27 protein-coding genes and 4 pseudogenes are annotated in these 42773 nt (G+C 53.7%); 24 read left to right on the forward strand and 7 right to left on the reverse strand.

All coding sequences use genetic code 11. The annotated features are described in order from the left end of the window. Nucleotides 1–469: hypothetical protein (locus AWJ19_RS36050; protein WP_198536662.1), on the reverse strand; the 469-nt coding region annotated here is incomplete at its 3' end. Between AWJ19_RS36050 and AWJ19_RS28795 the strand changes: the two genes are divergently transcribed. From AWJ19_RS28795 to AWJ19_RS28810, 4 genes are all read left to right on the forward strand, one after another. Beyond that, nucleotides 447–3914 (forward strand): S-layer homology domain-containing protein, encoded by a 3468-nt coding sequence (locus AWJ19_RS28795; protein ID WP_068728617.1) that lies wholly within the window; start codon nt 447–449, stop codon nt 3912–3914. The two genes, AWJ19_RS36050 and AWJ19_RS28795, sit on opposite strands and share 23 nt — an antisense overlap. Before the next feature lie 165 nt (nt 3915–4079). After that, on the forward strand, nt 4080–4880 hold the full coding sequence (locus AWJ19_RS28800; RefSeq protein WP_068728618.1) for an ABC transporter ATP-binding protein: 801 nt from the start codon (nt 4080–4082) through the stop codon (nt 4878–4880). After that, complete coding sequence (locus tag AWJ19_RS28805; protein ID WP_068728619.1) at nt 4873–6513, forward strand: hypothetical protein; 1641 nt, start codon at nt 4873–4875, stop codon at nt 6511–6513. Before AWJ19_RS28800 ends, AWJ19_RS28805 begins: the two co-directional genes overlap by 8 nt. A 254-nt stretch (nt 6514–6767) precedes the next feature. Further along, entirely contained in the window at nt 6768–8780 is a 2013-nt protein-coding gene (locus tag AWJ19_RS28810) for an EAL domain-containing protein (protein WP_068728620.1), read from the forward strand. 820 nt (nt 8781–9600) lie between these two features. Here AWJ19_RS28810 and AWJ19_RS28815 read toward each other — a convergent pair. Next, nucleotides 9601–11295, reverse strand: coding sequence for a methyl-accepting chemotaxis protein (locus AWJ19_RS28815; protein ID WP_068728621.1), 1695 nt, complete (start codon nt 11293–11295; stop codon nt 9601–9603). Between the two features lie 213 nt (nt 11296–11508). Between AWJ19_RS28815 and AWJ19_RS28820 the strand changes: the two genes are divergently transcribed. Further along, nucleotides 11509–11940, forward strand: coding sequence for a MarR family transcriptional regulator (locus AWJ19_RS28820; protein WP_068728622.1), 432 nt, complete (start codon nt 11509–11511; stop codon nt 11938–11940). Between the two features lie 110 nt (nt 11941–12050). Here AWJ19_RS28820 and AWJ19_RS28825 read toward each other — a convergent pair. Beyond that, nucleotides 12051–13921 (reverse strand): annotated as a pseudogene (locus tag AWJ19_RS28825) (LTA synthase family protein). Nucleotides 13922–14203: 282 nt separating this feature from the next. Between AWJ19_RS28825 and AWJ19_RS28830 the strand changes: the two are divergent. Further along, entirely contained in the window at nt 14204–16516 is a 2313-nt protein-coding gene (locus AWJ19_RS28830; protein ID WP_068728623.1) for an ATP-dependent DNA helicase, read from the forward strand. A gap of 308 nt (nt 16517–16824) precedes the next feature. Continuing rightward, complete coding sequence (locus AWJ19_RS28835; RefSeq protein ID WP_068728624.1) at nt 16825–17793, forward strand: Gfo/Idh/MocA family oxidoreductase; 969 nt, start codon at nt 16825–16827, stop codon at nt 17791–17793. Between the two features lie 142 nt (nt 17794–17935). Here the strand turns inward: AWJ19_RS28835 and AWJ19_RS28840 are convergent. Together AWJ19_RS28840 and AWJ19_RS28845 are read right to left on the reverse strand one after the other, a co-directional pair. Beyond that, nucleotides 17936–18618 (reverse strand): annotated as a pseudogene (locus AWJ19_RS28840) (CidB/LrgB family autolysis modulator). Further along, nucleotides 18615–18986: a CidA/LrgA family holin-like protein gene (locus AWJ19_RS28845; protein WP_068728625.1), complete on the reverse strand. Its 372-nt coding sequence runs from the start codon at nt 18984–18986 to the stop codon at nt 18615–18617. Before AWJ19_RS28845 ends, AWJ19_RS28840 begins: the two are co-directional and overlap by 4 nt. A gap of 110 nt (nt 18987–19096) precedes the next feature. Between AWJ19_RS28845 and AWJ19_RS28850 the strand changes: the two genes are divergently transcribed. The 7 genes and pseudogenes from AWJ19_RS28850 to AWJ19_RS28880 all read left to right on the forward strand — a co-directional run bounded on the left by AWJ19_RS28850 (nt 19097) and on the right by AWJ19_RS28880 (nt 28750). After that, the gene (locus tag AWJ19_RS28850) at nt 19097–20017 is read left to right on the forward strand and encodes a LysR family transcriptional regulator (protein ID WP_198536663.1); all 921 of its coding nucleotides are present in this window, start codon (nt 19097–19099) and stop codon (nt 20015–20017) included. 112 nt (nt 20018–20129) lie between these two features. Then, a complete protein-coding gene (locus AWJ19_RS28855; RefSeq protein ID WP_068728627.1) occupies nt 20130–20411 on the forward strand; it encodes an aspartyl-phosphate phosphatase Spo0E family protein in 282 nt (93 codons plus the stop codon). A gap of 142 nt (nt 20412–20553) precedes the next feature. Further along, a complete protein-coding gene (locus AWJ19_RS28860; RefSeq protein WP_068728628.1) occupies nt 20554–21966 on the forward strand; it encodes a DNA-binding protein in 1413 nt (470 codons plus the stop codon). A gap of 244 nt (nt 21967–22210) precedes the next feature. Continuing rightward, nucleotides 22211–22663: a MarR family transcriptional regulator gene (locus AWJ19_RS28865; protein ID WP_068728629.1), complete on the forward strand. Its 453-nt coding sequence runs from the start codon at nt 22211–22213 to the stop codon at nt 22661–22663. Continuing rightward, nucleotides 22656–24416 (forward strand): ABC transporter ATP-binding protein, encoded by a 1761-nt coding sequence (locus tag AWJ19_RS28870; RefSeq protein ID WP_068728630.1) that lies wholly within the window; start codon nt 22656–22658, stop codon nt 24414–24416. The genes AWJ19_RS28865 and AWJ19_RS28870 overlap by 8 nt, the downstream gene beginning before the upstream one ends. After that, a complete protein-coding gene (locus tag AWJ19_RS28875; RefSeq protein WP_068728631.1) occupies nt 24413–26311 on the forward strand; it encodes an ABC transporter ATP-binding protein in 1899 nt (632 codons plus the stop codon). Before AWJ19_RS28870 ends, AWJ19_RS28875 begins: the two co-directional genes overlap by 4 nt. A gap of 199 nt (nt 26312–26510) precedes the next feature. Continuing rightward, nucleotides 26511–28750, forward strand: a pseudogene (locus AWJ19_RS28880) (MMPL family transporter). Between the two features lie 111 nt (nt 28751–28861). Here the strand turns inward: AWJ19_RS28880 and AWJ19_RS28885 are convergent. Together AWJ19_RS28885 and AWJ19_RS28890 are read right to left on the reverse strand one after the other, a co-directional pair. Then, nucleotides 28862–29173 (reverse strand): antibiotic biosynthesis monooxygenase, encoded by a 312-nt coding sequence (locus tag AWJ19_RS28885; RefSeq protein WP_068728632.1) that lies wholly within the window; start codon nt 29171–29173, stop codon nt 28862–28864. Between the two features lie 52 nt (nt 29174–29225). Beyond that, the gene (locus tag AWJ19_RS28890; RefSeq protein WP_068728633.1) at nt 29226–30794 is read right to left on the reverse strand and encodes an FAD-dependent oxidoreductase; all 1569 of its coding nucleotides are present in this window, start codon (nt 30792–30794) and stop codon (nt 29226–29228) included. 148 nt (nt 30795–30942) lie between these two features. Between AWJ19_RS28890 and AWJ19_RS28895 the strand changes: the two genes are divergently transcribed. From AWJ19_RS28895 to AWJ19_RS28940, 10 genes and pseudogenes are all read left to right on the forward strand, one after another. Further along, the gene (locus AWJ19_RS28895) at nt 30943–32310 is read left to right on the forward strand and encodes a spore germination protein (protein WP_068728634.1); all 1368 of its coding nucleotides are present in this window, start codon (nt 30943–30945) and stop codon (nt 32308–32310) included. Beyond that, the gene (locus AWJ19_RS28900; protein ID WP_068728635.1) at nt 32310–33413 is read left to right on the forward strand and encodes a GerAB/ArcD/ProY family transporter; all 1104 of its coding nucleotides are present in this window, start codon (nt 32310–32312) and stop codon (nt 33411–33413) included. The genes AWJ19_RS28895 and AWJ19_RS28900 overlap by 1 nt, the downstream gene beginning before the upstream one ends. Continuing rightward, entirely contained in the window at nt 33410–34504 is a 1095-nt protein-coding gene (locus AWJ19_RS28905) for a Ger(x)C family spore germination protein (protein ID WP_068728636.1), read from the forward strand. Before AWJ19_RS28900 ends, AWJ19_RS28905 begins: the two co-directional genes overlap by 4 nt. Before the next feature lie 76 nt (nt 34505–34580). Continuing rightward, nucleotides 34581–34976, forward strand: a complete 396-nt coding sequence (locus AWJ19_RS28910) for a transcriptional repressor (protein ID WP_068728637.1) — start codon at nt 34581–34583, stop codon at nt 34974–34976. Between the two features lie 237 nt (nt 34977–35213). After that, a complete protein-coding gene (locus AWJ19_RS28915) occupies nt 35214–37208 on the forward strand; it encodes a methyl-accepting chemotaxis protein (RefSeq protein ID WP_068728638.1) in 1995 nt (664 codons plus the stop codon). 91 nt (nt 37209–37299) lie between these two features. Then, on the forward strand, nt 37300–38112 hold the full coding sequence (locus tag AWJ19_RS28920; protein ID WP_068728639.1) for a uroporphyrinogen-III synthase: 813 nt from the start codon (nt 37300–37302) through the stop codon (nt 38110–38112). Between the two features lie 196 nt (nt 38113–38308). After that, complete coding sequence (locus AWJ19_RS28925; protein ID WP_068728640.1) at nt 38309–38941, forward strand: ThuA domain-containing protein; 633 nt, start codon at nt 38309–38311, stop codon at nt 38939–38941. A gap of 103 nt (nt 38942–39044) precedes the next feature. Then, nucleotides 39045–39431 carry a polyhydroxyalkanoate synthesis regulator gene (locus tag AWJ19_RS28930; RefSeq protein ID WP_068728641.1) on the forward strand — a complete coding sequence of 129 codons (387 nt, stop codon included), beginning with the start codon at nt 39045–39047 and terminating at the stop codon, nt 39429–39431. Next, nucleotides 39432–41107 (forward strand): annotated as a pseudogene (locus AWJ19_RS28935) (AarF/UbiB family protein). A 412-nt stretch (nt 41108–41519) separates the two neighbouring features. Next, a partial coding sequence (locus tag AWJ19_RS28940) for a DEAD/DEAH box helicase (RefSeq protein ID WP_157890110.1) occupies nt 41520–42773 on the forward strand: 1254 nt, incomplete at its 3' end.

Consider the following 42773-nt stretch of genomic DNA (forward strand, 5'->3'; position numbering starts at 1 on the left):
TTCCCGCTTGCTTTGCTTTGTGCGCAGTTTCATAGTAAACTAATAAACGTGCAGCTCCGGCTAAGCCGCAGGCTGCGAAGGCGCAAGCCACTGCAGCGCCAGGCAATAAGGTGACAGCCCAGGCTGCCCAGCCGGCTGCAACCGCGGCGCCTGCACCAGCCGCAACGGCAGCGCCTGCACCAGCAGCTCCGGCCAAGACCGTTACATTCTCCACAACGGAAGTAGTGAAGGCGAAAGCGACTGCTGCTCCGGCAGCCGCACCGGCGCAATCGAGCGCAGTCAGCGCACCGGCAGAGCCGGCAAGCGCACCAGCCGCTGAACCTGCAGCCGCACCTGCAGCTGAGGAAGAAATTTGCCCGTAAGCTCTGCTGGCAAAGCTTGCGTCCCGAATCTTCGGCCCGGCTTCAGATGAGCTGCAATCCAATTCCAAATGATGAGGTGCATACATGATACGACCTTTAAAATCCAAAAAAATACTGTCGCTGCTCCTGGCAGCCTCCCTGCTGGTTCTGCCGGTGCACGCCGCGAAGGCAGAGCCTGCAGCCCAGGCGGAAGCTGTTCTGAACAGCGCATCTGCAGGGCAAGTGAGCCATTATAATTATTTTAACAACGTGTATGAGCACCTGAATGATGAGAACCATGTCTTCAAGACAGCAACCTATGAGGATATTGTTCATCTGTTCGAAAGTGAAGGCAATTACGCGGTTCTGGTAGGCGGCGCGTGGAGTGAGCAGACCCAGGCCGAGATCGGATTTATCAATGAGGCGGCCAAGGCATACGGAGTATCGACCGTCTATAATTTCGACACCCGCCTGGACGGAGAGAGCCTAAATATTGCAGACAGCTCTAATAAATTTGCGTACAAATACGTGGATCTGGTCAATAAATATCTGAAAAACCTCAATCTGTATGACAAAAATGACCCGCAGCACAATGTAAGTTATGTCAACAAGGCGGGCGAGACCGTTTCGGTTAACAAAATTGAATCCCCCTTCCTCTTCATTTACAACAAAAACAATGTGGATGCAAACGGGAATAGGGCGCCTATTGTGGCTTATCTGAACGAGGGCAACTCATGGAGTGACTTCCAGACCGGCGGCTCGCTGGATCAGGCCAAGGTTAATGCGTACAAAGCCCGGGTGGGCAAGGTGTTCGGCGCTGCCAGCACTTATAACGTAATTGATGAATCGGCCTACATCAAGGCGGCCTTCAACCTGAACTATGAGGGGGAGAATGAAGGCAAGCCGACGATCTTCACTGCGGCCGACGGAGACCTTGTGTTTGAGCATGTGACGTATCACCAGCTGAAGCAGATTCTTGCCAGTGAGGGCAATTATGCCATATTGCTCGGCGGCTCCTGGTGCCCGAACACACAGGCTATTATTAAATACATCAATGAATATGCCAAAAAACATAACATTGATAAAATCTATTTCTTCGACACGAAGCTTGATGCCGGTGTCACCGTTGCCGAATCCGGCAACAACAGCGGGACCAAAGGCAGTGCCAACCCGCACAACAACAATGAGCTGCAAATCCGGACAACGAATCATGCCTATGCCAAGCTCTATGTAGACCTGGTTAAGACCTATCTGACTAACATCAAGACTGAGAACAACACCGCAGCCAAGCCTTCGGTCATCAGCTACGTGGATGCGAACGGCAATACAGTTACGGGCGACAGACTGCAGGTTCCGTTCCTGTTCACGTACAATAAGGATAACAAGAATGCGGACGGCAGCAGCGCTCCTATCCTCGGGCATGTGGAGCTGATGTACAGCTGGGAGAACATCCAGCCGGGTTATGTGGATACCAGAAATACTACCTATCCTACGGGCCACAGATATAATAATGCGGTTAAGGCACTGAACAGCATTTTCTCCAGACTTGAAGCCGTGCCGTCCGGTCTGGGCGGAGCAGCCCCTACCTCTGCTGGAGCCACCGACGGGCAGATTACAGGCACGCTGAACAAAGCACTGGAATACAAAAGTGTTACGGACACAGTCTACACTGCTGTAACCGGGGCAGCCATCACGGGCCTTACACCGGGAACCTATCTGGTCAGATATGCTGCCAAGCCGGGATATCAGGGACCGACTACTGTAGACGGTGCAACCGCAATTGCCTACGGTGCGGGAGAATCGGTCGCTATTGAGGTTCCGGCTTACGGTACGCAGGCTGCACCGACCGGTCTTGCCGGCATCGCGCCGACTACGGCGGAGAACAAGGACGGCCGCATCACAGGTACAACAGCGGCACTGGAGTATAAGCTGTCCACAGTGACAGAATATGTATATGCAACGGAACCTGAAATCACCGGGCTCGTCCCCGGTATTTATGAAGTAAGATATGCAGCCAAGGAAGGCTTCAGTGCGAGCCGGATCACTGAGGTAGTTGTACCTGCGTATGCTGCAGAGCAGGAAGCACCAGCGGGTTTAACCGGCATTGCACCGACCACTGCCGAGAATAAGGACGGACGCATCACCGGCACGACAGCTGCCCAGGAATACAAGCTGGCTACCGCTACAAGCTATGTTTATGCGGCAGACCGGGAAATTACCGGCCTTGTGCCGGGAACCTATAACGTAAGATACGCAGCCAAAGAGGGATACAAGGCAGGTAAGATTGCAGAGGTTGTAGTTCCGGCATATACTGCGCCTTCCAGCGGCAGTAACCCTTCGGGAGGCGGAGCACCAGCCCCTACAGCAACTCCGGCCCCGGCTGCAACTACTTCAGGCAGCACGGTAACCGCAGTAGCCAAAGCTGCAGTAACCACGGATGAATCGACGGGGGTTACTGCTGCAACACTTACTGCGGCTGAAGTACAGCAGCTTGCTGATAGCGCCAAAAAGGCAGAGGCTGAAGGCAAGCGGGCTGTCCTGGAGATTGAGGTGGCATCATCAGCCCGGACACAGACGGCTGAGCTGACTTTGCCAAGAAGCGCCTTTAATGCCATTGCTGAGAACACGAATGCGGTCATCAAAATCAATTATGTGAGCGTAGGTACGATTACCTTTGATGCCCAGTCCGCAGCAGCGATCAGCGGAGCAGCCGATGCAGGTGATATCAGCATTACCATTGCCAAGGTATCCCTGAGCGAAGAGGGCAAAGCGGTACTGGGGGACAGACCGGTCTATGACCTGGCGGTAAAAGCCGGGGACAGCAATGTTAGTGAATTTGGCGGCGGCAAGATTAAGGTTAGCGTTGCCTATACACTGCAGGCAGGCGAGGCTGGCCATGCTGTAATTATCTACTATATTACTCCTGAAGGCAGCCTGGAGACTGTCCGCGGCCATTACCAGGCGGCATCCGGCCATGTGGATTTTGTAACCACCCATTTCTCGCAATATATCATCGGATATAATCCGATCAGCTTTACGGATGTAGCGTCGTCCTCCTGGTACAGTGAAGCGATCGGCTATCTGGCAGCCAGAAGCATCACTTCCGGCACGGATGCCAATAACTACAGCCCGAATGCTGCGATTACGAGAGGCCAGTTTGTAGTTCTCCTGCTAAAAGCTTACGGCATTGTGCCGGAGGATGCCGGTGCGCTTAATTTTGCAGACGCCGGTAACACCTACTACACCGGTTATCTGGCCGCAGCCAAAAAGCTGGGGGTAGCGACAGGCTCCGGGGATAACCAGTTTAAACCGGATGACCAGATTACAAGGCAGGAGCTGTTCACTCTGCTGTACCGTTCTCTGAAGATCCTGAATGAGCTGCCCGAAGGTACGGCATCTGCCGGGCTGTCCGGCTACAGCGATGCCCGGCAGGTTGCAGTCTATGCACAGGAGGCGCTGCAGGCTCTTACGGCCAGCGGAATCATTGAAGGAAATAACGGCAAGCTCGATCCGCAAGGCTTGTCGACACGCGCCCAGGCGGCCCAGGTTATCTACAACCTGCTGTCACAGTAACCCGACCAGTAGCGGTAAAAGAGCAGTGAGGCGGCCTCCGGCCGCCTTTTTGCTGTGTACATTTATAATAGCCCGCTTAAGTTGAATTTTGGTAGAATAGGAATATTGCTGGAAACCTGTCTGGTGCATTTCCTATTACGGTTACTGAAAGGAGCTTCTATACTCATGAATCATGCGCAAGAACCGGTTATTTCGATCGAAGGCCTATGGATGAATTATAGTGACAGGATGGTGCTGCGGGGAATCGACCTTGCGGTCTACCCCGGCCAGATTATCGGCTATATCGGACCCAACGGGGCAGGCAAGAGCACCACGGTCAAGATTATGCTGGGTCTGGTCGAAGGCTACACGGGTACGGTCCGGATTTTTGGCAGAGATATTTCAGACGGTGACGCTGCTTACAAAAGACGGATCGGTTATGTTCCGGAGGTTGCCGAACTGTACGATAGCCTGACCGCCAAAGAATACCTGGGTTTTATCGGCGAGCTCTACGGGATGAAGCGGACCGATGCCGAGCAGAAGGCAGAGCGGCTGATGGGGCTGCTTAATCTGGAGCATGCTTTCAATATGCGGATTGCCTCCTATTCCAAAGGGATGAGGCAGAAGGTGCTGCTGATCTCGAGCATGCTGCATGATCCGGATATCCTGTTCCTTGATGAGCCGCTGAGCGGGCTGGATGCCAATAGTGTAATGATCGTTAAGGAGATTTTTGCTTCGCTGGCCGCCCGCGGCAAGACGATCTTTTATTCCTCTCATATTATGGACGTGGTTGAGAAAATCAGCAGCCGGATCATCCTGATTAACGGCGGGGACATTGTAGCGGACGGAAGCTTTGCCGAGCTGAAGGAGAAGAGCCGCGAAGGCTCGCTTGAAGGGATTTTCAACGAGCTGACCGGATTCGACCGTTTCCGGGATATTGCCGGGGAATTTGTTGCAGTTATTGGTGAAGGTGATTCCAATGACTGAATTTTATGTGCTGAAGCTGCTTGACCGGCTGCAGGCTGTATTCCGGAGAACCGGTGTTGACTACCCCGTTCTGCGCAGTATTCTGCAGGTCAAACTGACGATGGACGCAAGGCGTACCCCGACTGTGCTCGCCGGAGGGAAGGACAACAAGCAGACTACCGCAGAAGGTTCGCCCTTCCGTATACAGTGGATTTATCTGCTGCTTGGCCTGATGCTGATCCTTTTCGTCGTGCAGGACGGGAATTATATCTTTTCTATGAGTATTACCTTCGCCATTCTGATGTTTATGATTGCAACTACGCTGATTTCAGATTTTTCCTCAGTAATGCTGGATTTACGGGATAAAAATATCCTGTTCTCCAAGCCGGTGAACCGCCGGACGCTGAATATGGCGAAGAGCTTACATATCCTAATCTATTTGCTTACTTTAACATTAACGGTTACGGGGCCTTCGCTGATCGTTTCCTTGTTCAAGCAGGGAATCGTCTTCTTCCTTATCTATGCCGCAGCCGTCATTCTGATGGATTGCCTGATCCTAGTTATTACAGCACTGATCTATTTACTGATTCTGCGGGTCTTTGACGGGGAAAAGCTGAAGGACATCATTAATTATGTACAGATCATTCTGTCCATCGGAATTGCGGTAGGTTATCAGCTGGTCTCCCGCCTGTTCAATCTGGCCGACCTGACGGTGTCCTATGAACCGGCCTGGTGGCAGTACCTGCTGGCCCCGGCCTGGTTTGCTTCACCCTTCGAGCTTCTGCTGAACGGGGACCATTCGGTTCATCTGATTGTAATGTCCGTGCTGGCCCTCGTGGTTCCTGTGCTGCTGCTTGCAGTGTATATCAAGCTTATGCCGTTGTTTGAACAGAGCCTGCAAAAGCTGGCATCGGAGGAGGGGGCCGGGAAGGACAGCGGAAATATGGCCCGCCGGCTGTCAGAGCTCTTTTGCCAGGGCAAGGAGGAGGCGCTCTTCTTCCGCTTCACCTGGTCAATGATGCGTAATGAGCGTGATTTCAAGCTCAAGGTGTATCCTACCTTCGGCCTGTCCTTGATTTTGCCGTTTATCTTCATCTTTAACATCCTGTGGGGCGGCGGAGGTCTGGAGGAGCTGCAGAACACCAAGGCGTTCCTGTTCATTTATTTCTGTGCGCTTCTGATGATGACCGCTGTGCAGATGCTGCGTTATTCAACAAGTTACCGGGCGGCCTGGATCTACAAGACGATTCCGCTGCCCGGATTATCTCCGGTCTACCGGGGAATGCTCAAGGCGGCTATCCTTCGGCTGCTGATACCGCTTTTCGTCATTGAAGGGGCCATTTTTCTGTGGGTATTCGGCCTGCGCTTTCTGCCGCACCTGATTATTGTGCTGCCTGCCCTGATGCTGTATTCAGTGCTGTGCTTCCGTCTTCTGCCGAAGTCACTGCCGTTCTCGGAGCAGTACAGCGCTGCCAGACAAAAGGATTTTACAGGGAGCGCCTTTGTGCAGATGTTTATTCTGATGGGACTGGCGGGGCTTCATTATGTGATCAGCCTGATTCCGTTTGGAATTTACATCTATGCTCCAGTTCTGGTAATCGCCAATTGGTGGATCTGGCGCATCTCTTTTCCCCGGGCGGAGCTGGGGGGATAACAGCTGCCAGCCGGGAAAACCCCGCAGGTACGGACAAATATGGACATTTTTTGCCGCCTTCGAAAAAAGGGTCTAAGTTCCAGTATTTACTTAGACAGTATAGCAAATACAAGGTAGAATACAGCTAAAGTTACTTCTCATAGCATTCTATAATCTCTATACACTCTTCCGTTTATCTGATATCCGTAATAGATTTTTGTACTTGAGAATGAGCTTCAACGATAATGATAATATAACCGGTGAAGAGGTCAACTATGGATCAAATGGGAACCCACTATAATACTTGGATTGTTTTACTATCTTTTGCACTTGCTGTTACTGCAGCCTATTCGGCGCTTAACCTGATTGCCCAGGTTCCCCAGTCCACAGGAAGAATCCGCCGGCTCTGGCTTATGTCAGCCGCATGCGTACTCGGCAGCGGAATGTGGGCAATGCATTTCGTCGGTATTATGGCTACCCATTTCCCGTTTGAAATCGGCTACCGTCCGGGCAGAGCGGTCTTATCCCTGCTGGTCAGCATGTTCTCCAGCTTCGGAGCGTTGTGGATTGCCACTGTTCCCCGCCAAAGGATGTGGCGGCTGACACTTAGCGGGCTGATTCTGGGTGCAGGGATTTCCGTGATGCATTATATTGGGATCTCCTCTATGGAGATTGAAGGCAAGATGCATTATGAGCCGCTTGCCCAGGGGATTTCCGTTCTGATAGCCCTGCTGGCATCTTACATCGGTATTTTTCTGTTCCGGCGGTTCCGGGAGCAGGAGTATTTCAGCCGGCGCTGGAAGTTTGCTTCCGCCCTGTTCATCGGATTCGCAGTTACCGGCATGCACTATATAAGCCTTAGAACAAGCCATTTTCAATATGGCGGATGGAGCGGCTCAAAGCCTGTTGTCATGGAGACAGATGTAATTCTGCTGACCGGAGTATCCCTCGTAACCCTGTTTATGCTGGCCATCTCCGGCGGGGCAGTGTTCCTTGACCGGCATGTGCTGGAACGGATGGCTTATCATGATCCGCTGACAGAGCTGCCGAACCGCCATGGTCTGGAGCGCTATTTCAGGGATGAGTTCTTCGGAGACAATCCGGGAGCAGTGTTCTTTGTGGACCTGGACCGTTTCAAATCAATTAATGATACACTCGGCCATGATATCGGCGATTTGCTGCTGCAGGAGGTTGCAGACCGGCTGAGAACATGCGTAGGCTCCAAAGGTAAGGTATTCCGGCTCGGCGGCGATGAATTTCTGATTGCCCTGCCGGATTCCAGTATGGAGAACGCCCAGGAGGAGGCCCTGCACATTCTGCAGGAGCTCAAGAAATCATACAGCATTGAAGGCAATGAGCTGTATGTGACGGCCAGTGTTGGCATCAGTATGACACCAGCGCATGGCACGGACCGCTCGGCACTGATGAAGGCTGCCGATACGGCACTGTACACCTCGAAGGACTCCGGCAAGAACAAGTTCAGTGTTTTCGACCAGGAGATGAACCGCTACCAGCTCCGGCGCATGTCGCTGGAGAAGGATCTGCGCAAGGCGCTTGCCCGCTCGGAATTTATGGTGGTCTATCAGCCTAAATGGGACTCTCTGATGAATGTCACTGTCGGCCTCGAGGCGCTGCTGCGCTGGAAGCATCCGGATCACGGGATCATCTCCCCGGCGGAATTTATCCCGATTGCCGAGGAGACCGGCCTGATCGTACCGATTACCTACTGGATGCTGCAAGATGTCTGCGTCCAGAATATGAGCTGGCATAAAGACCAGATCGCAAATGTGCCTGTGTCGATTAATATGTCGGCAAGAATGTTCGAGAACGGAAGCCTGTATGATGTAGTATCCGAGGCGCTTGCTAGCTCCGGCCTTGAGCCGCATTTTCTCGAGCTGGAGATTACCGAATCCATCGCTATGAACAACATGGAGGAGACGGTCGCCCAGCTCTCCAAGCTCCGGGATATCGGTGTGCGCGTGTCTCTGGACGACTTCGGGACCGGCTTCTCTTCACTCGGAAATCTTGATGAGATTCCGGTCAACACGCTCAAGATCGACCAGGTGTTCATCCGCAAGAGCAAAATGCATTCCAAAAAAGCCATCATCAGCAATATCATCGCCATCGCCAGCAACCTCAATATGGAGGTAGTCGCCGAGGGCGTCGAAACACCAGAGCAGATTGAGCTGCTGCAGTCATTGGGCTGCCGGGTCATGCAGGGCTTCTACTACGGCCGCCCGATGCCGGTGAATGAGCTGGGCCAATGGTTTATCGAGAACACGGCCTAGATCATATATAATGCTGCTGCTCCTGTTAACGCGGCAATCTGCTGGACAAGCGGATTGCCGCGTTAACTGTTTACTGGCCAGATTTAAGGCTGTTTGTGTATGCCCCTACGGGAATACTTTGTGTTTAACCCTTTTCTAGGGCAAAACGGTCTGGTGAATCCGTAGCGACTCGACCGACTGTGACTCCCCCACATCTAGTTGGATTTTTGCTATTTAATTCTCTGATAAACGCTGCCGACGAGGAATTAGGTGGAAAAACGTCACTTAATTTTGCCGTAATCGCCTCCAGAGCGATAAATGACCCGAAATAGATGTCCTTTTTCCACCTAATAGTCGTAAATGCGAAAAAAAGCCGGATTTAATTGCCGAAAATCCAATTAGATAGATTGAACTTTCGAGTGTGCAAGCGGGAGAGTGGTGGAGGGGAGTCTGTATCTTAAAGAGCGACAACGTCTGTCGAACGCTCTCCCACGTTAATTTAGAGTAACCAAAAAAGCAGCCAAGTCCGTTATCAGGACTTGCTGCTTTTTCTTTTTCTATCCCCCTCTTTAAAGGGGGGATTCTTTAAAGGGTGTTGAGATGAACGTTGAGGTGGGAGCGGCGGAGGGGAAGTTTGGAACTGTAGGAGCGTAGCGTCTGCCTGAAAGCTTTTCGAAGAAAAGCTAGCTACGGAAGCATATGCTATGTTTGAATTTCAACCGCGGCGGCGGTTTCAAATTAGGAAATTCAAACATAACAGCGGCCGGAAGTCCAAACATTCCCCACAGCCGCGGCCTTACCTCAACCCCCCGGTGGTCATTAAAACTCCCTTTAACAAATCCTATATTTTAAAGTTCTCAACAAGCACCTGAAGCTTCTCCGCCAGCGAAGAAAGGAAGGCGGCGGAAGCCTCTACCTCCTGCATGGCAGCAAGCTGCTCCTGGGAGGAAGCGGAGAGCATCTCTGCGCCTTCGGCAGTCTGGTTGGAGACAGCCACGATGCTCTGGATGGCAGCTACCAGATCGCTGGAGATGAGAGCCAGATCACGGACGGTCTCGGAAATCTGCTGGCTCTGGGAGGACATATCCGAGACGGAGGTTTCAATCTCCGAGAATGATCTGCCGGCAGCAATGATCATGGCTTTGCCCTCGACCATTTCATCGGTGGAGCGTCTCATGGTCTCTCCGGCTTTGTCCATCTGACTGACTATTTGGCTTACCAGCTCGCCGATCTGGGCAGCGGAGCTGGCCGAGCGTTCAGCCAGCTTGCGTACGGAACCGGCTACTACGGCAAAGCCGCGTCCTTCCTCGCCGGCCCGGGCAGCTTCAATTGCCGCATTCAGTGAGAGAAGGTTGGTCTCCTCGGCAATACTGGAGATCGTGCCGACAATACTCTCAATCTCCTTGGAATGACTGCCCAGCGTTTCGATGATTCCGGACAGATCGCTGATACTCTCACTTACGACCTGCATTTGAGAGGTGGTAGAATCCATGGATTCACGCCCGTTGCGGGCCTTGAGTGCATTATCTGCAGCTGTGTTCATTGCAGTGTCGGCAGTGCTGGCAATTTCCGTGATGAACCGCGACATCTCCTGCACAGACCGGTAGCTGCCCTCCAGATTGCGCAGCTGGGTGTTGGCGCCGTCAGCCAGATCAATGGTGACATTGACGCTGTGCTCTCCGGCCCGGTTGGTCTCCTGTGCACTGGCGGACAGCTCTTGTGAGGAGGAGGCGACCAGCATCGACGTATCGTTGACCTGGGTGATGAGATTACGCAGACTGGCCGTCATATCATTGAAATCCCGGGCCAGCGTACCGATTTCATCCTTGCTTTTGAACAGAATAGGCTCATGTGAAAGATCACCCTTGGCAACCGTGTTGACCGAGCCGGAGAGTCTGGTCAGCGGTCTGGTGGTTCTCCGGATAAATATGTATGCGGCCATAATAGCGATAACGAGAATCGATGCGCCGATGATGAAGGGCTGAAGGATAATATCCTGTGTCCGTTCCTGCACGAGAGCACCGTCGAAATTGATAGCCATTAGAGCAATAATAGGTTTTGTGGGATCATGATCCTGATAGATGGGGCCATAGCCGGTCTTGAGCGAGGTACCTTGATAGGTATAAACCTTGGAGTATGCGGAATGCTTCATGGTGGTAATCATAGTTTTGTCTTCTTCCGCGAAGTAGAACGGATCGCCGGCTTTATATCCTCTTTCTTTGAGGTTGGCGTCAGCCGCGAGAATCGTCCCGTCCAGCGACAGAATGAAGGATTCTTTAAAAATCGGTTTATGGTCATTGATCCAGCCGATGCGGTCTTCGATGGCAGCCAGCTTGCTGGTATCTCCTGCAGCCAGAGCCGAAATAACAGCGGGATCGACGAGTCCGGTTGTAATATTGGCGCAGCCTACCAATTCTATACCTGCAGCTTCGTCTAACTGCTTGTACGCAGCGCGGTATCCGAAGAAACCGATGGATGATCCGACGAGAAGTAATACGATAAGCATCATCCAAGTTAATTTTGTTGCCAATTTCATTGTTTGCACCACCAGCCCTGACTCTCTAATATAGGTGATATTTATTATCACTGCTACGATTATAGCGCAACAATGTTCGCGGAGCATTAGCGAGAATATAGTATTTTTGTGTCGGAAAATGGAGGCTTTTTGGGGGTTTAGGCAAAAACATTGAATCCGCCCTGCTGAAAATGGTACGCTTGAAGCAGGACAAACGGACTGGGAGTGAGAGGGATGGCACAGAAAATTGATCCGTTGATTGAAGCCCTGGGATTATCCATGTGGAGAGTACAGCGTAAAATCACGTCGCAGATGTCTTTGCATAAAGAAATCGGCCTTACGGTGCCGCAATTTCATCTGCTGCATATCATTGCCCGTGAGAAAAAGGCGCGCGTCATCCAGCTGGCAGAGCAGCTTGATGTGAAGTCGAGCGCAGTAACGGTGATGCTGGACCGTCTTGAGCTGCTTGGCCTTACCGCCCGCGTGCAGGATGAGAACGACCGCAGAGCCGTAACAGTGACGCTTACCGTAAAAGGCGAGGAGCTGCTTAAGGAAGCGCAGAACCGCTCGCTGGTTCTGCTGACCGAGCATTTGGCGATCCTGAAGCCGGAGGAACTGGAGAAGTTCGCAGAATACTATACCCTTCTGGAGAAGCAGGAGCGGTAATAACAGACTGGTTTCAGGGCTAATTTAATGAATAGAAACATCGGAATGACAAACAGCCAGGCTCCATCACCGGAGCCTGGCTGTTTGTTATTGTTCCTGGCATCATTAATCTATTCTGCTGCAGGCGCTCTATCCGGCAGCTGCGTGACATAGCTGTCAGAGAGCTGGCGGAGTCTCAGTGCACGGTTGTATTCGTCCTCTGTTCCGGCAGGAGTCTGCCTCCGGAAGCAAGAATATACTGCGTGTTATCCTCAAAGCTGTTGCCCGGAATGAGCAGCCCGGAGCTGGCGATGAAGGAGCCGGTCGGCAGATAGTAGCGTTGCGGCAACAAATTGTACGTCTGGGCAGTCAGGTCCTGGCCGAAATGAATGGTACTGTCCAGCGAAACCCCCAATAGGCTCGCGGCGGTCGGCATAATGTCCACTTCTCCCCCGACCTGCTCAAGCGTCTGCGGCTGCAGACTGCCCTGCTCATGAATCATGAGCGGAATGTTCAGCATGTTGGCGTACTCATACTCATGCCCGTAGATTTCTTCCATCAGCTGCTTATCGTCATGATCCAGGGAATAAATCGGCAGACCCATGTGGTCCCCGTACACCATAATCAGGCTGTCATCCCATACGCCGCTGGCCTTCAGCTCTTCAACAAATTGCCCGAACGCGTAGTCAGCATAATTCTGTGAACGGATATAGTCGCCGACAAAGGTGCCTTCGTAACGCTCCGGCAGCTTCATCTGGTATTTTTCCTCAGGAATCGTAAACGGATGGTGGGCTGACATTGAGATGACCTGAGCGTAGAACGGCTTGCCGTCCTGGTCCATTTCCTTCAGCTTGTCAGCCGTTTTGCGGTAGAGCACTTCATCGGACGGTCCGAAGAAGAAGGTATCCTCATCCCCGAAAAACTTATGGTCATAGTAGTGCTCGAAGCCGAGTGCTTTATACAGCTCTCCGCGGTTCCAGAATTCCACATCATTAGTGTGGAAGGTAGCCGTCTGGTAGCCGCTGGCCTGCAGAAGGCGCGGGAGACTTGGCAGCTCTTTATCGACATAAGACATCGTAGCCGCACCCTTAGGCGGAATATAGAAGGAAGAGTTGACCACAAATTCCGCATCCGAGGTATTTCCCTGGCCAACCATCTGATAGAAGTTAGGGAAATACAGGCTGTCTCTCATCAGGCTGTTCAGGTTAGGCGTAATCTCTTTGCCGTCGATTGTAAGTCCGAGCAAGAAGCTCTGGAACGATTCAAGCTGGATAATAATCAGGTTCTTGCCTTTGGCTGCACCCTGGAACGGGGAAACGGCCGCCGGATCGATTCCTTTTACCTCATTGATAACGTCCTGTGTAATCTCACTGGCATCCACCAGCTCCGGTTTATCTTGAGCAAAAATTGCGTAGACCTCATAATTAAGAATACCCATCTCCTGGGCCTTCTTGATTTCGTTCATGCTGGCCTTATTAGGCAGCACATTGAACAGGCACAAGCCGAGCGATACGGCAAACAGCAGGCTAAAGGAGAACCGGGTGTTGCTGCTGCGGCGGTTGATTTTTTCTTTTTTATAAGTACGGCCTTTCTTATTGAAAAAGAAATAAATGCTAAAGATGATAATATCGGAAAAGATCAGCAGATAATACGGGTCCATCAGGGAAAAGACACTATTGCGTACAGCGGTAACCTGGTTAACCTGCTCAGCCGCCTGATAGGTGACGATAACGCCGTAATATTTAAAGTACATTATGGCCGCGAAAAAGATTGCCGTGACAAGCAGATTGACCAGCATGTAAAGTCCGAGCTTCCGTTTGGAGGCGAAGGCCTCAATGAGACAGAAGAGGGCCCAGATAAAGGGGATTTCCGTTATCAGTGATTTCCAGGACAGCAGATCCCCGAAAATAACGCCCCAGGCCAGGAAGCTTTTGAGTATAAAAATAAGCGTGAAAAACACGAATGGTTTGGCTACCCACCGTTTAATAGTAAGGGATGACACAGCTTCGCCTTCTTTCTTAGAGATGAAACGCCGCTCCCGGCTGGGAGGATGCAGCGCATGGACAAGAGAATTCCTATATTAATAGACCTTATTATGCAGCGCTGGCAGGTGAATGTCAAAAAACAGAAATGCCGTATAACCTCACTGGACTGCGTAATAAATGATGCGCGTACGTGAACCGGATATTATCTTACTCAGATTCGAGCATACGGAGTAAAAAGCAGAAAAACGGCGTTTCACGCCAAAAAGGGCGAGCGACAGAACGGGGGCAGGCTTTAAAATATGCATTTTGCGGAAATTTCCATATCAGTAAGGTCATTGGTCGAATATGTTTTCAGCAGCGGCAGCCTTATGCCCGGCTTCAGCAGCGGTGCTGCAATGGCGGAGGGGACGCGCATTCATCAGCACATACAGAAGCAATATAAGGAAGGCGACCGTAAAGAGGTCTACCTCAAGACAGAAATGGTTCATGGGGGGCTTAAATTTATTATTGACGGGCGTTGTGACGGACTGCTGACCGGGGAGGACGGGGCTGTTACAGTAGAAGAAATCAAATCTACCGCGGAGCTGCTGGGCCTCTTTGCCGGCAAAGAGGTGCACTGGGCGCAGGCTCTGATGTATGCCCACATCCTTTGCCTGGATCTGGGGCTCACAGATATCACGGTGAAGCTCACTTATGTCCGGCGCGGGGGGGAGGAGCAGCAGAGCCTGTACCGGACAATGACGGCTGCGGAGCTGGAGGCATTCGCGAACGATACCGTTGCCAGGTATGCCCCGTATGCGGAGCTGCTGGTACGGCATCAGGAGCAGCGGGACAGCAGCATCCGCTCGCTGGCCTTTCCTTTTCCGGCCTACCGCAGCGGGCAGCGGCACTTTGCGGCAGCCGTCTACAAGTCGGTTGCCGAGGGGGTCAATCTGTTTGCCCAGGCGCCGACAGGGATCGGCAAAACGATGTCCACGCTTTTTCCTGCGCTCAAAGCTCTGGGAGAGGGAAATGCGGCGGGGCTGTTCTACTTGACAGCCAAGACCGTCAACCGGCTGGCGGCACAGGAGGCCATTGGCATGCTGCTTGCGCAGGGTCTGCAGCTTCATGCCGTGACGCTTACCGCCAAAGACAAGGCCTGCTTCCGGGAGGAGGGGCTGTGCAGCAGCGAATCCTGCCCGTACAGGGAAGGGTATTATGACCGGATCAACGGGGCGGTGCTCGACGTACTGGAGCATGAGAAGCTGATGACCCAGGAGGTCATTGCCCGCTACGCCAAAAAGCATGTGGTGTGCCCGTTCGAATTCTCGCTGGACACCGCGTATGCCTGTGATGCAGTGATCTGCGATTATAACTATATCTATGACCCGAGGATCAGCCTGAAGCGGCTGCCGGAGGAGCGCAAGCGCAAGACCGTGCTGCTGGTCGACGAGGCCCATAATTTGGTTGACCGTGGACGGGCCATGTATTCAGCAGAGCTTACAAAGGCGCCGTTCCTTGGCCTGCAGCGGCAGTTTAAGACCGTCAACAAGGCGCTAACTGCGGCGGCCAAGGCCGTTAATGCCTTTTTCATTGCCCTGCGCAAAAGCTGCAGTGAAGACGGGGAAGGGCAATGGAGCGCTTATCCGGAGGAGCTGCCTGGCCTGCTTGAGGCTTTTTCCCTGGAGGCGGAGGCCGAGCTGCTGTCTCCTTCCGCCCTTCTTCCTGTACCGGGAGAGGATGAGGAAGAGGGTCAGGGGCTGCTGGATACGTATTTTACGGTGCAGAATATGCTCCGTACATTTAAAACCTACGATGAGCGGTACGTCACCTATGCCGAGGTCCGGCGCGGGGATGTGTACCTGAAGCTGTTCAACCTGGACCCGTCCCATCTGCTGCAGCAGATGGGCAAGAGCTTCCGCAGCCAGATCCTGTTCTCGGCCACACTGTCACCGCTCTCTTATTACAGGGACATGATCGGCGCAAGGGAGGAGGATTACAGCCTCACTGTTCCATCTCCGTTCCATAGAGAGCAGTGGCAGGTGTCGGTACTTCCGGTATCCACCCGGTACCGGGAAAGGGAAGCTTCACTGCGTCCGCTCTGTGACGCCTTGAAAGGCATGACGGCCCGGAAGGGCAATTATCTTGTCTTTTTCCCTTCCTATGCCTATCTGCAGAATGTCTATGAGCTGTTCGCCGATAAATATCCGGAGGTATCTACCCTTGTGCAGAGCACCGGGATGAGCGAGCCGGACCGGGAGAGCTTTCTTGCCTCGTTCCGTCCGGATAATCCGGAGACGCTGCTCGGCTTTGCCGTGCTGGGCGGGATTTTCTCGGAGGGGGTGGATCTGCCGGGCGACCGGCTGAACGGCGTAATGGTTGTAGGCGTCGGCCTGCCCCAGGTGGGGCTGGAGCGCAATCTGCTGCGCAGCTATTTTCAGGCCGCAGGCAAAAACGGCTTCGATTACGCCTACGTCTACCCCGGTATGTGTAAGGTACTGCAGGCCGGAGGCCGGCTGATCCGCAGCGAGAGCGATAACGGAGTTATTATCCTCGCTGACGACCGTTTCCTCCAGCATCCCTACCGCCATTTGCTTCCGGATGAGTGGCAGGACTACCTTGTGATCACGTAAGCGCTTATAATTACTGTTAATTATAGAATCACAACCTATAATAGGCTTTTAGATTAGGCGGAATAATAAATCGGCTATTTAAAATGATTTTTAAGCCTGCAATAAGGCGGGAAGCGGCGGAGGGGAAGTTTGGAACTGTAGGAGCGTCAGCGACCGCCTTTGTCTGCGGATTTCCACCGCGAACAGCGGTAAAATAAAAGAAATCTGCAGACAACAGCGGCCGGAAGTCCAAACATTCCCTGTAGTCGCCCTACGCCAGATTGGAATTCTTGAATTCATTTTAAATAGCACCCACAGGAGGAAAAGACATGACACTGAATATCGGAATTGTAGGCACCGGCTGGTTCTCCAAAGTACACGCGGATTTGCTGGCGGGGATGGAGGATGTCTCCCTGAAAGCGGTCTGCGGCAGCAGTAAAGCCAAAGGCGAAGAGATGGCCCGTCCTTACGGGGCGGAGGGCTACGGTGAAATAACAGAGATGCTGGACGCGCAGAAGCTCGATGCCGTCTATATCTGTGTGCCTCCGCAGTCGCACGGGGCCATTGAGCGGTCGCTGATTAAGCGGGAGATTCCGTTCTTTATCGAGAAGCCGCTTGGATCAAGTACGGAAATTCCGGCGAGCCTGCTGCAGGATATCAAGGAGAAGAATCTGCTGACCTCTGTCGGCTACCACTTCCGGTATCAGGAGAACATCCAGCGGCTGAAGGCTGCGCTGCAGGGGGATAAAGTGGGCATGATCGTCGGACAGTGGATGGGCGATATGCCGGGCGTAGCCTGGTGGCGCAACCAGGAGCAGTCCGGCGGACAGTTCACGGAGCAGACCACCCATATCGTTGACCTGCTGCGTTATCTGGCCGGTGAGGTGACCGAGGTGTACGGCCTGTTCGGCAACCGGATTATGCATGAGAAGCATGACGGAGTGACTGTAGCCGATGTCGGGACTGTATCGCTGAAGCTGGCCAGCGGTGTAATCGCCAATATTTCCAACACCTGCGTGCTGCCGGGAGGCGTAGGACGCAGCGGCATCAGCTTCTATAACGACAACGGGCTGCTGGACTGGAATCCGGAGCGTCTGCTGGAGGTGCGCAGCGGCGACAGTACGGAGCATGCCAATTCCGGCAATCCTTATCTGACAGAGAGCGAGGCGTTCCTGTACGCTGTGCGGACCGGTGACCGCTCGCGGATCCTGAGTGATTATGAGGACGGGTACAAGACGCTCAAAGTGACCTGCGCAGCCTTCGAATCCGCACAGAGCGGACTGCCGGTGAAGCTATAAAAAAAACCACAAAGCGGGGCTTGCGCTTCGATTTACTTCAAGTACTTTGCGGGAGCCCCAAAACATATATTTTCGAATTTTTATAAAAAAAGCCGCAGATCGGTTAGCGGATCTGCCGGCCATCGGCCCAAGCGGGGTCGGCCTAGTGGAGGAAAACAGTGAGCAGCGCCGGCGCAAGGCCAATGGAGAACAGCGCGGTCAGTATCATCGAAATACTTGAGATGGTGCCGGTCAGCGAGCTGAGCTCGAATGCTTTGGAGTACCGGTACCGTGCGCCGCGGTTCCCAGCGAAACACCGCGCGCAATTTCATTGTCAATGCGGAAGAGGCGCAGGACAGAGGGTCCCATCATCGTGCCCAGCACACCGGTCAGGATAACGAAGACTGCCGTGATGCTCGGAACGCCGCCGATGCTCTGGGAGATGCTCATGGCGATCGGTGTAGTGACCGAACGGGGCACCAGGCTGTTAACCAGCTCTCCGCTTAAGTGCAGCCATTTGGCCAGCAGCATTGAGGAGAGCACGGCAATAACCGTTCCTGAGAGCACGCCAGCCGCAATTTCGGCGGCGTGCTTTTTGAGCACCTTGAAGTTTTTATGGAGTGGGATTGCAAAGGCGATGGTTGCCGGCTGCAGCAGATCCGTCAGCCATTTGCCTCCCGCATTGTAGGATTCATACGAAACACCGGTCAGAAGCAGAATACCGATTATGATCAGCGGTGTAAGAATGAGCGGAGAGCAGTACATTTTGCCGCTGGTTGTGTAGATCCGTTTGGCCAGCAGATACACCAGCAGTGTGATCCCTAACAGAACCATTCCTGTAATCATAAGCCTCTACGCTCCTTTACTTTATAGATAGCTCCTGTCAGAAGTCCTGATCCGGCCATTACGGCAAAGGTTCCGACAAGTACAACAGCCAGCACCTGCAGGCCGTTCACCTCAAGCAGACCGGTATATTTCATGACTCCGACCGCGGAGGGGATGAAGAACAGCAGCAGCTCGGCAAGCAGCCAGGAAGCGCCGACCTCAACCCAGCTCAGCCGGATTGCCCCGGCCTCCAGCAGCAGAAACAGGATAAGCATGCCGATGATGCTTCCCGGAACCGGAAGATGCAGCAGCGGAGTCAATGTATTGATAAGCATGGAGAAAACCGTAAGTCCGGCAACCTGCAGCAAGCCTATAATTAATTTTTTCATAAGGCTTCGCCCCTTTCATTATATTGAAAGTTTACAACAATTATTTTCATAGGTAAAATGAATAGATTGAATAAGTGACATTCCATTTATCTATGCATGAGGTGAACGATTTGGATATCAGACAGTTACAGTATTTTGTGCAGGCGGCGCGGCTGAAGAGCTTCTCCAGAGCGGCGGAATCCCTGTTCATCACCCAGCCGACCATCAGCAAAATGATCCGTAACCTCGAAGAGGAGCTTGAAGCGGATCTGTTCTACCGAGAGGGGAAAAGCATCAGGCTGACTGATGCAGGTGAGATCCTGCTGGCCAAGGCACAAAATATTGTGGAGTCCTTCGCCAATCTGTCCGCAGAGCTGGACGGCCTGCGCAAGCTGCAGCGCGGGCATATCCGCATCGGCCTGCCGCCGATGGTGGGGGCGAGCTTTTTCCCTGCGGTGATCGGAGAGTTTCACCGGCGTTATCCCGATGTGACCATCCGGCTGCACGAAGACGGAGCCAAAAAGGTGGCGGATGATGTAGAGACGGGGCTGCTGGATATCGGGGCGGTTGTGCTGCCGGCGGATACGGCGAAATTCCACTGTTTTACTTTCGTTGAGGAGAAGCTGGAGCTCCTGGTGCCGGCGGGGCACCGTCTGGCTGGAGCGGAGAGTGTGGCGCTGGGGGAGCTTGAGGCGGAGGAGTTCGTACTGTTCCGTGAGGATTTTGCCCTGCATGACCGGATTATTACCGAGTGTGTAAAAGCGGGATTTCAGCCAAACGTTGTCTATGAGAGCTCGCAATGGGATCTGATCAGCCGGATGGTGGAGGCCGGGATGGGCATTGCCCTGCTGCCGGAGACGATCTGCCGGGATATGGACCGGACACGGATTGCCGTCATCCCGCTTTCTGAGCCGGTTATCCCCTGGCAGCTGGGGATGATCTGGCGCAGGGACCGCTATCTTTCCTTCGCTGCGCGGGAATGGATCGCTTTTGCCATGGAGGTTCTGGGGGAGCTCTATCTTCCGCCGGGAAAAAATGTTAAAATGAAATAAATGTAAGTCCAGCTGTAAGTTCATCGACATTTTTTTCTTTTTTTTCAAAATATGTTTTTTGGCATCATGCCTTATGATAGGAAAGAAGTTGATAGAGGGCAGGTGACTGATTATGAAGTTTTACCGCGGTTCCCACGAAGATCGAAGCGATTACCGAGAAGATGAGCTTTTTTTGACTATAGAGAGCCTTAGAAGTGAACTGCTGGAGGTCGCACAGGAACGCAGCCTCAGTGATCATATGGTAGTTGAACTGAGCCAGCGTCTGGACGGTTATATTGTTATGGCCCAGAACAAAATGATGGAGGGTCTGAGAAGCCGCCAGAAGGAACCTGCCCATTACGGAACCATCTCCAAAAGCAAGCGTGTAAGAAGCAAGTCTGCACTGCAGCAGTAATACCGCTTGAGCATGTTCACCATAACTTAGTGCGTCATTGTAGGCCCCGCCTGTGCGGGGCCGTTTTGTTGTGCTTTCTACAGACAGTACCTATAATGGAATTAAAAACAAGTTTAATTCGCATTGTTAAGGAGGGTGCCGGGTGGAGAACAAGCTGACAACATTACGTTCTGAAATTGAGGACAATCTGTCCCGCTCCGGACACAGCCTCGCATCGTTTGCCAAAATTTCCGGCCTTAACCGCGGCAGCCTGAGCGCCATTCTCCATGGTAATCCCCCAAAGCCCGTCTCCCTGGGCCAGCTGGATACATTAACAGAGGCGTTGGGATATCCTGAAGGGTGGTTCTATCCGCTTTATGTGGAGGAATGCTTCAGTGAAGAAAAGGTCTCGCGGCGCAGGGCGGAGCCTTTTTTGATCCGCTGTGCCATCACTGGAAGGAAGCAGTGTGTAGACGAAACCATAAACCGGATGATGGAATATCAGAAACCGCTGGATATCATCTATTCGGTGGCGGAGAAGCTTTTTGCCTGCGGAAAAATCCAGGAGTCCAAACCTTTCTATAAAATCATTGTGGAGCATGAGCAGGACAGCTATTCGGAAAGGATGGCCATCAGCCAGTACCGGATCTTCAAGGCGCTGGGAACCGTTGCCGATATGGAGGATATGCTGCGGGCGGTCATCGCCTTTGAACCGTTCCGCGGACGTCTGCCAGAGCATCTGCAGCTTGAAGGGCTGCTGAAGCTGGCCAATGTCTGTTTTTCCCTGCACAGGTGGTGCGATATGGAGAAATATGCCGATGAGCTCAGAGGCTTGGCAAGCGGGATCTACCGGGAACAGCTCAGGAAGAAAGCCGGAAGGCGAAGCGAGGGGCTGCAGCTGCTGCGGCCGCTTGTACTGTATTATGCCCAGGGGCATCTGATGAAGGCCACTTCACTCGCCAAGCAAGGGAAATACGGGGAGGCCATAACTTTTACAGACATGTATGCTGACCTCAGCTGGTTTGAAATGCTGGATGAGGAGGGCTTGCGCCTTGTCGATGCGTTCAAGTCGTTTGCCGTCGGAAACCGCTATACACTCGAGCTTCTGAAGGGGAACAGTGCCGTTCTGCCGGAATATATAGCCTACCTGGCTGACTATCCTGCTGAAGTGCTGGCAGGTCTGGTTAGTATTCTGGAGGCTGCCAACCGCTTCGGCTTCTCTGTCGACCATGTACTCGAGCGGTTTTCCAGGGAGATGGCCGGCTTTGACCGGTTCAAGGATTATATTAATATTGACCGCATCTACCGGCTGGGTTATCAGCTGGCTGTATATTATCTGGAACGCGGGCAGGCTCAGCTGGGGGTCAATTCTATTCTGCAATGTCTCAAGACTGCCGTTCAGCTGAACAGCGCCAGGGATATGATTGAATGCGTTGCCTTGTTTGAAGCAAACCGAGGACAGGCAACCGGGGAGCAGCTGCAGAAGTACACTGAGCTGATCCAGGGCCTTGTCCCCAAAAAGGACAGCGCTGAAGAGGGGCGGCCGCTCTCCGGCGTAACAGAACGCTCTTTCTGATACAGGATTTATACGCTCCTCCGCTTATAAAGCGGGGGATTTTTTGTCTAGTGCGGCCGGGGGCCTTCGTTCGCCATTCCGTAAAAATTGATAGCGCATTCAGTGTTTGACAAAGACCGGGCTTGAAAATATAATTAGGTAGCCTAATTAATATTGTATTTAATTATTAGTAGACCTAACTAAAAACGAGGAGGCGGGACACGTTGGGATAGAGAGCGAAAATCCAGTCGCTCAACGGCTGTTTATGGCCCTGCGGCTGCTGCGCAAAGCCCATGTGCATCAGACTGTAGACGGTCATAAGCCGAGTGAGATGACTTTACTGATATGCCTCGCGAGGAAATCACGTTTACCTGAGGAAGGGCTCAAGGTTTCCGAAATCAGCCGGCTGCTGGGGATCACGCCTCCCACGGTTACCCAGCTGATTAACAGTCTCGAGGCCAAAGACATGGTGGAGCGTCAGCCTGACCCTTCCGACCGCAGAGTGGTGCGGATCCGGCTGACGGAGCAGGGCAGGGTTGTTACGAGAAAGGCGCGGAATTATATGGACGCCTCACTGGGTAAGCTAGTGGAATATTTGGGTGAAGAAGAGAGCAACCATCTGGCTGACTTGCTGACGAAGGTGCAGACATTCATTGAAGAGAATCCGCGGCCTGATCTGGACCTGTTACAAACGAACGGAGATGAGAAGATTGATTAAATTGTTAAAGGGACTGGGGCCCTTTCGGTGGGGCGTAGCAGCAGTGCTGATTCTGGTCTTTCTGCAATCTATGGGGGACCTGTACCTTCCAACCCTGATGTCCGACATTGTGGATAAAGGGATTGTGCAGGGTGACCGCGCTTATATCTGGAGAATCGGCGCTTACATGCTGCTGGTTGCCGGCGGCGGCGCGCTGTGTTCGGTAATCGCAAGTTATCTGTCGGCCAAGGTAGCTGCCGGCTTCGGCCGGAACACCCGCTCGCGGATGTTCGAGCATGTCGAGAATTTTACGCTGCATGAGTTTGATAAGCTGGGCACTGCCTCGCTGATTACCCGCACTACTAACGATATTACGCAGGTACAGACAGTATTGACTATGATGCTGCGCATGATGGTCGGCGCTCCGATGATGATGATCGGGGGGATTATTATGGCGGTGTCCGAGGACGCCAAGCTGTCCCTGATTTTTGTTATTGTCATTCCGGTACTGGTTGGAGCGATATTCCTGATCGGAATGAAGGGGCTTCCCCTGTTCAAAGCCATCCAGGTGAAGCTGGACACCCTGAACCGGGTACTGCGTGAGCATCTGACCGGAATCCGGGTTATCCGTTCATTCAACCGTATTGAGCATGAGAATAAACGCTTTACTGCAGCTAATAAAGACCTCACGGATACAGCGATTAAGGTTAACAAAATTATGGCCGGCCTGATGCCTATTATGATGCTGGTTATGAACTTCTCCATGATCGGCATTCTCTATTATGGCGGAATCCGGATCGGCGACGGCGACCTGCAGGTCGGCTCGCTGATGGCTTTTATCCAATATGCGATGCAGATTATGTTCTCACTGATTATGGTTTCAATGATGTTCGTGCTGATTCCCCGGGCTTCAGCTTCCGCACTGCGGATTAATGAGGTGCTCGATATGCAGCCGGAGATTGTAGATCCTGCTTCAGGAGCCCTTCAGGCTACAGCTGACGCGAAGAAGCAGGACGGGCGCGACAGCCTGCGCGGCTATGTCGAGTTCGACAACGTCTCCTTCTCTTATCCGGGAGCCGAGCAGCCCGCGCTGTCCGGAATCAGCTTCAGTGCACGTCCGGGTGAAATCACCGCCATTATCGGCGGTACCGGATCAGGTAAATCGACGCTGCTAAGCATGATTCCCCGCTTCTATGACGTAATAGAAGGCGCCGTGCGGGTAGACGGCGTGGATGTCCGCGAGATGACGCAGGAGGATCTGCGCAGCAAGATCGGTTATATTCCGCAGAAGGCTGTATTGTTCACCGGAACCATCAATGAGAATATTCGCTACGGAAAAGAGGATGCAACCGATGAAGAAATCATCCACGCGGCCAAAGTGGCCCAGGCCTATGATTTCGTATCGGCAATGAAAGAAGGCTTCGACTCGCCGATTGCCCAGGGCGGCAGCAACGTCTCCGGCGGCCAGAAGCAGCGCCTGTCGATTGCCCGGGCACTGGTGCGGAAGCCTGAGGTGTACCTGTTCGATGACAGCTTCTCCGCACTTGACTTCAAGACAGATGCCAAGCTGCGCGCTGCCCTGAAGGAGGAGACGACGGAATCGACTGTACTGATCGTTGCCCAGCGGGTCAGCACCGTTATGGATGCAGACCGGATTATTGTGCTGGATGAAGGCCGGGTGGCCGGCATCGGCAATCACCGCGAGCTGATGGAGAATAGCGAAGTGTACCGCGAGATTGTATCCTCGCAGTTGTCAGAGGAGGAAATAGCATGAGTGAAAGAAATCAGCAAATGAAGCCTCCGGCGCGGCGGGGCGGCGGCTTCGGTCCCGGGCACGGCGGACCCGGCATGGGGATGCCTCCGGAGAAGGCCAAGGATTTCAAGGGTACGCTCCGCCGGCTGATCACCTACCTGCGGCCGCGTCAGGTGCAGCTGCTTATCGTCTTAATCACAGCTATAGCCAGTACGGTATTCAGCATCTTCAGCCCGAAAATAATGGGGAAGGCGACGACCAAGCTGTTTGAGGGAGCTTACGGGATGCTGACAGGCGTACCAGGGGCAGCCATCGATTTTGATTATGTGAATAAAATTCTGCTTATTCTGGGTGGACTGTACCTGTTCAGCTCCGTATTCAGTTACGTTCAGCAGTATGTAATGGCCGGAGTTGCCCAGAAGGTAGTATTCGATATGCGGGAGCAGGTGAACAGCAAGCTGGAACGGCTGCCGCTGAAATATTTTGATTCCCGTACCCACGGGGAGATTCTCAGCCGGGCAACCAATGACGTAGACAACATCAGTACAACGCTGCAGCAGAGCTTGACGCAGCTGATCACGTCCATCGTGACCATTATCGGGGTTATCATCATGATGCTGACGATCAGCCCGTGGCTGACCCTGATTACAATAGTCACTCTGCCGCTAAGCTTTGTGGTGATTATGGCTATCACGAAGCGTTCCCAGGGACACTTTATCGGCCAGCAGAAATCATTGGGCCAGCTGAACGGACACGTTGAGGAGATGTACACCGGACACCGGATCGTCAAGGCGTTCGGCCGGGAGCGGCAGTCGCTAAGCGAATTTAACAAAATCAATGACGATCTGTATAACTCGGGCTGGCGTTCCCAGTTCATGTCCGGGATGATTATGCCGCTGATGATGTTCATCGGTAACCTCGGATATGTGCTCGTCTGTGTAGTCGGCGGGATCTTTGTAACCCGCAAAGTGATTGAAGTCGGTGATATCCAGGCCTTCATCCAGTATTCACGCCAGTTCACAATGCCGATTACCCAGACAGCCAATATAGCGAACATTATCCAGTCGACGATCGCTTCAGCTGAGCGTGTCTTTGAACTGCTTGATGAAGAAGAGGAAGTGCCGGAAACCGCAGTATCCCTGGCTAAGCCTGCAGATCATGTTGAAGAGGGCGCAGTTGAATTCCGTCATGTGAAGTTCGGCTACAAGCCCGATGCGATTCTGATTGAAGACATGAATATCGACGTTAAGCCGGGACAGACGATTGCGATTGTCGGACCGACCGGCGCCGGCAAAACGACGCTGATCAACCTGCTGATGCGTTTCTATGAAATCAGCGGCGGGGAGATTGTCATCGACGGTGTGAACATTACGGAGATGAAGCGCAGTGAGCTGCGCAGCAAGTTCGGTATGGTGCTGCAGGACACCTGGCTGTTCAACGGCACCATCCGTGACAACATCGCTTACGGCCGTGAAGGCGCAACGGAAGCCGATGTGGTCCGGGCTGCCAAGGCTGCCCATGCTGACCACTTTATCCGTACGCTTCCGCTCGGCTATGATACGATCCTGAATGAGGAAGCTTCGAATATTTCCCAGGGACAAAAGCAGCTGCTGACGATTGCCCGGGCCATTCTGGCCGATCCGTCGATCCTGATTCTGGATGAAGCCACCAGCAGCGTTGATACACGGACCGAAGTACAGATCCAGAAGGCGATGAAGACACTGATGACCGGACGAACCAGCTTTGTCATCGCCCACCGCCTGTCGACGATCCGCGATGCCGATCTCATTCTCGTAATGAACCAGGGCAGCGTGATTGAAAAAGGCACCCATGTTGAGCTGCTGGAGCAGGGAGGCTTTTATGCCGATCTGTACAACAGCCAGTTCTCCGGCGACGATCTGCCGGATGCAGGCTGAATTACACCTTTATAACTTAACACCGGCACCGCTCCTGTATTTGTAGGAGCGGTGTTTTTATTTGGAGAATGGTGGCAAAGATGAAATTCGAAGCTGTATTTTTGAAAAAAGGATTTGCTTAAAAATTTCCGGGTATATATGATAAGGATAATAAAATGACCCGCGGCTCATTTTTGTAAAGGGGCGGGGCAAAGAGAGGATGAAAAGGATGTCGGGCTACGGGAAATGGGTGGCTGGCCGTACTACAAAGTGGATCACCTTGCTGGTCTGGATCGTGCTGGTGGGAGTGCTCACGCTGTTATGGCCTTCCGTAAATTCACAGGTAGTCAACAATGCGCAGAACCTTCCGGAGACCTCGCAGTCGGTCCGGGCAGCGGCTGTTGCCGATCAGGAATTTCCGGGCGGCAGCGGTGTGCCTGCACTGCTGGTGTGGCACCGTGACGGCGGATTGTCGGAAGAGGATTTAGTACATATTATTGCCTTGTACGGCAAGCTGGAGCAGCAGCCGCTGCCGCATCAGAATTTTGTGCCCCCGCTGGGCCAGCTGCCTCCACAGGCGCTTCAGGCTTCATTGTCAGAGGACCGCAGTACGCTGGTTACACCGGTGCTGTTCGACAAGTCGGCAGACAGCGATCAGCTGGGCGAAGGCATCACGGAGTTAAAGACGCTCGTCCGTGAAGAGACAGGCAGTGATCCGGCTGCAGCCGCTGTGGACAGCAGTGAGCTGAGCCTGCGCGTATCGGGGCCGGTCGGCATTTCGATTGATGCTACAGGCTTATTTGAGGATGCGGACGTATCCCTGCTGATAGCAACTGTAATTCTTGTGCTTGTATTCCTGCTGCTGATCTACCGCTCACCGATTCTGGCGCTGATTCCGCTGGTAGCTGTAGGTTTTGCCTACGGAGTTACAAGCCCTCTGCTCGGATTAATGGCCCGTGAGGGCTGGATTACCGTAGATTCACAGGCGATCTCCATTATGACGGTTCTCCTGTTCGGGGCAGGAACGGACTACTGCCTGTTCCTGATCTCGCGGTTCCGTCAGATGCTCAAGGTCGAGGAGAACAAAGGACGGGCGCTGCTTAGCTCCATCAGCCACTCCTCCGGAGCGATTGCGATGAGCGGCTTTACAGTGGTGCTCGCGCTGTTCGCATTGCTGCTGGCCAAATATGGGGCCTATCACCGCTTCGCTGTTCCGTTTAGCGTGTCCATTCTGATTATGGGGATTGCCAGCCTGACGCTGGTACCGGCGCTGCTGGCGATCTTCGGGCGGATGTCGTTCTTCCCGTTTGTGCCGCGTACCCCGCAGATGGAGGAGGAACGGGCAAGGGCCAAGGGCAAGCCGGCTCCGAAGCCGAAGCCGCATAGAACCGGCCGTAAGGGGATTGGCGGCCTGGTAGTTTCCCGTCCCTGGACGATTGTAGCTGTAACGATCATCGGCCTGGGCATTTTGGCCTCCTTCTCCACCGGCATTAAATTTACGTATGACCTGCTCTCCTCATTCCCTGAGGATATGGAATCCCGGGAAGGCTTTGATCTGATCGGCACACAGTTCTCCCCCGGCGAGCTGGCTCCCGCCAAACTGATCATTGATACAAAGGGTCAGGTGAGCGGAGAGGATTTCAAGGTCATTCTAGGCGGGCTGTCCTATGTGGATACCGTATCCGATGCGCAGCAGGGGGCAGTGAATCCGCAGGTTATCGGCTTTGACCTGGAGTTCAAGGACAATCCGTATTCCCTGAAGGCGATGAGCCATATTCCGGCGCTGCTGAATACAGCGGAGCAGGCTCTGGTTGAATCCGGCTTTGACGAAGCTCAGGCGCGTGACAGTGTATGGGTGAGCGGGCAGACGGCCACTCAATATGATACAAAAGAGCTGGGCGAGCGTGATACCGACCTCATTATTCCGGTCGTTATCGGCATGATTACCCTGCTGCTGCTGATCTATCTCCGGTCGGTTACGGCAACCGTCTATCTGGTCGGTACCGTTATCCTTTCCTTTTTCTCGGCGCTCGGTCTCGGCTGGATTATTATCCATTATGTACTGGGTGCGATGCGATCCAGGGGGCTATTCCGCTGTACTCGTTCGTCTTCCTGGTTGCGCTTGGCGAGGACTACAACATTTTCATGATCTCTAACATCTGGAAAAAGCGTAAGGTGATGCCGCTGAAGCAGGCCATTGCCGAAGGGGTTAATGAGACCGGCTCGGTCATTACTTCTGCCGGGCTGATCCTGGCCGGCACCTTTGCCGTCCTGGCCACCCTGCCGATCCAGGTGCTGGTGCAGTTCGGCATCATCACCGCCATCGGTGTGCTGCTGGATACCTTTATCGTCCGGCCGTTCCTGGTGCCGGCGATCACTATGCTGTGCGGCCGCTGGGCGTTCTGGCCCGGCAAGCATGAAGAGCCGCGGCAGCCGCAGCCATCCGGCGGCGTTGAATAAACCGGCGGCGGACTGACCGCCGGAAACACAAACAGGGATGCCCCGCTGGCCTTAAGGCCCGGCGGGGCATCCCTGTTTGCGCATGTACCGCCCGGCAGCCAGCCCGGGCGGCTATTCCCCCGGTCTGCGGCTGAGCAGCAGCTCGTATTTATCGAGTGAAGCGCCAAGGATCGCTTCATTATGGCCTGCACCGCGGTGTGACTCGCGGAAGGCCGGGCTGGCCGTCCAGCCGTTGAAGGCCTCCTCGTTCTCCCACACCGTGCTGATTTTCAGCTCCTCGGCGCCGTCTTTGGCTGCGCTGTGCCACACCTCCATCCGGACAAAGCCGGGCATTTCCTGTACGCCGTTTGATCCGCCAAAACGCTCTGCCAGAGCAGCGCCATGACCTTCCTTAACCTTAATCGTGTTCGTAACAACCAGCATAGCCGTTCCTCCTCCAGTAGGATTTTAATGCAGGGATCAGCGGAGCGCGATGCTACGCATCCGCTTCAAGCTTGGTCAGCGGAACTGTAGCAGGCCCTTCCAGCACATCGCCTTCATAGGAGAAGCGGGAGCCGTGGCACGGGCAGTCCCAGGAGCGTTCGGCGTTGTTCCACTCGCATTCGCAGCCCATATGGGTGCAGGTGCGGTCCACCAGATGCAGCTTGCCCTCAGGATCGCGGTAGGCGCCGGCCCTCTTGCCGTCATGGAAAACAACCGCCCCTTCGTCAGCACCGAGCTCACTGGTCTTCTTGCGGACAATCTCCACCTTGCCGGCCACCAGCTCCTTGGCGACATTGGCATTCTGCACAATGAAGTTCTTGATTGACGGGCGCGCCTTGAAGCGGGACGGATCATACAGCCCGCTGTAGCGGTTCGCACGGCCCATAATCTGGTCGGTGATGATCTGAGCCGCCAGTGTGCCGTTCGTCATACCCCATTTGCCGTAGCCGGTAGCGATATAGATTTCTTCGTCCTCATCAGGTTTGCCGATATAAGGAACCTTGTCCAGCGTGATCAGATCCTGGGTCGACCAGCGGTACGGAATCTGTCTGCTTCCCAGCAGTCCTCCGGCGAACAGCTCCAGATTCTCATAATGCCCGAACGTGCAGATGCCTTGTCCGGTCTTGTGATTTTCGCCGCCCACAATGACGAGGTTTTGTCCGTTCCATTCCACGGCGCGCAGCGAGCGGGTAGGCTCTCCTGCACTCAGATACATTCCGCCTGCAAAGTCTGTTTCCGGCTGGACTGCAAGACAATAGGAGCGCTCCGCATGCAGGCGTGAGAAATACAGCCCGCCTCCGTCATAAAACGGAAAATGGGAGGCCGAAACCGCATGCCGGCAGCGGATCTGATGTTCACTGCCTTCGGTATACAGGGTAATACGGTCGCCCTTGTCCACCTTTTCGCCGATCATGGTGTGCTCGTAGACCACACCGCCCTTATCCAGCACGAACTGCAGCATTCCCTTCAGGTAGTGCAGCGGATGAAAGCGGGCCTGTCCCGGCAGCCGGATGGCTCCCGCCACCATCAGCGGCAGCGGAATATGGTCCAGCCATTCTCCCGGTATCCCAAGCTTCTGATAGGCCTCGAACTCCTGTTCCAGCTGCTTCAGTGTCTTGTCGTCGTCTTTGTCCGCATAGAGATAGGCATCTTCAGGATGCATATCGCAGGAGAGCCCGAGCTCCTCGGCTGTGTGGATTATCCACTTCATCGCCTCGCTGTTTGACTGGTAGTAAGCCCAGGCCTGCTCCTCGCCGAAATTCTTCATAAGGTCAGCATAGATCATCCCGTGCTGGGCCGTGATTTTGGCGCTGGTAAATCCGGTCGTTCCGCCAAGCACCTCACCGGCTTCCAGCAGAGTGACCTTGTAGCCTTCCTTGGTAAGCAGATAAGCCGCGGTAATCCCGGTAATCCCTGCCCCTACAATGGCTACATCTGTAACATGATCTTCCGCAAGCCTCGGAAAAGCAGGCAGCTCTGTTGTGCCTCTCCACAGGGATTCCGGAAATTGCGGAAGACCTTGTGAATCCTTATTCCCGGCTTGACCGTCTGTTGTACTCATCAGTGATCCCTCCATATGCACGATTCATTTCATTTATTACCACACTCCCGACAAAAGAAACCTAAACCCCCGTTTGTGCATGAAAGAAGTGATCCTGTGTAAAAATAAGGTTTAACTTCCGGAGAAATCCGGCTGAGGGGGAGTAAGGATGCCGGCACAGCAAAAACCGGAAAAGGTAACGCTGCAGGGAATCAAGGAGAAACTGGACAACTTCGCTGATCTGGAGGACAGGCTGCTGACAGCGCCGGCGGGAACGGGGAGGCTGTTGTATGTCAAAAGCATCACCGATCCGCAGATCGTTAACCGCAGTATTATCGCACCCTTTTACGAGATGAATGATACGGCAGCCTATGCCGAATATCTGGCGCACTACCCGGGAAGCGAAGCCGTAGAGAAAGGCAAACAGGTGCTGGACCTGATGCTCGGCGGCTATGCCTGCGTGGAGGTGGAGCAGCAGCTGATTTTCTTTGATGCGCTGAAGGCGGAGACCAGCAGTGTCAGCCAGACGGTGACGGAGAGCATCACACAGGGGCCGTCAGATGCGCTCACAGAGAATTTGGCGGTGAATCTGAACTTGATCCGCAGGCGCTACCAGTCAGCGGAGCTGAAGATGGAGTCGCTGCTGCTCGGAAATATCTCCAGAACAAAGGCAGCCATTCTGTATGATGACAGCAGAGTAAATCATCAGGTGCTTGACGAGCTGCGGGAGAGGCTGAGTACACTCCGGGTAGATATGCTGCAGGCCTCGGGTGAGCTGGAAAAATACATCAGCAGCGATAAGGTGCGCATTTTTCCAAAAACGATTGTAACGGAGCGGCCCGACCGGGTGGTCTTCAATCTGGCAGAGGGGAAAATCGCCATTATGCTGGATACAACAGGCTTCGCAATGATTCTGCCGGTAATCTTTAATGATTTCTTTGTAGCGATGGATGATAAAATCCAGCTTCCCTTCGTCGGCCGGTTCCTGAAGCTGCTGCGCATTATGGGGGTAGCGATGACGCTATGGCTGCCGGCGCTCTATGTAGCCTTCACTTCCTATAATCCGGAGATTATAAGGGTGCAGATTGCACTGCTGATTGCTGGAAGCCGCGCAACAGTACCCTATCCATCCTTTGTGGAGGTGCTGCTCATGCTGATCATGATGGAATTTCTGACGGAGGCGAGCCTGCGGCTGCCGCGGGCCATCGGGCCTACGGCGACAACGGTAGGAGGCCTTATTCTGGGGCAGGCGGCAACGGAGGCCGGACTGGTCGGCAATATTATGATCATCCTGGTATCGGTGGTCGCTATATCCAATTTCATGATCCCCTTGAATATGATGAGCTTTTCTATCCGTGTGCTTAAATACCTGTTTGTTGTGGCAGCCGCCGCAGTAGGGCTGGTCGGTGTCGTTGTCTGTCTGGTCGCTTTCACCATGTATCTGTGCAGCCAGCGCAGCTTCGGGCAGCCTTACTTCAAAATGTTCGTTCTGGACAGTCTGGGAGCTTCCGGCAGCAAGAAAGGCGGCGGGAGCTGATGAATCAGAACCGTTACTTATATTGGATGTTTTTGATGAACAGCCTCCTTAACATATTGAACTTTGTCCCGCGGGAGCTGATGGATGCCCGTTTCAAAGGGGCGCAGACGTCGATCCTTGTTGCTGCCGTGCTCGGGACCGTCTTTCTGTCTGTCTTTACCCTCCTGATCGCAAAGTTTCCGGGCAAAGGCATTCAGGATATTCTCGAAACCGCCCTGCCTAAATGGCTGACTATTCCGCTGATTATTATGTTTGCTTCCCTCTGGTGTGTTGCCGGGCTGATTACTCTGCTGTCCTTTGTGGATATTACACTGCGCTTTGTCAGTCCGGATACCGGACCGTATCTCGTAATCCTCAGTTTTCTTGTGCTGGTATGCTTCTGTGCACGCATGGATTCCCTGTCGGTTCTGTACGGAATGGAAATGATGCTGGCGATCATCCTGCCGCTGATTCTGTATGCGATTGTTAAAGCGCTGATTAATCCCGATTTCAGCTGGGATTCGGTGCTGCAGATCATGACTTATTCTGCCCATGCACCGGATCTGAAAAGCATCGCTGCCGCCACCTTCTCCTTCAGCGGTTATTTCAACCTGGCTGTCTTTAACCGGGTGCTGCCCAAGATAAAGATGAAGCACAGCTGGATTTTTGCGGTTAACGGGCTGGCTGTGCTGCTGCTTACTTTTTATGTGCCTATAGGCTATTTCGGGACGATCGGCGTGGAGAGGCATGTGTATACCTGGTTTTCTACAGCAGATAGTATCCGGATTAACACTTTTCTAATAGAACGGATGCTGTTTGTTTTTTATTTTGCCTATCTCACGCTCTCCCTCGTCAGCGTAACGGTTCACTGGCATGTCGGCAAGGAGCTGCTTACCGGCCTGTTCCGCCAGCGCAAACAGGCGAAGGCCAGAACTAAATTATGGAGAGATTTGTCTGTTCTCGCTCTGTTCAGCGGAATCACCCTGGCATTCATGGGATTTGACCAATATCAGCTTAATCAGTTTGGTGTTGTGTTTTTATATACGCGCTGGGCCGGAGAGCTGTTCATGATTATGCTGCTGTTCTATTGCTATGCAGTTGCTTACAGGAGGCGGAATGCGTGAGAAAACTGCTGCTGTACGCAGGAATTGTGCTGCTGTGTCTTACAACAGGGTGCGAGTATAAAGATATTGACCGGCGGATCTTTGTGGTTGCCATCGGCATTGATCCCGGGGAGGAGGCGGCCTTTAAGGTCAGCCTGAAGCTGGCTGTCCCCCAGGGGGAGGTAACCAAGATTGATGAGAAGATGCTGATTGTTACGCAAGAATCAAACAGCCTCTCTGAGGCGCTCCGCCTGATGAAATCAAAGGTGGAGAAGGAGCTGGACTATGTTCACTGCAAATCAATTGTGATAGGTGAAGCACTGGCCGGCCGGGATATCAGGCATATTCTGGACTGGGCGGTCAGGCGCAGGGATATCCAGCTGATTCTTAACTTTGCGATCGGGCGTCCGGCCGCACTGGATGTGCTTCAGGTCAAGCCCCCATCCGAGCGGATTCCCTCCAACTCGCTGATTATGGCCATGAGCGGAGAGGGGACGGAGTCCCCCTTTATCGCCAGCGTCTATTCCTACCAGCTGATGAGGGATATGTATGAGCAGGGCAAGGATCCGATCCTGCCGATTATCGAAGCAGAAAGCAAAACCCAGTTCCTGATTGACAAGGTAGCCCTCTTTGATAAACAAAAGCTTCAGCTGATACTGAATCCGGAAGAAACACGGCTGTTCAATCTGCTGACCCGGCCCGGTCTGAAGACCAATTTTCCGGCCAGAGTGGAAGATAGCGAGTTCCAGTACTATACAGAGAGCAGCAGCTCCAAATATAAAATCACAACATCTACTTCAGGCGCGCCGGTTATCCGCTACAGGATCAAGATTAAGGGCATTGTGGAGGAGAGCAGCACCCAGGAGCTGATTACCCATACTCTGCTGGAGAAAATATCGGAAGCCGGCGGGGAAGAGCTGAGCCAGTCGGTAAAGGCACTGCTCGAAAAAATCAAGGACAAGCGGCTGGATCCCTTCGGGTGGGGGCTGCGATACGGGACAAGGCACTGGAACAACGAAACGGAAGCAGAAGACTGGGAGGCACTGTATCCTGATCTGAAATTCGAAGTTGCCGCTGCTGTACGAGTAAAATACTCCGGGTTGATCAAGTAAATAGACTGGTGCCCAATTGACGCTGGAGGCTACAGGATTTATACTTGATCTAAAAATAAGTTAAAGGATGATAATGATGAGAAGCCTGAATTTAACCTCACAGCGGCAAGCCGTTTATGATATCGTCCGTAATTCGCATGACCACCCGACTGCTGCAGAAGTGATGAACCGGCTGGTAGAGCAGGGGCATAACCTTGCCTACGGGACTGTCTACAACTCCCTGCGCTATCTTGCCGATAAACAGATGATCCGTGAGCTGAAGCTGGGGGAGGCTGCAAGCAGATATGATGCGAGGATGGACGACCATCAGCATATCCTGTGCGAAGTGTGCGGAGCGGTGGATGAAGTGATGACCCATGTGCCGGAGGATTGGATGAACAGTGTAGCGGAGGAGACAGGTTATACCCTTTCCCATGCCCATGTTGTCTTTGGCGGAGTATGTCCGGCATGCAGGAACAAAACGGTGAACTAGACCCTGAACAGGGTTTGTGCGGACAGAGCGCCCATTTCCAATTGAATAATTAATATATAACAAAAGACCGCTTTCAATAAGGCGGTCTTTGTTGTGTTTCTATAAAAATTCTCAGTTATTATAGAAGAATAACGACATATACAGGTGAAAAAAAGGAATTCCGGCTGTGATATATAATTATATAACATGGACAACAACTCGTACTTAAGACCTAAACGAAAGAGAGCGTGAACCGCCTTGGGCAAAAGATTCCATGTAAACATCCGTATGAAGCTTACTCTTACATACCTGCTAGTCCTTCTGGCCCCCAGCCTGATTATCGGCTGGCAGACCTACGATTCAGCCAGCGGCAAAGTGGAAGAACAGCTGGTGCATAACGCTGCCGAGAGTGTTGGTGCGGTTAATGAAATTATCAATGCCAACATCGGATCCAAAATAAATGATATCAAGTACTTTGCGGCCCAGCTGTCTGCTGAGGAGATTAATGCAGAAGCTGCAGGGACACCGGCCGGTATCACGGCCCGGCTGAAGGAATATGCGGCGCTGCATCCGGATGTGCTGGATGTTTACGTGGGAACCAGCCGGGCAGGGGCGCTGCATGCCTCAGAAGTTGAGCGGCCGGAAGACTATGATCCCCGTAAAGAGAATTCCTATGTAAATGCCCTGAAGAATGGCAGCGGTATCGTCATTTCTCCCGCTTTTCAGACCGTGAATAATGAAACGGCTATTGCCATTTCGGCTGTGCTGGAGGGCGGGAACGGGGTAGTGGCTCTTGATCTGGACCTGTCGGCACTGGCAGAGCTTACAAGCATCAAAGTGGGCAAGCAGGGCTATATCTTCATTGTGGACAGCAGCAAGAAGTTTCTGGTGCATCCGACGGAACAGATCGGGCAGGAATCCTCCGAGCTGTTCATCAAAAAGATGTTCGAAGCAGAAAACGGTTCTTTTGATTACGTCTACAAAGATTTGGACAAAAAAATGACGTTTATGCAAAATGAGCTGACCGGCTGGAGAATCGGAGGCACGATTGATAAAAGTGAGGTTTCCGGTGCGACAGAGGAGATACGGCAGACGGCTTTTCTGGTCATTGGTATCTCAGTTGCACTGGCACTGATCCTGATCTACATTAATGTACAGTCTATTCTGCGCCCGCTGGCCCGTCTCCGTAAAGCTACAGCAGTAATTGCAGAGGGGGATCTCTCAGAGGATATCGGGGCGTTCCGCCGGGATGAGATTGGCATGCTAGCGGATCACTTCAAGGCGATGGTTGCAAGCCTGCGGGAGATGATTATCAGCGTGCAGGAGATGACTGATGAGGTGTCCTCCTCGGCCGAGGAGCTGGCTGCCGGAGCTGACCAGACCACCAGGGCCATTGAGCATGTTACGGTAGCCATCCAGGAGGTTGCCGCCGGCACAGAGCGCCAGGTGGACAGCGTAGACAAAGGGACGGAAAGCGCAGCGGCTACTGCAAGTGAAGTCCAGAGTATTTCCGGCTTCATGGAACAGGTATCGGGGATGATGGACAAGACCTCACAGTCCGCTGCGGAAGGGAATGAATCGGTAATCAGCGTTGTAGACAAAATCAATGGCATACATGAGACTGTGGAGGAGCTTGGGGCTGTAATTGATAAGCTTAACACACGCACAGAGCAGATTCAGGGCATTGTAGGTGTCATTACAGGCATATCCCGCCAGACCAATCTGCTTGCCCTTAACGCTTCTATAGAGGCGGCGCGGGCAGGCGAGCAGGGGCGCGGCTTCGCCGTCGTTGCCTCTGAGGTCCGCAAGCTGGCGGAAGAGTCGGAGAAATCAGCACGGATGATTTCGGAGCAGATATCCTCCATTAACGAGGAAATGAAGCAGGCTACGGCCACGATGGAAGATGCCAAGAACCGGGTATCGGACGGTATTATGGCAGTCGATACCACCGGACGTTCCTTCTCGCGGATCCGCAGGGCAGTGAAAGGGGCCGCAGAGAAGATCGAAGCCATGGGCGGAGCTGTGCATACCCTGGCGGCGGAAGCAGTCAGTATGGAGCGGGCGATCGGCGAGATCGGCAGCATTTCAAGGGAGGCAGCCGAGAATACCGAGACCATCTCTGCCGCAGCCCAGGAGCAGCTTGCAGCCGTCCAGGAGATTTCGTCATCGACGGCTAATCTGAGCCATCTGGCCGAGGAGCTGCAGAAGCTGGTAAGCCGCTTCAACCTGCATTCCGCAAAGAAGGAACAATAAAGAAATAGCTTTCATGGCGCTTTTCTTTTTACACCCTTTGCAAGTATACTGGTAGACAACAATGCAGGGTTAACGAGGGGGAGCGAAGATTATGGCAGAGCAATTAAAGGGGATTACCGTTGCCCTTGCGGGTCCGCGCAAATCGGAGGAAATGGCCAGGCTTGTCGGGAATATGGGCGGCATCCCGCTGTTCCGCCCGGCCCAGGGGACGGTTTTTCTGGATGACGGGGCGCTGCGTGAAGGACTGAATTCCTGGACACAGCAGCCGCCTGACTGGGCAGTTCTGACTACCGGCATGGGACTGGATGCGCTGTTCGGCATGGCTGAGGATATGGGACTCGGCGGCCGTTTTCTGGAGGTGCTCTCCGCTTCTTCCATTGCAGCCCGGGGATATAAGACCGTCAATGCCTTGAAGAAGCGCGGGCTTGTGCCCGTGGTGCGTGATGATGACGGAAGCACCAGCGGACTGATCCGCGGCCTGCAGGAATTCGATCTTGCGGGCAAGGAGGTTGTGCTGCAGCTGCATGGAGAACCCGCTCCCCGGCTGACTGCCTGGCTGGAGGCAGCCGGGGCTTCGGTCCGGGAAGTACAGCCTTACCGCCATACTCCGCCTGAGCCGGGGGCGCTGGAGCTGCTGCTTACCGAGATCCTTGAGGCGAAGGTGAACGCGGTGGCTTTCACCAGTGCGCCGCAATTCCGCTTTTTGTCACAGTATGCACAGGAGCAGGGAAAGCTTGCGCAGATGCTGGAGGCTTTTGAGCGTGAGGTGCTGGCGGTGTCTGTAGGCAAGATCACCTCCCAGGCGCTGAAGGAGGAAGGCGTCCAGAGAATCATTATGCCTGAGCATGAACGGATGGGCAGCATGTTCGTCGAGCTGGGGCGTTATGTGGCCGCAGGCCGTTAGGCGAGTAAAGAGTGTTGTTCCCGCTCCTGCCGGAGCGGGATTTGTTTTGGCGGATGCTGCCGCCGGCGGGTGTTTATTCATGCGGGGCTTTTATGAGATTACCTTGTGTCATCATGGACATCCTTGGCAGTTTTCCTTAGAATAGTAGCAACGTATACGACAAATGATGTGGACAGAATCATGAAGGAGGATCCCTATGGACAAGAGAAAATGCCTGCTCCTGGGCGACTACACCCATCCCCGTTTCCACCCTCTGCAGGGTGTGGATCAGCAAATCGGTGAAATTCTGAACGACCTGCTGACCGTTCAGTGTTCGGAGAATAAAAAACTGATGCTCGGTGAGCACCTGGCAGGATATGATTTATGCATAGCTTATAACGAGCTGTGGAATGAGACGGTTTCCCCCCAGCAGACCGCAGGTCTGCTGAGTTATGTGAGCGGAGGGGGCGGGCTGATCGTGCTGCATACCGGCATTTCGCTGGCCAAACGCTACGAGCTGGCCGGCCTGATCGGAGCCAGATTTACAACCCATCCCCCTTACACTCCACTGAACTTCAAAGTGCATGAGCATGATATTACAGAAGGCATAGAAGATTTCAAGCTGGATGAGGAGCCTTACCGCTTCGAGTTCGACCCGTTCACCGAAAAGACCGTGCTGCTGGAATACGAGGCTGACGGAGAGACATATCCGGCAGCCTGGTGCCACCGCTACGGGCAGGGACGGGTTGTATTCCTGATGCCCGGCCATCATGAGCCCACATTCCGCCATCCTGCGGTCCGCCAGCTGATTCTGGGGGCGGCCACCTGGGCGGCGCGCATTCCAAGATAACCATATTTGAGAGTAACCATGCCCCTTGCAGCCTAAATTTTGTGAAATAGGCCGTCAAGGGGTATACTTTATCCATAACTGCATTCTTTGGGAGGAAATAGCGATGAGTGATCTGTTCAAAAAAGCAATCTCATTAGGAGTAGGCCTCACCATTGTCAGCAAGGAAAAGGTTGAGAAGGTAGTAGATGAGCTGGTGAAACGCGGGGAACTGGCTCCCACTGAATCCAGAGCGCTGATTGACCGGCTTGTGGAGCGCGGCGAAGAAGAACGCGGTGCATTCAAGACAGCCGTGCAGGAGCAGGTTCAGCGGGTACTCAAGGATCTGAAGGTGCCTGTACAGAGCGATATCGCCGGGCTGGAGGCACGGATTGCTGTTTTGGAGCGCCGTGTAGCCGAGCTGGAAGGCGCTTCTGCTGATGCTGCACCGGCCCCAGTCTCTGATTCTCCCGGTTCCACTGAAGAACTTATTACGGATACGCGTACGGATTAAATGGCAGTACGAATCAGACATGCCGGGAGGTACCGGACCATTGCCATGGCGCTTATGCGTCATGGCTTCGGCTATATGGTGGAGGAACTGGGTCTCTACCACGTATTGTCCCTGCCGCGCCGGATTATGACGCATGAGGCCCACGCCGCCCTAACGCTCGGGGAACGCATCCGGAGGGTGCTGGAAGATCTGGGGCCGACCTTTGTTAAGCTCGGGCAGCTTGCCAGTACCCGCTCCGATCTGCTGCCTGAATCCATTATTGCCGAGCTGGTCAAGCTGCAGGATAGCGTACCGCCGTTCCCGGCGGAGACTGCCCGCAGTATTCTGGAGCAGGAGCTGGACCAGCCGCTGCATGATATTTTTGAAGCCTTTGATAATACGCCGCTTGCGGCGGCCTCGATCGGCCAGGTACACCGGGCTGTGCTGCACGGGGGCCGGCATGTGGCGGTCAAAATACAGCGTCCCGGTGTCACACGCACGATGCACCGCGACCTTGAAATTCTTCAGGATTTAAGCATCCTGGCTGAGAAAAAACTGGACTGGGCCAAGCAATACGGGCTGGCCCGGATGACCGAGGAGTTCTCGCGCTCCCTGCTGGCTGAGCTGGATTACGCGCAGGAGGGCCGCAATGCGGAGCGCATTGCGCCCAGCAGCCGGATCAGGCCAAGTCAAAAGTAGCGATCCCGGCAATCTACTGGGACTTTAGCTCGGCCAGAGTTCTGACGATGGAATACGTCAGCGGCATTACGCTGAACCGCCGGGAGGAACTGCTTGCGCGGGGGCAGAAGCTGAAGACCATTGCCCAGCAGCTGGTCGAAATGATGCTGGATCAGATTTTTATTCACGGCTTCTTTCATGCCGATCCGCATCCCGGCAACGTGATGCTGCTGGACAACGGCAAGCTGGCGCTCATTGATTTCGGAATGGTCGGGCGGCTCAGTGAAGAAATGAAGGACAGCCTGTCTGCCCTGGTAATTGCGCTGATGCGCAGGAATACCGACTCCATGGTACGGGCCATTCTGCGTCTGGGAGTCATTCCCGAGAATGCCGACCGCGCCTCCCTTCGGGATGACATGGACCGGCTGCGTGAGTCGTATTATGATATTCCGTTCAACCAGGTCAGCATCGGCAAGGCGCTGAACGATCTGTTCGGCATTGCCAGAAAGCACAGGCTGGTTATTCCGCCTGACCTCGCGATGCTCGGCAAAACGATGCTGACGCTTGAGGGGGTTGTGGCCAATCTGGACCCGGCCTTCAGTATTGTGCAGATGGCCGAGCCTTTCGGCAAACAGCTGGTGAAACAGCGCTTCAGCAGCACCCGGGTGCAGCGCAAGCTCCTTGGCGGCGTAGCCGATCTGGCCGAGAGCCTGATTGAGCTGCCTTCCCAGGCCCGCCAGCTGTCGGCGCTGATCAGCAGCGGCAAGCTGAAGGTTGAGGTCGGACTGCCGGAGCTTAAAAATCTGGAGCACAAATTCAGCCGGGTCGGCAACCGGCTGTCGTTCAGCATTGTGCTGCTGGCCTTCAGCATCATTATGGCCGGCCTGATTATCGGCTCTTCCCTGCGCGGCGAGCCGTCGCTGCTGTGGGATTTTCCGACGGTTGAGATCGGCTCGGTCATCGCCCTGCTGATGGTCATCTGGCTGCTGCTGTCCATTTTCAAGTCGGGGCGCTTTTAGCTGCTGTAGGGCCGAATTATTATTTTCAGGCAATTTACACAAAGACGCCAAGATCAAGTACAATAAGAAGGATAACTTTCTGAAAATATAAGAATGTATATGTTCTACACTATAAATTATCCTTATATTTCGCGCAGAAACGGATACCGTCCTGTTCAGGACGGGCAAAGCCGTTTTTACTTGGCTTACTGTTTCCGGGAGCTGCAAGCCGGACAGACTATTGTATAGAGTGTAATGGAACGCAAAAGGAATGCCGTCATGAATGTCCGGTGGATCGCTGCTGCCCCAGAAACCGTACTTTGACCGCACTTCTGGTGGCATAGGGCGGCACAAGGGACGGAAGGACCCGTGGAGGCGGGTTCTTCCGCTTTTATTTGCCCCTAAAGGGAAGTTGAGTACATTAACTTTGGACATGGATGCCAATAGGTTTTGGGTAACAGGACAGATTAACAAATTTAGTGAGGTGGAGCAATTGTCGGGATTTAAAGGGTTGGGAGTTTCAGAGGTGTTGAGTGATTTGCTGAAAGGACAAGGCATCGTCAAGCCGACGCCGGTACAGGAGGAAGCGATTCCGCCGCTGGTGCAGGGGCTGGACGTTATTGCCAGAGCCAAGACGGGAACAGGGAAGACGCTGGCTTTTCTGCTGCCGATTATGGACAAGATCCGCGTAGAAGCAGCTTATCCGCAAGCGTTGATTCTGGCGCCGACGCGTGAGCTGGCGCTGCAGATTACGGAGGAGGCGCGCAAGCTAGCCCGTCATACAGGCGTGAAAATTCTGGCCGTCTACGGCGGACAGGATGTGGAGAAGCAGCTGCGTAAGCTGGAAGGCGGCCGGCACCTGATTATCGGGACTCCGGGCAGACTGCTGGACCATCTGCGCCGTGAGACACTGGACCTGGGCGGCGTGAAAATGCTTGTACTAGATGAAGCAGACCAGATGCTGCATATGGGCTTTCTGGAGGATGTGGAGACGATTATTACGTCCGTCCCTTACCGCCGCCAGACGATGCTGTTCTCGGCAACGATGCCGGATGCGATCAAACGTCTGGCTGCAAATTATATGAAAGAGCCGCTGGACATCATCATCAAGAGCGGATCTTCAATTCCGCTGGAGAATATCCGCCAGCAGGTCGTAGAATGCTCCGACCGCAACAAGGAAGAGGCGCTGCAGGCGCTGATCGAGCGGGACCGCCCTTACCTGGCGATTATTTTCTGCCGGACCAAGCGCCGGGTCTCGAAGCTGAACGAAGCGCTGCAGGCTGCCGGCTATGACTGCGATGAGCTGCACGGCGATCTGTCGCAGGCTAAGCGCGAAGCCGTCATGAAACGGTTCCGCGATGCGAAGCTGCAGCTGCTGGTCGCTACGGACGTTGCCGCCCGCGGCCTTGACGTTGAAGGGGTTACGCATGTCTTCAACTATGATCTGCCGCTGGATGCGGACAGCTATATCCACCGGATCGGCCGGACCGGCCGGGCCGGCGGCAAAGGCCTGGCGATAACCTTCGCCTCGCCGCGTGAATATAACCTGCTCGACCTGATCGAGCACGGTACTTCCCAGCGGCTGGACCGCCGCCGCTACGAGAAGGATGAATTCGGCGTCGGCGAATTCACCTCTGTGCAAGGCGGCCCTGCACGGGGCGGCCGCCGCAGCGGTGGCGCCGGAGCC

The sequence above is a fragment of the Paenibacillus sp. DMB5 genome (genome assembly GCF_001517085.1).
GTDB lineage: Bacteria > Bacillota > Bacilli > Paenibacillales > Paenibacillaceae > Paenibacillus_AQ.

Bases quoted from the DNA above. Each gene is read 5' to 3' on its own strand.
- AWJ19_RS28795 (WP_068728617.1), top strand. From the start codon at position 447: ATGATACGACCTTTAAAATCCAAAAAAATACTGTCGCTGCTCCTGGCA.
- AWJ19_RS28800 (WP_068728618.1), top strand. From the start codon at position 4,080: ATGAATCATGCGCAAGAACCGGTTATTTCGATCGAAGGCCTATGGATG.
- AWJ19_RS28805 (WP_068728619.1), top strand. From the start codon at position 4,873: ATGACTGAATTTTATGTGCTGAAGCTGCTTGACCGGCTGCAGGCTGTA.
- AWJ19_RS28810 (WP_068728620.1), top strand. From the start codon at position 6,768: ATGGATCAAATGGGAACCCACTATAATACTTGGATTGTTTTACTATCT.
- AWJ19_RS28815 (WP_068728621.1), bottom strand. From the start codon at position 11,295: ATGAAATTGGCAACAAAATTAACTTGGATGATGCTTATCGTATTACTT.
- AWJ19_RS28820 (WP_068728622.1), top strand. From the start codon at position 11,509: ATGGCACAGAAAATTGATCCGTTGATTGAAGCCCTGGGATTATCCATG.
- AWJ19_RS28830 (WP_068728623.1), top strand. From the start codon at position 14,204: ATGCATTTTGCGGAAATTTCCATATCAGTAAGGTCATTGGTCGAATAT.
- AWJ19_RS28835 (WP_068728624.1), top strand. From the start codon at position 16,825: ATGACACTGAATATCGGAATTGTAGGCACCGGCTGGTTCTCCAAAGTA.
- AWJ19_RS28845 (WP_068728625.1), bottom strand. From the start codon at position 18,986: ATGAAAAAATTAATTATAGGCTTGCTGCAGGTTGCCGGACTTACGGTT.
- AWJ19_RS28855 (WP_068728627.1), top strand. From the start codon at position 20,130: ATGAAGTTTTACCGCGGTTCCCACGAAGATCGAAGCGATTACCGAGAA.
- AWJ19_RS28865 (WP_068728629.1), top strand. From the start codon at position 22,211: ATGGCCCTGCGGCTGCTGCGCAAAGCCCATGTGCATCAGACTGTAGAC.
- AWJ19_RS28875 (WP_068728631.1), top strand. From the start codon at position 24,413: ATGAGTGAAAGAAATCAGCAAATGAAGCCTCCGGCGCGGCGGGGCGGC.
- AWJ19_RS28885 (WP_068728632.1), bottom strand. From the start codon at position 29,173: ATGCTGGTTGTTACGAACACGATTAAGGTTAAGGAAGGTCATGGCGCT.
- AWJ19_RS28890 (WP_068728633.1), bottom strand. From the start codon at position 30,794: ATGAGTACAACAGACGGTCAAGCCGGGAATAAGGATTCACAAGGTCTT.
- AWJ19_RS28895 (WP_068728634.1), top strand. From the start codon at position 30,943: ATGCCGGCACAGCAAAAACCGGAAAAGGTAACGCTGCAGGGAATCAAG.
- AWJ19_RS28900 (WP_068728635.1), top strand. From the start codon at position 32,310: ATGAATCAGAACCGTTACTTATATTGGATGTTTTTGATGAACAGCCTC.
- AWJ19_RS28910 (WP_068728637.1), top strand. From the start codon at position 34,581: ATGAGAAGCCTGAATTTAACCTCACAGCGGCAAGCCGTTTATGATATC.
- AWJ19_RS28920 (WP_068728639.1), top strand. From the start codon at position 37,300: ATGGCAGAGCAATTAAAGGGGATTACCGTTGCCCTTGCGGGTCCGCGC.
- AWJ19_RS28925 (WP_068728640.1), top strand. From the start codon at position 38,309: ATGGACAAGAGAAAATGCCTGCTCCTGGGCGACTACACCCATCCCCGT.
- AWJ19_RS28930 (WP_068728641.1), top strand. From the start codon at position 39,045: ATGAGTGATCTGTTCAAAAAAGCAATCTCATTAGGAGTAGGCCTCACC.